Raw genomic sequence first — 55,383 nt, 5'->3', positions numbered from 1 at the left:
CACTTCCGATAGGAAGGCAGCCGCATCGAGGTTCGCCAAGACGGTTGATTCGGCCATACGGCAGGATGCTGAGGGCGTGCCCATCGTCCCGCGTCCTCTGCCCTGAGTCAGTACACGAGATTGGCGATCACCACCCGGAACGCCGACGCCTTGGAGATGGCGGCAGCTTAGCCGCGTCCTCCAACAACTCAGGGTGAAGCGATAGGCACGTGCGCGCCCACGGTTGCAGGTTGTACGGCACGCCGTCCGTCATGTCGAAGATGTTGCTGGATCTGTAGATGATCTGCTTGGCCTGCAAGCCGCCCGCAATGCCGTCTTCGGGGGCAAAGAGTTGGGTCGTCGCACCCTCCTCGATGTACCGCACGAGATAAGCCTTCTCGTCTGCCGTCAAGGCATGGAGGCTTTCACGCCGCTGCCGCTCGCGGCGGTGCCTTCGCCAAAGACCCTGCGCGCCTGCGCCGATCGCGAACAGAGCATAGGCGCACAGGAATGCAACGGACACGACGAACGTGATGCCGAACTCCTCCGCATAGCGCTCGCGGAGGCTCTTGAGACCGGCCGTTTCGATCCATTCCCCGCCGAACAGAACGAAGCCCGAAGCCACCGCCAGCGCGACCGCGACGCGAGGCGTGGCCACGCGCACTAGTCCTAGCAAGGTTGAAAAAGGCTCGGCCATGGAGCCCAGTATACACACCTTCACGCGACCTGATTGGTCGGGGGTGCAGTGGGGCGGGGAAAGGTCCCCTTCGCGCACGGCGTGCGCGGCTGGAGTGACAGCCGCAGGTAGTACGGAAAAAATTCGACCCTAGAAGCCGAACGTTTTGGATGGAGGAGTTCCCTGTCTAAGGGAGTGCGCGTTTTCTTTTTTCGCATGGGGGGAAACGCACGTCTCGGGTCCCATTTTCGAGCCCGATTGTGCTGGCTGGCGGTCGCGACCGCCTTGCGCCGCGCTCCCACGTCCACGCTGCCGACCCCCTGCAGCCGTAGGCAGCGTCGATCTCGCTCGCTGCGGCGGGCGCGCCACCTACTGCTACGCTGCTGCCAGCTCCGCCTTGATGCGCTGGACGGCCGACGTACCGACGCCCACTCGCTCGGCAATCTTGCGAACGCCCACGCCGCCCTTGCGAAGCGCCGCCCGAATCGCCCGCTCTTTGTCGCTGTCCAGTCGCGGCCGGCCGAGCTTGCGGCCCTGTGCCACCGCCCGCTCCAGGCCGGCCTTGACCCGCTCACGGATCATCGCCCGCTCGAATTCGGCAAACACGCCCATCATCTGGAACATCGCCTTGCCCGATGGCGTGGTCGTATCGATCCCCTGTTGGTGCAGGTAGAGATCGACGCCCAGCCCGTGAATGTCCGACAGGAAGGCGACCAGCCCTTGCAGCGAGCGGCCCAGCCGATCGATTGACCAAGAAGCGATCACATCGAACTTGCGGCGCGCGGCGTCGCTGCACATGCGGTCGAATGCCGGCCGCTGCACTCGATCCTTCGCACCGCTGATACCGCGATCCTTGTAGACCTCGACAATCTGCCATCCCGCCCGCTCCGCCACTTGGCGCAGCTCGCGCTCCTGATTGTCGGTCGTTTGATGGTCCGTGCTGACCCGCAGGTACAGCGCCACCCTCTTCGACATTGCACCCTCCAACGTTGATCGACGCGGACGAAGCCGCGCCGCTCGCCCCTATACGCCATGCATGTACCGAAATCAAATGTTTACGGTACATGCATGGACGCATGCGCCGAGCCAATGAATTCGGGCCTTCGCGGCTGCCGATTTCCGAGAGGTTTTCGGTACACCGTCCACAACCCGGCTTGACGCGAGTCCAGCCGACCAACACCGTGCACGATGGAGCTGGAAACTCCGTCGAGTACACCTAAGGCGGAGCCGGTCCCGTGAGATCGGCACCGATTGCTTCGCGCTGTCGGGAGTGCGGCGGATACAAGACCCGCAAGGGGAAGAAGCCCGCCGGTCCTTAGGCCGGTTTCCAGCTCCCGGCGCCAGCGACGCACGCTGGAGCGACGGCCTGGAAAGCCGACCTGAGGAGAAAGCCGTGAAAAAGACGATGTCACGTAGAGCCGCACTGGCAACAGCAGCCAGCGTAGCGATAGTCCCCAACGCGCGCGGTCAGGACCGGCCGCAGCTCGCATTAGCATCGAAGTCCGCCGACGATCCCGCCCTACTGGCGGCCGATCGATGCACCAGAGCCCGCCGCCTGTTCAGTTGGGCGAGCAAGCACGCGGAGCGCACCAAGGACTTCAGCCTGGAGCGGCGCGTCAACGCCGTCTATGGCAGCCTTCAGTGGAACCTAATCAACACGCGGGCGACGACGCTCCAGGGCGTGCTTGCGAAGCTGGACGAGCAGCTACCTGAATGCCTGCACGATCCTGAGCCCGACATGGATTCGGTTGCCCTGCAATCGATCTATGCCGACTTGAAGCGCATGGCCGGACACGCCTAGAGCTAGACCACAAGAAACGAGAAGCGACGCTCCCTCTATCGAGTCACCGCCAATGGCTGCCCGCAAAGTCCCAGTATCAAAAGGTCCGCAACCGTCTCGGATCACTCCATTCGAAGCGGCGGTGCGCCTTGCGAGCGACCAGAACATGGATACTCAGCTGGCCGTCGAATTGCTGGAGGAATTCATGATGGCTGGCGCTGTTGCACTGTTGAGCCGCGTCGCCCCTGGACAGCCAGGCGGCCATGGAGGCGAGCCTTACAAGCCTGTTCCCAAGGACACAGTCCTCACGAGACGCTTCGACATTCGAAACGGCGAGTTCCCTCCTGAGGCACCAACGCCCGTCGCAATCCTCGACCTTCCCGAGAACATGGGCGGGAGACAAGTCGTCTACGGCTGGTCGCCTAAGCATCAATATGCGGTCGACTACCCCGACGTTCGCCGCGCCCTCAAACAGTGGCAGGACGAGGCACCAAAGGACCCAGGCGGTGCACCCCCGAAGTGGCATTGGGACCGGGCGCACCGATGGTTACTGGAGCGCATTTTCGGACCCGAGCAATGGCACCCGACTTCGCAAGAAGAGATCGCGACGGCCTACGCATGGTGGTTCCAGAAGTTCCAGCGCAATGAGCCCGAACCGAGCGATCGTCGCGCGCGAGCGGCCGAGCTGTACCGAGCCCTAAATGCCTTTGCCAACCGGCCCAAAGCCGATTCCAAAAACCTCCCCGAGTAGGTAGTTGGACGACGCCTAGCATCGGTTCGCCTACTTGGTTCGCCCTCACCAACGGTGATGGAGCGAGCCAATGCAAGCCAAGATTTCCAGATCCTCGACGAACAGCCCCATAGTGGCGCTCGGCATCCACGAGGACTGGCTTTTCTACATCGACGTGCTGGGTCAGCACCGCGCCCTCCAGGCCTCACAGCTCACCCGAAACACCATCTTCGCCTTGTTCGGCGCATCGGCCGAGTATCTGCAAGCCGCATGGCCCACTCCTGACGGGAGTGATTGGGACGACCGCAAGGCGGCCGAAGCGCTGATATCGGCGGCCATCGCCAAGGGCGTCGTTCTCCCCGAGAACGTGGGCTTTGTCAGTCAGGCACTCGCCGCCGCTGCCGGAGGCGTGCACGGCGATGCGTAGCCACCTCGACAACGTACGCCCCGCCCCTTGGCATCACTTCAATGGCTGGAACGACGGTACGACCCGCGCCCTTGGGCGTCGCCGCCGGCGGAGTGAACCCGCGGAAATGTTCTTCTTCCGCGATTGGCGCGGCCAGGTCGTCGCCTTCCAGGAGCACGAGCTGATGCGTCGCGGCCCCCAACTTGCGCTCTTCGGGAGCCCCGCCGCGATCATCGCCGCTTACCCTCACCTCCGCGAAGGGAGCGACAGTTGGTCGATAGGCGGCGTCGCTGGCCGGCTTCTATTTGAGTGCCGTCATAGGTCAGTGCACGGGCCAAACTGGAAGCCCCAAGAGCGCGGCTTTGCGTTGGTACGCGGCTTGTGGCGACGCGTCGCTCCGGTGGCCTCCATCAGGAGGCCGCAATGACCGATCGGCCCGACGAAGAAACACCCGAACAGCGGGCTATGCGGGAATTCCTCGAATCGCAGGAGGCTACCCGAAGCGTAACGAGCAACGGGCCACGCGACCGCGCCAAGCCGGCGCCAGTAGACCAATCGCAGGCAGCAGCAGACACCACCCAGCGACAGCCCCGCAGTTCGGCTCAGAAGCCCGCCAGGCGCTCGCCGAGCGCTGCGAGCAACGTTGTCCTGTCCGAGTTCGAGATGACTCCACAGGGGCTGATTTGGGCCAGCTCCGACAAGTCCAAGGCGGCGGTCCATGTCTGCGGTCCCTTCGAGGTGGAGGCGCAGACGAGAGACGAGCAGGGCGAGAATTGGGGCGTGCTACTCGGTTGGAACGATCCGGACGGTCGCCACCACGAATGGGCGATGCCGCGCTCGCTCCTGGCGACAGACGGTCGCGAGGTGCGCGCCACCCTTCTCGACCGTGGCCTGTACGTGTCGCCGCTGGAGCCAGCCCGCAAGGCCCTTATGGCTTATCTCTCGGCTTTCAACCCGGAGGCATCGGCGTTGAGCGTATCGCGCGGCGGATGGCACGCCGCCGGCGATCAGTCGGTGTTCGTGCTGCCCGATGAAGTCTTCGGCGCGCCCGCAGGTGAGAGAGTGGTGCTGCAGACCACGCACGCTATGCCTCATGCCTTTCGGCAAGCCGGCGAGATTGCAGAATGGAAAGCCCAGGTCGCAAAGCTGGCCGTTGGCAACACCCGCTTGGCGTTAGCGATCGCCGCCGCCTTCGCGGCCCCTCTTGTCGAGGTGGCCGGCGAGGAATCGGGCGGCATCAACTTCCAGGGTGGGTCGCGGCTCGGCAAGTCCACGGCCCTTCGTGTCGCCGGCAGCGTGTGGGGCGGTGGTGGCGTATCAGGCTACATCAGGCAGTGGCGTGGCACGGCGAACGGCCTCGAAGGCGTCGCAGCTCAACACTGCGATGCGCTCCTCTGTCTGGACGAGATGGGCCAGGTGGACGCGCGCGAGGCTGGCGAGGTCGCCTATCTGCTGGCGAACGGCGCCGGCAAGAGCCGCGCCGGTCGCGACGGTCTATCGCGCACACCGCCGACGTGGCGCACGCTCTTCCTGTCCACTGGCGAGCTGTCGTTGGCCGACAAGATGCAGGAAGCCGGACACCGCGCGCGAGTCGGGCAAGAGGTCCGATTGGTCGACGTGCCCGCCGATGCTGGCGCCGGTAGCGGCATGTTCGAGACCTTGCACGGTTACGCCGATGGCGACGCCTTCGCGCGACATCTTCGCGACATCACGGCAAGGGTCTATGGCACACCCATCCGGGCCTTCCTCCAACGCCTGACAGCCGAGCTGGCCGTTAGCCGGATCAACTTCATTGAGGAACTGAAAGGCGAGCGCGACGAATTCCTTGCCCGCCACGTCCCCGACCAAGCATCGGGACAGGTTCTCTCTGTTGCCGGTCGCTTCGCGCTGGTGGCCGCAGCCGGCAACCTTGCGACGCTATGGGGTCTCACGGGCTGGCCAGCCGGCGAGGCCGAGCGCGCGGCCGGAACGTGCTTCAAGGCGTGGCTGGATCGACGTGGCTCAGCCGGTTCAGGCGAGGTCATGGCCGGCATCGCCCAGGTCGTACAGTTCATCGAGGCGCACGGCGCATCGCGCTTCGAGACCATTGGCGAAGCCGCGCGCGTTGACGGCCATGGTCGAGCAGTCGAAGTCCGAACCATCAACCGCGTCGGCTTCAAACGGAGCGACGAAACCGGCCGACTCCAGTATCTGGTGCTGGCGAAGAGCTGGACGGCGGAAGTCTGCAAAGGCCAGGACGCACGCCTTATCGCTCGCGCCCTTCACGATCAGGGCGCGTTGCTGGCCGATCTATCGAAGACAGGCGGCAAATTCTCCCAGACCGTTCGCGTGCCAGGTCATGGCCCGGTCCGCGTCTACGTCCTCAGCTCGAGGATCCTTGGCGACGACGACGGCGCCGAGGATGAGGCAACCGACGCGGCGACCGACGAAGACGCGCGGCGTGCGCCAGACAGCTCCCTGCCGTTGTCGGACTGACAGTCCCATGACGGGCGCGCGAATCGTTCAGCCCTTCGAGCCCGACGACGACGGGATCACCGTTAGCAATGCCGCACGCATCATCGGTTGCGACCAAACGACGATCCGGGCCCTACTGCGGCTTGGCGAGCTGGAGGGCTGGCGCGTCGGCAAGACCAGGAAGCCGCGAGGCGTGCGGGTCAGCCGCGCCTCTTGCGAGGACTACAAGGATCGCAATGCGATTCGCCCCGATCACACCAGCGCGGCGCCGGACAACCCTGCCCCAAGAACCCGAGCCAAGCGCAGCTCGGCAGTGCTCCGCGAAACACTGGCCGCGTTGCGCGCGCACGGCGTGCGCATCTAGACTCCCCTCAGGAGCATCGACCCCATGACCGTCTACAGGGACAAGCAGCGCAAGAGCCGATGGTGCTACGAATTCGTTGCCAACGGCGTCCGCTATCGAGGCGTGTGCAAGAGCCCGGACGGCGTCTATGCCAGGACGAAGGCCGATGCCACGGCCGCCGAAGTGGCTGCCCGCGCACGCGCCAAGGCCGAGCAAGGCATGGCGAGGAGCGGCATTCGGCCCGGTGCCTACTTGCTGGGCCAGGCGCTTCTCCGTCACATCGGCAACCAGCTCGACAGCAGTGCAAGCCACGTCGCCAGTCTGAGGCGAATCATGGGCGAGCTGCTTCGCTTCTTCGGCCCGGATCGTGCGGTGGTGGACATCGGCGTTGAGGACATCGACGCCTATCGCAAGTTCGCGGTGGCGCAGAAGCGCAGGGTGTGGATCGGCGGACCGCGCAAGGTGGAGGAAGGCGACGAAGACCGGCCGGAGCTGTGGAGAGTGCTCGACCGGCCGCGATCCGCTTCCGAGGTCAACCACTGCCTGGACTGCCTGCGGTCCGCGCTGAGAGCAGCGCACGCCGTGCGCGACCCTCGCACAGGCGAACGAGTGTTGCCCTTCCCGCCCGAGGTGAAGCCGGTCCACAACCCCGGCCGCGACCCGACGCCAATGCCGGAGGCGGAGTTCAGCGCGCGACTTGCCGGCGCCACGCCATGGGTAGCCGAAGCGGCGTCATTGGCGCGCCTCTTCGGTCTCAGGCTCGCGGAGGCCTTGATGCTGGAGGTGCGGCACCTCGACCATGAGGAGCAGTGCATCCGCCTTCGCGCGTCGGAGACGAAGAGCGGCAAGGATCAGCCGGTGTATGGCGGCGATCCCGGCTGGCAGCTCCTCCTCCGGTTGGCCAGCCAGGCGCGACGGCGCGGCCAGACGCGCCTTGTGACGTGGCCGGGGCCGAAGTGGCACAAGGCCGCCCTTCGTGGTGACACCGTCCCGGAGGACGTGTGGCGGCCCTTGAAGAGCATCCGCAAGGGGTGGCTGAACACGGCAGTTCGAGGCGAGATCGACCACCCTCACCGCTTCCACGACCTTCGCGCCGGCTACATCACCGGCATTGCCAAGCTGGGCTCGTCCGCGATCACCAAACGCCTCGCGCGCCATGCCAGCATGGCGACCACCGAGCGCTACATCGCCGTCGCGGCCGACGAGCTGGCGCGCGCGGCGAATCGGGCAGCTAGGCGGCGCGCCCTCCGCGTCGTGAAGTAGCCCACACGGATATGGTGCAGTCGAAGGCGCTGGGGACTTTGCTGGGGACTCACCCGGACTTTCGGCCGAATTCCAGGCCGACAGCGCGAAGCGCGATCCTTGCAGATCAACGCTTTAGCATCGTGCCCGAATTTTAGAAGGCGGTTGCTCTAATCCCCTGAGCTACGGGCGCGTACGCGGAGAATAGCACGGCCGATACAAGGCCTCTCGCAAATGAGCGCGAGTCCTGCGACACGCGGCTGACCGGCCAAACCGGTCAATGCGTCCAGCGACCGACGCGGGTGTAGGCAAAATTGTCGGCGTAGGCTTTCGGTCTGACGGGCCGCGCGTGCGGCCGCTCGATCGTGTACTGCCAGCCGTTGCGCTCGGCGTGCGCCTTGGCCTCGTCGAGTGTGGGAAACCACAGCCGAACCTGCTCCATGGTGTTGCGCGAGGTCGTCCAGCCCATCAGGGGATCGACGCCCTTGGGCGCGATCTCGCTTTCCATCACCCATTCGCGGGTGTTGGCTTGACCCGATTGCATGGCCGTCTTGGCCGGCTTGAAGATACGGACCTTCATCGTTCCCCTTCGACGTCGTCTCGTCCTCGGCTGCGGGGCTGGTCGGGGCGGCCGGATTTGAACCGACGACCTTCTGCGCCCAAGGCAGACGCGCTACCAGACTGCGCTACGCCCCGCTCGTCCCAGGTGCCTGTGCGCGGGGGTTCTACCAGTGTGGCCGCCGCCTCGAAAGCCCCATTTGGCGGTGCTAAGGTCCGGCCATGTTTGACCAGACCCCCGAGGAAGGACGCGGCGGCCGCGCGCCGTCGATCAACGTGCTGGGCGGGCCCTTGCAGCCCTGTTCAGCCGAACCGCTGACGGGATTCTACCGTGACGGGTGTTGCAACACCGGTCGCGAGGATGCCGGCCTGCATACGGTTTGCGCGGTGATGACGAAGGAGTTCCTCGCCTTCTCGAAGTCGGCGGGCAACGATCTTTCCACGCCGATGCCGCAGTACGGCTTCGCCGGCCTCAAGCCGGGCAACCGCTGGTGCCTGTGCGCGGCTCGCTGGAAGGAGGCGCTCGAGGCCGGGGCCGCGCCGCAGGTCGTGCTCGAGGCGACGCACGCCGCAACACTCCACATTGTGTCCCTCGACGAACTCAAAAAATTTGCATTCGATGCGCGCTGATCGGGTATAAAGGCCGACCGCCTGAATTACCCCACTCCCGGCGAGCAAATGCCTGCAACCGCCAGTTCAGCGGCAGTAGACGCTGCCGAGCCGTTCCATCTCGACGAGCAGACCTTCCAAAACGAGATTCGCATCGCACAGTCGATGCACCTCGTTGCGCAGGCCCCGACGCTGGTCTTCGGCAACATCATCGGCGCTCTGATCGGCTGCCTGATTTTCATCGACTATGTCCCCCTTTCGCTGTCCGCCCTGTGGTTGCTGATCCCGTTGCTCTGCCTGCCTATGGTACTGAGCTGGCTCAAGTTGCGCGGCAGGCCGCGGCCGGCCTCGGTGACCCCGCGACGAATCCGCACTCTGACGGTCTACTCGACGATCCTCGGCATCGCCTGGGCGGTGGTGCCAGTCGTCTTCGTCGCCAACAAGGGCGCGGCGCCGCCGCTTGCCGTCGCCATGATGCTGGCCGGCATGACCGTGCTCTGTATGGGTGCCGTCGCCGCGATCTCTCCCCTGCCCGCGGCAACGATCGGCTATTTCCTGCCGTTGCTGACCGTTACCTTCGTGATCGCACTGTTCGAACGGCCAGGCCCCTACAATCCCTGGGCGCTGCTCAGCGGACTGTTGATTCCCGGGATGCTGGCGTTCCTGAACGCCAATTGGCGCAGTTTCAAGCGCAACGTCGCCATCGCCGCCGAACGGGCCGCACTCGCTGCCCAACAGACGCTCGAGGTGGAGCGCCGCGCCCGCGCCGAGGCCGCGGTCAAGACCAGCGAGGAGCGGCTGCGGGCCATCATCGAGGCGTTGCCCATTCCGGTAGCGATCTTTCGATTGTATGACGCCCAGACGGTCTATGCCAATCGCTGGGTAGCGGACCTCGTCGGCCTCACGCTCGAAGAGTTCTTCGCCCTGAAGAGCTCCGATCTTCTCACGCCGCAAGTAGTGGCCGACATGGGGCGGAGGCTGCGCTCGTCGAATGCCGCCATCGAAGACACGGTCCAGCTGCGCCGAAAGGACGGGCAGGAAATGTGGGTGCGGCTGTCGTCGGCACTGATGACTTATGGCGGTGCCAAGTGCGTGCTTACGGCTGCCGAGGACATCACCCTTCGGCGCGAATACGAGGAGCGATTGCGGACGGCCAAGCAGGCAGCCGAGGACGCCAACAAGGCCAAGAGCCAGTTTCTCGCCAACATGAGTCACGAACTGCGTACGCCGCTCAACGCCATCCTCGGCTACACCGAGCTGATGGCCGACGGTATCTATGGGGATCTGCCGGCAAAGGCGGCCGATGTGCTGGAACGCGTGCAGAGCAACGGTCGTCATCTCCTCGACCTGATCAACGACGTGCTCGACCTGTCCAAGATCGAGGCCGGCCAGTTCACCTTGGCCAACGAGCCCTACGACATGGGATCTGTCGTGCAGTCGGTGATCGCCGCCACCGAGGGGCTGGCAAAGAGCAAGGGGATCGGCCTGCGCACCGATGTCTCCTCCGGCCTGCTGGGCGGCATTGGCGACGAGCGGCGGCTCACCCAGGTCCTGCTCAACCTCGTCGGCAATGCACTGAAATTCACCGATGCCGGCACGGTCGAAGTGTCGGTCCGCTGCATCGCCGATCGCTTCGACCTTCGCGTGCGCGATACCGGTCCCGGCATTGCCGCCGAGGACCAACAGCTCATTTTCGAGGAGTTCCGGCAGGTCGACAATACGAGTACCCGCCGCAAGGGCGGCACCGGCCTCGGCCTCGCCATCACCCGACGGATCGTCGAAATGCACGGCGGCACGTTGCGCGTCGAGTCGGCTCCGGGCAAGGGTGCGACCTTCATCGTCGACCTGCCGGTTCAGGCCGGAATTGGGGGTGCCTCGTGACCAAGAGGGTGCTGGTGGTCGAGGATACGGAGGACAACCGACGGATCCTGCGCGACCTGCTCGAGGTCGCAGGATACGGGATCGTCGAGGCCAACGACGGTCTGCAGGGCGTCGCCAGGGCCATCGAAACCACTCCCGACTTGATCCTCATGGACATGCAGATGCCGGGCATCGACGGCTACGAGGCGACCCGTCGCATCAAGGCGAACGAGACGACCAGTCGCATACCGATCATCGCCGTCACGTCCTTCGCGCTGTCCGGCGACCAGGAAAAGGCGATGTCCGCCGGATGCGACGACTACGTCGCCAAGCCCTACAGCCCGCGCGCCCTGCTGGCCAAGATTCGCTCCTACCTCGACTGAGATGCGCAAGCCCCCACTCGTTCTTGTTGCCGACGATATGCCGGCAAACGTGGAAATCCTGCAGATGCGCCTGCAGAGCCGCGGCTATGAAGTCGCGGTGGCTGCCGACGGAAACAGTGCCCTCGCCGGCATCGTCGATCTCAAGCCCGACCTCATCCTGCTCGACATCATGATGCCCGGCATCGACGGCATCGAGGTCTGCCGCCGCGTGCGCGCCGACCCGAGCCTGCCCTACATGCCGATCGTCATGGTTACGGCCAAGACCGACAAGAAGGACGTCGCCGCCGGCCTGGACGCCGGCGCCGACGATTACCTTCCCAAACCGTTCGACCACGCGGAACTCATGGCGCGCGTGCGTTCCATGCTGCGCATCAAGGAGCTCTACGACGAACTCACCGAACTCAACGCCGATCTGGAGCTGCGGGTCCGCGATCAGGTGCAACGAATCGAGCGGTTGGGCCGATTGCGCCGTTTCCTGCCGCCACAGGTCGCCGACCTGATGCTGGCCAAGGGCGAGGCGGTCCTCGACAGCCACCGGCGCGAGATCGTCGTGGCATTCTGCGATCTGCGCGGCTTCACGACCTTCTCCGAAACGGCGGAGCCCGAAGATGTCATGTCGCTGCTGAACACCTATCACAGCACACTCGGCCCGATCATGCAGAAGCATGGCGCCACCGTCGACCGCTTTGCCGGCGATGGTGCAATCTTGTACTTCAACGATCCGCTCCCCGTGCCGGATGCGCCGCAGCGGGCCATTCGCATGGCCGCCGAAATGCGCGCACAGATGGCGGGACTTTGCCACGGCTGGCGCAGGCGCGGCGATGAGTTGGGCTTCGGCGTCGGCATCGCCCAGGGGCATGCCACACTCGGCCGCATCGGCTTCGAGGCACGCTCCGACTACACCGCCATCGGCTCGGTGATGAACCTCGCCGCCCGCCTATCCGATGCGGCCGCGGACGGGGAGATCCTGGTCACGCGTCGTCTCGCCGTGGCTTGCGACGGCATCGCGGAGTTCGACGAGGAGCGGCCGCGCGAGCTAAAGGGCTTCAGTCGGCCGGTGCCAGTCAGCAACCTCAGATCCCTCAAGGCCTGAACAGGGGCTGTTCGCCAGCCTCCCCGTCGTCCGAAAGGTCCATGCGCGTGGTCGAGTCGATCCCGCGCCGCTCGCTCCCGGGCGGTGGCGGCTGACAAGCGGTAGGCGGTTGCCATCGACTACGCGTTGCCGAATATCTCGTGCCGTACCTTGTCGCCGGGCTTGATACCGAGCAGCTTTGCGCTGCCCCCATTTATCTCGAGCACGCCGCGCACGGGGAACAGGCTCGGAATGGAGTCGGTCGAGAGCGGTGTGGCGTTGGCATGGACGTGGCGCACCGTGCCGTCCGCCGCGATGAAGATCATGTCGAGCGGAATCAACGTGTTCTTCATCCAGAAGCTGACCGGCGCCTCGCGGTGGAAGTCGAACAGCATGCCCTCGTAGGGACCGAGCCGCTTCCGGAACATCAGGCCGCGCTGACGCTCGGCCTCGGTCAGGGCGAGTTCCACGTCGAATTTGATCTCGCGGCCGCCCGTGACGATCGTCAGGGCGGAGCGCTTGAAACGGATATCGCCGTTCTGGGCTCGCCCCGGTTCCGCCGTCCCGGCGACCGACACTGCGAACGGCAAGGCCAACATCGAGCGTCGCCCGAGCGGTGGAAGGTACGGAAGATGCGCCATGGCGGGCTTAGTGCCCGGCCGCGCGGGCGGCGGTCAAGCCGCCCGGATCTCGACGACCTGTAACCCCTTCTGTCCCTCGGCGATGCGCACCATGACCTTCTGCCCCGGCGCCAAGGACTCCAGCCCGTGGCGGCGCAGAACCGCAGCGTGCACGAAGATGTCCCCGTCGGTCGCCTCGCGTGTGACGAAGCCGTAGCCGCGTTCATTATTGTACCATTTCACCAGTGCGGCGATGTAATCGCCCATGGCGATGCCGTCCGGAATCGGCGGCGGTTTGGGCGCAGCCGCGAGGGCGGTCGAGGAATCCACCTCGATCACCTTCATGACCTGCCAACCCTTCGGGCCACGCACGCCGGCGCACACCACCGTCGCTCCGGGCTTGAGATCCTCATGCCCGGATTGGCGCAGTGTCGTCACATGCAGGAACGCGTCGCTGTTGTCGCCTTCAAGGGCCAAAAACCCATAACCCTTGACGGCGTTGAACCACTTTACTTTTCCACGCAGCTCAATCGATCCGCCGTCCCCGACTGTTGCCTCTCCCTGTTGGGTCGTCATTTTCAACGATCCCGTCTTGTTATTTAGAAATCCTAACACCCCTGCTGCAATTCGCAACAGTCCTTGTGATCGGTATTCCCCCCACGCTAGACGACAAATCATGGCGATTCCGGAGTGACTCGAATGTTCAAGGCCGATCTTTTCAAGGGCAAGCGCTTCCTGGTGACCGGTGGCGGCACGGGGCTCGGCCGGATCATGATGGAAAAGTTCGTCGAACTCGGCGCGGATTGCGTGATTTGCGGCCGGCGCGGTGCCGTGCTGGAGGAGACGGCGCAGGAGGTAATGGCGAAGCATCCGGGACGTCGCGTCGAAACGCATGCCGTCGACATCCGCATCGCCACCGCGGTCGAGGAGATGGTCGACCGGATCTGGGCGGGCGGGCCGCTAGACGGGCTGGTCAACAACGCCGCCGGCAACTTCATCTCTCAGACCAAGGATCTCAGCCCGCGCGCCTTCGACGCGATTGCCAACATCGTGCTGCACGGCACGTTTTACATCACGAACGCCTGCGGCAAGCGCTGGATCGCCGAGAAGCACAAGGCAAGCGTGCTCAGCATCCTGACGACCTGGGTGTGGACCGGGAGTCCATTCGTCGTTCCTTCGGCCATGTCGAAGGCCGGTGTCGCCGTCATGACCCAGAGCCTGGCCGTCGAGTGGGGACGCCACGGCATCCGACTCAACGCCATAGCGCCCGGTCCCTTCCCCACCGAGGGCGCCTGGGCGCGGCTCAATCCGATGAAGGAGAGTGACGAGGATCGCTACAAGTCACGTAACCCGCTCGGCCGTGTGGGCAGGCCGCACGAGCTCGCCAACATGGCGGCCTTCCTGATGAGCGACGAGGTCGAATACATCAACGGCGAAGTCATCGCCATCGACGGTGCCATGGGCATCATGGGCAACGGCACTTTCTCCGGCATGCTGTCGCACAGCGAGGACGACTGGCGGCGCATCCGCGAGACCATACAGACGACCAATGCCGCCGATCGCGCCAAGCGCGGTTAGCCGCCGGCGAGCGCCACCGTCAGAGTGCCGTAATAGTCGTGGTGCCGACGAATTCCGCGTCGCGTCTTGCCTCGGCGATGGCCTCTGGACGGCCGTCGCCGCTGGTCAGACTGTAGGTGTATTGACGCGCGCGATCGACTGCGAGCGGCTCGAGGATCACCTCGTTGGTGTGACGCGACAGCGCCGTTGGAAAGGATGCGTCACGCGACTACACCAGCCGAACAGGTCGATGACGTTGAGACTGTCGAAGCCGAACGGCCAGAATCTCCCGGGTTCCTGAACTACGAACATCAGAGGCCGCAGGAAACGGCACAACACAAGGTTGAATTCGGCGTCAAATCTCTCGGTGAATCGAGACTTGGCAACCGGCTCGCGTCACACCTCGTCGCCGAGGTCGGGGGTACCGTTGGCGATGTGATCGGCGGCGACGGTCGGAAAGAGCCGCGCACTGTGGCAAAGCTGCAACAGATCCGCTCGGCGAGGCGGGAAATCCACGCACCGCCGATCTCATGCCCTGCCGTTGCGCAGGAGACCGATGTATAGTTAGCGCGGCCGGCCGGACGGACGCCTCAATTGAGCCAAAGTGTCATGGTGGATAAGAAGCACAACATCATCAGTCCCCGTCACAGCCGAGTTGCTCATCGTGTGGTCTAGCGCCCGATCAGTTTCGCATGCACTGCGGCGCATCTTCAGCCCGCCGATCGTTGGCGTCGGTATGCTTGCGGCGGGATCGCTGATCGTCGGACAGAGTTTCGATGCCGCGGCACAGGCCGTGGAAGTGCGACAGTGGCAGGGTACCAATGCCCAGACGCGGCAGTCCGAGCACGTCGTCGCCACCAACAATGCCGAGTGGCGTGGCCTATGGAGCCGTGTCGGCGCGGCGCCGCCCGATCACTTCGAGCCTGGTCGCATGCGCGCCGTAGGAATCTTTCTCGGGCGCCGACAAGGCGAGGGCTATCTCGTCAACATCCTGTCGGCCAATCGCCGTCGCGACCGCATTGTCATCGTGTTCGAGGAGCGAGTGCCGGCCGAAGCACTGATGGCCCAGCGCTCGTCCATGGCTGCCTCGCGTCCCGTTGCCTCGTCGCCCGGTTTCGCCCCTGGGGGCGCCGCTGGCTTCGCGCCGTCGGCCAATGCCACCGCGAGCCTGGCGCCAGTGCCGGCCCGGCCGCCGGCGGTCGTCACGTCGCCTTGGGCGATCGTTCTCATCAACCGGTCCGACCTGCCGGTTTCGGTCGAGCAACGCCTCCTTCGCTGACGTTCAGTGGGAGTGCCGGGGCACGCCCTTGGTCTCCGTGATGCGCTGGTAATTCACAGCGAAGTCCAGGCAGCCGCCGCCGGCGAGCTGTCCGACGAACTTGCGCTGAAGTTCCTGCCACGGTGTCTGACTTTCGACCAGATCGGGCTTCCAGGCCGCTCTGCGCGTGGCGAGCTCGGCGTCGGAGATCAGGATGTCGGCCCGTCGCTTGCCGATGTCGATCCGTACCTTGTCGCCGGTCTTCAAAAGCGCCAGGCCGCCGCCGACGGCGGCCTCGGGCGAGGCGTTCAGGATCGAGGGGCTGCCCGATGTGCCACTTTGCCGCCCGTCGCCGACGCAGGGCAACAGCGTCACCCCTCCCTTCACCAGCCGGTCGGGCGGCAGCATGTTCACCACCTCGGCCGATCCGGGATAGCCGACGGGGCCGCAGTTGCGGATGAACAGCACGCTGTCCTCGTCGATCGGCAGCTTGGGATCGTTGATGCGATGGTGGTAATCCTCCGGCCCCTCGAACACGATCGCCGTGCCCTCGAAGGCGTCGGGGTCGCCCTTTCTCTCCAGGTATTTCTTGCGGAACTCCGGCGAGATCACCGAGGTCTTCATGATCGCCGAGTCGAAGAGGTTGCCCGAGAGCACGGCGAATCCAGCGTGGCCGAGCATCGGCTTGTCGTAGCTCTTGATGACTTCGCCGTCGGCGGACTTCGCGTCCTTCAGGTTCTCTGCCATGGTCTTGCCGGTGACGGTGAGCGCATCGCCGTGCAGCTTGCGCTTGCGAAGCAGCTCGGCCATCACCGTCGGCACACCACCCGCCCGGTAGAATTCCTCGCCCAGATACTCGCCCGCCGGCATCAGGTTGACGAGCAGCGGGATGTCGTAGCCGACCTTGTCCCAGTCAGCGTTGTCGAGCTTCACTCCCATGTGCCGCGCGATCGCGTTGATGTGCGGCGGGCAGTTGGTCGATGCGCCGAGCGCGCTCGCCGCCACGATCGCGTTCTCGAACGCCTCGCGCGTCATGATCTTCGATGGCCGGAGATCCTCCCATACCATGTCGACGATGCGCTTGCCGGTCTCGTAGGCGATCTGGGCGCGCTGCTTGTAGGGGCCGGGAATCGCCGCACAACCGGTGAGCGACATGCCCAGCGCCTCGGCGAGGCTGTTCATGGACAGTGCCGTGCCCATGGTGTTGCAGTGGCCCGCGCTCGGCGCGCCCGAGGCGATCATCTCGATGAACTGCTCCATGTCGATGCGCCCGGCCGCCAGTTCCTGGCGGGCGTGCCAGATCACGGTGCCGGACCCTGCAAGACCGCCGCCGAAGTAGCCGTTCAGCATCGGCCCGCCCGACAACACGATCGCGGGGATGTCGACGGTCGCGGCGGCCATCAGCTGCGACGGCGTGGTCTTGTCGCAGCCGGTCGTGAGAACCACGCCATCGAAGAAGTAGCCGAACAGGCTCTCGACCAGGCTGAGATAGGCCAGATTGCGGTCCAGCGCCGCCGTCGGACGCTTGCCGGTCTCCTGGATGGGATGGACGGGGAACTCGATGGGGATGCCCCCGGCCTCGCGGATGCCGTCGCGCAAGCGCCACGCCAGATCGAGGTGATGCCGGTTGCACGGCGACAGGTCGCTGCCGGACTGGGCGATGCCGATGATCGGCTTGCCGCTGCGCAGTTCCGCCAAGGTCAGTCCGAAATTCATGTACCGCTCGAGATAGACGGCGGTCATGGTCGGATCGGATTTGGAATCGAACCATTCGCGACTGCGCAACCTCCGCTCGCCTTTTCCTTTTTTGTTCGTGGCCATCTGCATTCCTCCGCGTTCGTCGACGCAAGCCTCATGGAACTCGTACCCGAAGTCCAGCTAATGTCCGGTCATGCCTGACGTTCCCCACATCGTCTGCCTCGGCGAGCCGATGATCGAGTTCAACCGCCCGCGCGACGGCGACGGCCGGACATGGATCCAGGGGTTCGGCGGCGACACGTCGAACGCGGCCATCGCTGCGGCGCGCCAGGGCGCCAGTGTCGGCTACCTGACCGGCCTGGGCCGCGACTGGATGGGCGATGCCTTCATGGATCTGTGGAGCGCCGAGGGCGTCGATGCAAGCCACGTCAGGCGTCATCCGAGCGCTCCGACCGGCGTCTATTTCGTGACCCACGACTCGACGGGCCACAAGTTCGACTTCCTGCGCAAGCACTCGGCCGCCTCGCTGTTCGCGCCGAGGGACATCCCGCCGACGTACGTTCGCGGGGCGCGCATCCTCCACTTGTCGGCGATCAGCCAGGCGATCAGCGAGACCGCTCGCGATACTTGCGAGGCCGTGATCGCCATCGCCCGAGACGCCGGTGTACGCGTGTCCTACGATTCGAACCTGCGTCTCAAGCTGTGGGACATCGAACGCGCGCGTGAAACCATCGAGGCCACCTTCCGGATGTGCGACATCGCGCTTCCCAGCCTCGACGACTCGCGGCAGATCACCGGCCTGTCGAGCCCTGACCAGATCGTCGACCACTATCTCGCCATGGGACCGGGCATCGTTGCGCTCAAGATGGGAGCCGACGGGGCGCTGGTCGCGACCCGGGAGCGACGTGCGGTGATCCCCCCGCTACCCGTGCAGGCGGTCGATGCGACGGGCGCCGGCGACACGTTCGGCGGCTCATTCCTGGCGCGCTTGCTGGCAGGCGACGATCCGATGCAGGCGGCGCGCTACGCCAACGTGGCCGCAGCGCTCAAGACCCGAGGATATGGTGCTGTGGCGCCGATCCCGCGCCGGGACAACGTTCTGGCCGCCCTCAAGCCCGCTTGAGGCCCGGCAGCAACGCCGCGGCGAAGCGACCGAAACCGGCGACCTGCTGGGCGATCCAGCCGCGGCCGTTGTCGGCATCAGCAGCCGGATCATCGACCCCCGTCGGGCGGTGCCTGCCGTCGTAGTTTGCCGTGCCGAACAGGATGTCCCAGATCGGAAAGACCGGCGCATAGTTGTGATCGTGGATCCGCGGCTCGCCGGGCGTGGCCAAGGCATGATGCTGACGATGGAAGCGTGGCCCGACCAGCAGCTTCTCGCCGACCCGTCCGAAGCTGATGTCGATGTTGGCGTGCGACCAGCTCTCGACCATGCGGCCGACGACCAGGATCAACACGTAGTCCTCGGGCTGCACGCCGACCATTTGCGAAAACACCGCCAGCACCAGCGTCACCAGGAAGTCGTCGAGAATGTGGTTGCGGTCGTCCGTCCACACCGTCATGCGCCGCTGGCTGTGGTGCAGGCTGTGCAACGCCCACCACCAGGAGAAGCGATGCTGGGCGCGATGGACCCAGTACGCCGCAAAATCGTACAGCGCGAAATAGACCAGGAACGACGCGAGGGGCTGACCGTGCAGCCACGGCACCAGATTCTCGATGCGCGGCGGTGCCAACCCCAGTGCCCGGACGGTGTATTCGATCTGCTGGGTGATCGGAAAGGCGATGATGAAGATTGCCAGGGGAACGACGCCGAGCTTGTTCAACACCGTGTAGACGCGATCGACGCCGATCAGCCGGTCGTCGCCGCCCCTCTCCAGCGGCCAGCGGCGCTCGATCACCCGCATGATCAGCACGATCGCCGCGATCTGCACGATACCGAGCATCACGAACTCGACGGCCTCGAAGCCCGGCTCGTACCATTCCATCAGATTGTACTGGAAGAGAACCGGCGCCACCGCGGTCTCGAAGACCCAGTTCTGAATGGCGAGCCAGATCTCGATGAAATCGCGCACCGGCGCGGCCTACTTGCGCTGTGCTTCGAACGCCCCGCCGCTGCGAACGGGAAGCGCCGCGGAGACGTCTCCCGTCTTCATCATGTAGACGCCATGCGGCGACTTCCCGACGGGGATCGAGGCGATCATCTTCATCGTCGCGATGTCGACGATGGCGACCCTCCTCAGGAAGCGCTGGGTCACCCAGAGTTCCTTGCCATCCGGGGTGATGTCCATGCAGTCCGGGCCGCCCGGTACGCGTGCCGTGCTGACCACCCGCATCTCGTCGGTGTCGATCAACGAGATGGTTCCTTCGATGCGGTTCGTCAGGAACCAGTGCCGCCCATCTCCCTTCGGCCAGAAATTGTGTGCCGCCTTGCCGGTCTGCAGACGCCCCGACAAACGGCCGGTCGCCGGATCCAGGACGACGATTCCGTCCTCACCCGTCAACGCCACGAGGAGCCTCTTGCCATCGCCAAGCATGACGATTCCCGCGGGCGCCTTGCCGACCTCTGCGTTCCACTTGACCATTTGGGTGGCCAGGTCGATGGCGGCGACGCGCCCCGTCTGCTGCAACGTAATGAACACAGTCTTCGAATCGGAATCGAACGCCATGTGGCTGGGCAGCGCTTCGATGAAGATGCGCCCCACCAGCTTGAAGTCCTCGGCCCGGAAAATGTCGACATGATCCAGCCGGTATGCGGTCGTGACGAACCATTTCCCATCGGGGCTGAAGGCGAGATGATAAGGGTCGATGATGTCCCGGACGAGGCGGCGCCGTTCCCCCGTCCTGTTGTCGAGCCCCAAGAGCTCATTGGTCCACGTCGATCCAATCAGGACCTCGTTGCCGTCGGGCGTCACGGCGATATGGTGGGGCTCGCGCCCAACCGGCAGGCGCTGGATCTCGGTACGGGATTTGCGGCTCAACAGGCTGTAGGAGGCCTCATCGGAATTGAGGACGAGCACGGTGTCGGCCTGCACTGAAAAAGTCGCGCCCAAGCACACTGCAAACGCCGCAATTGCCAGTCTATTCATGCGGTTGGCCCCATTTCCCCAAGGCGCCTTTGAAGCACCTTTCCCGGGCTGGCGCTAGCGTCGTTTCAGGCCCGCCGCCGCGGCCGCCAGCCGCTCGATCCGGGACCAATCCTTGCTCGCCACGGCGTCCCGCGGCGCCACCCAGGATCCACCCACGCAGGCTACATTCGCCAGCGCGAGATAGGCGGGTGCGCTTTCGGCGCTGACCCCGCCGGTCGGGCAAAACCGACAGCCGGCCAGTGGTGCGGCGATGGCCCTCAGCCAGCCGATCCCGCCCGAACTGTCGGCCGGGAAGAACTTGAGCAGCCGAAAGCCCTGCTCGGCGAGGGCCATGGCTTCCGAGACGGTCTGGACACCGGGGAGAAACGGCACGCCTGCCGCGGCGGTGGCCCGGGCCAGGGCGGGAGTGCAACCCGGGCTGACGACAAAGCTCGCTCCGGCCTCCCGGGCCTGGTCAAGCTGATCGCCGTCGAGAACGGTGCCCGCCCCGACGACGGCGCCCGGCACGTCTTCGGCCATGGCCTTGATGGCGGCCAGGGCGGCATCGGTGCGCAGGGTCACCTCGAGGACGGGGAGGCCTCCCTTGACCAGCGCGCGCGCCAATGGAACCGCGTCGTGCACCCGTTCGATGGTGAGCACGGGAATGACCGGGGCCATGGCGGCGATATCGGCGATGCTCACGTCACACGCTCCAGCCGCCGTCGATGACATTCACCGTACCTGTCGTGAACGTCGACTCGTCACTTGCGAGATAGACGGCCAGCGAGGCGACTTCCTCGGCCGATCCGAAGCGGCCGGTCGGCTGGCGTTGCAGGAAGAACCGGCGCGCGTCGGCGCCACCCCCCAAAGCCGCGATGCGCTCGTCCAGCGAAGGGGTCTGTACCGTTCCCGGACAGATCGCGTTGCAGCGAATACCCTTGTCGACGAAATCGACCGCGACCGACTTGGTAAGGCCGATCACGGCCGCCTTGGTCGTCCCGTAGACGCAGCGCAAGGCCGCGCCCTTCACCGACGACGCGGCCGATGACATGTTGATGATGGATCCGCCGCCTTTTTCGACCATTCCCGGCAGGAAAGCCTGGATGGTCCAGAGCATGCTGCGCACGTTGAGATCGAAAGCAAAGCGCCACTGCTCGTCGGTGGCGTCGAGGACCGTGCCGTGATGGACGAACCCGGCGCAATTGAAAAGCACGTCCACCGCGCCGGCTTCCTGAGCCAGGGCCGCAATCGCCTGCTTGTCGAGGACGTCGAGCCGACGCCGTTCCACCCGGTCGACGCCTGCCAGGGCGTCCAGCTTGTCGGCGTCGATATCGGTCGCCCAAACCGTGGCTCCCTGATCGGCGAAGGCACGCGCGGCCGCAGCTCCTATGCCCTGCCCCGCCGCAGTGACAACGCAGGTCTTCCCTTTCAAACGCATTCCCGCTCCCCCGTTACCTTTTGAGTCCCTTCTCGACGTAGAATTTCTCGGCTCCGGCGTGCAAGGGAATGCCGATCCCCGACAGTGCGGTCTCGAGCCGGATTGCCCGGCCCTTGGCATGGCCCGAGTCCAGCAGCTTCCTGGTGCTGGGGTTCCAGAGCGCTTCGGTGATCTTGTAGATCAACTCGTCGGGCTGCCTGCTCGACGTCACCCAGAGCGCATGGACGCTGATCGTATCCACGCCGGGCACGCCCTTGTAGGCCCCGTCGGGTATCCGATCGGCACTGAAGAAGCTGAAGCGCGACAGCAGTTTGTCGATTTCGGGCCCGGTCACGGGAATCAGTTCGATCCCGGTCGTGACCGCGAGGTCGGCGACCGTGCTGTGGGGATAACCGCTGACGACGAAGAAGGCATCCAGGGCATCGGCCTTGAACGCGTCGCCGACGCGTTGGGCACTCAGATACTCCGCCTTGAAGTCCTGCTCCGTGAGGCCAATCGCGCTCAGGATCAAGCGGGCATCGACCAGGGTTCCCGAGCCCGGTTCGTCGAGGGAGACGCGCTTGCCCCGAAGGTCGGCCAACGAGGCGATGCCGGCCCCCTTGCGTGCCACGACGTGCACGCTTTCCGGATAGAGATTGGCAATCGCCCGCAAGATCTCGACCCGTGCGCGACCGTCATAGGTGCCCGTGCCGGAATAGGCCCAGAATGCCACGTCCGATTGGACGAACCCCGATTGCGCGGTGCCGTTCGCGATGGCGGCGACATTGGCGACGGAGCCGTTCGACGTAACCGACGTGGCAACCAGCCCCGGCACGCCGCACGAACCGCCATCCTTGCAGGCGCGTGACCCGGGCGGATTGGAGATTGCGTTGGCGATCATGCCGCCGATCGGAAAATAGGTGCCGACGGTTCCGCCGGTCAGGATGCGAAAGAACGTGACGTCTTGTCCGACGGCCGGCATGGCCGCCGTGCCCATTCCCGCCAATCCACCCGCGACGAACGCCCTGCGCCCAATCATGTCGGCCTCCTGGCCTAGTTGACGCCAACCACCCTGCTGATCGTCGGGCCGATCTCGGCATTCACGACGAGGTCGGCGTCCGCGTCCTGATCGGTAGGATCGCGATTGATGATGACGAGGCGGGCACCGCGCTGTTTGGCGATGCGCGGGAAGCCGGCCGCCGGGTACACCACCAGCGAGCTGCCCAGCACCATGAAGAGATCGCACCCCATGGTCTCGTCCTGGGCTCGCGCCATCTGGATCTCCGGCATGGCTTGGCCGAAGGAGATCGTGGCTGTCTTCACGATGCCCTCGCATTTGACGCAAATCGGCAGCGTCCCGTTGTCGAGAAACGCCTTCTTGATCGGTTCGAGTTCATGCCGGTGGCCGCAATCGAGGCAAGCGGCGTACGTCGCGTTGCCGTGAAGTTCGATGATCTTGCCGGCAGGAACCCCCGAACGCTGGTGCAGACCATCGACGTTCTGCGTGATGATGGCGCTCATGCGGCCCTGTTCCACCAGCTTGGCGAGCGCCCGATGACCGGCGTTCGGTTCGGCCTTGAGCATGGTCTCGTCGGTGGCGAATTTTCGGCGCCAGGACTCGCGGCGCATCTCTTCGGAGGACATGAAATCGTCGAAGTAGATCGGCTGGTACTTCGTCCAGATACCTCCGGGAGAACGAAAGTCCGGAATGCCGGATTCGGTCGAGATGCCCGCCCCCGTGAATGCGACGATCCGATGCGCCGATTCGATCATGTCATGCAGGCGATCGATCTGGTCCATCACGCCCTCCTGTCACGCGATCAAGGCGCCGGCATGGCCGGATTGTGTGCCGCGCAGCCGCCGAAGGATTTTCCCTCACTCTGGACTTCGACATAATAGGAGAAGAGCGAGCCCGAGGCCGCATCGATGCATCGCCGTTCCTCGATCGTCACCCGCATGCCGCCGGACTGGTTGCCGGCATAGACGACCCGGCCGGCCTCGCGCCGCCATCCGCCGTGGGCAATCCGCGGCCCGGCACCGGTGCCGGGCTGGATCACGACCATGTCGCGGCCGGTGATTTCCAGCCGCCAGGCCGGCTCGCTCCCCATGGCGATCCACTCGCGCTGATCGAACCGCTCGCGGCAGCCGATGGTCTCAATGGCCGCCCGGCGCAGTTCGATGGCGGCAATGCCGCCGCCGGGGCCGCCGTCCCGGCCCCCCAGTATCTCGGCGAACAAAGGGCGCCCGTCGCGTCCGGCGGTCAGCTCCCGCAGCGTCTGGGTCAATTCCAGGCCAGCCGTCCGATCGTCGAGCGGCAGCGGCGCACCATCGCAGGGCGTGATCTGCAGGCGCCCGCCGATGTCGCGGATCAGCCCGCGCATCAGCATCGTCGTGCCGGCCGGCTCCGCACCGGTCGCCGGCGCTCTCGGCGGGCCCACGGCCGGCTGGCCGATCGGCGTCGAGACGACAGCGCCGCCGCTGCCCCTGACCAACGGCGTCGGTGCCACTCGGCCCGCCAGGGTGGGCACGGCGTAGAAGAAGACCGGCCGCTCCGCGGCATCGAGCAGACAGACGAACTGGGCCTCGACTGCGGGTCGGCGGCGGTAGGTCATCTGGCCCTTGAGAGTGAGCGCCGCCGCGACTGTTTGCGTTCCCACCGACATGCTCAGCCGCTCCAGCACCGGCGCCGGGTGGTCATTGACGACGATCCGCAGGATCGCCGAGTCGGACTGGCGGTAGCTCGACAAACCGAAATCCGCACACTGCTGCGACAGCGACGTTTGTGCCGACACGGGCGCCGCGAAGACCAGCAGCATGAGGAACAGGATCGGTCCCGGGCGCATCGCGCCTAGGATAGCCAGCGTTTGCGCCGCTTGTAATGCTTGGTGTCGTGGTAGGACTTGCGGGCCCCACCTTCGTTGAGCCCGAGGTAGAACTCCTTGATGTCGGAGTTGTCGCGCAGCTTCGCGGCCGGTCCCTCGAGCACGATGCGGCCGTTCTCCATCACGTAGCCGTGGTCGGCGACCGTCAGTGCCATGGTGGCATTCTGCTCGACCAGCAGCACCGACAGCTTCTCCTGCTTCACCAGGCGGGCCACGATCCCGAAGATCTCCTCGACCAGCATGGGAGCGAGCCCAAGCGAAGGCTCGTCGAGCAGCATGAGCCTCGGCTGGCTCATGAGTGCCCGCCCGATCGCCAGCATTTGCTGCTCCCCGCCGGATAGATAGCCGGACTGCTGGGTGCGCCGCTCGCGAAGCCTCGGAAAGTAGGTATAGACGAGGTCGATGCCGCGCCGGATGGTGGCGATGTCGGGCTGGGTGTGCCCTCCGGCGATCAGGTTCTCCTCGGTCGTCAGATGCTCGAACACCCGGCGGCCCTCGAAGACCTGGGCGATGCGCAGCCGCGTGACGTCGTGAGCGCGCATGCCGTCGATGCGCCGGCCGCCATACTCGATGGATCCCTTGGTGACCTCGCCGCGCTCGCTGCGCAACACACCGGAGATGGCCTTCAGGGTGGTCGTCTTGCCGGCCCCGTTGGCGCCCAGCACCGCCGTTACAGCCCCCTCCGGGGCGGTAACGGAAACGCCGCGCAGGACGAGGATGACCTTGTCGTAGACGACTTCGATGTTGTTCAGCGTCAGCATGAAGCGATCGTCACCTGTCGAAAGAGAAGGTGCAGGCGGCGAAGCCGCCTGCACCGCCGAGCCTCAGGACTTCTTGCCGTCCGCCTCGATGTGCTTCTTGATGACTTCCGGATAGGCCCGGAACCAGTCGGAATTCTTGGTCAGCTTGCCGCCCTTGACGGTGAAGATCTGGACCCAGCCTCCGCCCTCGTGATCTTCGGGCGTGATCTCGAGGGGCGGCATGAGGCCGCCCAACGTGACGCCCTTGATCTTCTCGAAGCCTTCCTTGACGTCGGCTCCGGTGATCTTCGCGTTCGCGCCCTTCGCCTTGAGGGCGTTGCGCACGGCTTCGATGTGGACAGCCATGTGGAAGATGCCGCGGTTGTAGTAGACGGTCGACGCCATCTCCTTGGGCGGCCCCTTCCCTTCCTTCTTGTAGAGCTCGCGGATTTCGTTGTGGATCGGGTAGTCCGATCCCACACCGGCGAATTGCATGGTGTTGTAGCCTTCTGCCACCGCACCGCCGCCGGCCGCTTCGATATCCGCCTCGGCGGAGCCCCACACGAAGCTCACGACCTTCGACAACGGATAGCCGGTCCGCTTGAACTCCTTGATCGACACCGACGGCGAGCGGCCGAACAGGTGGGCGATCACGAAGTCGGCGCGGTAGCGTTGGGTGATGTCGAGCACTTGGGCGCCCATTTCCACGCCCGGCGCCGGCACGGCGAACGTGCGCAACTCGAAACCCTCGAGCTTGGCGAGATCCTCGAGGATCGGCAGAGGCTCCTTGCCTGCCGGGTTGTCGTAGAACAGGTAGGCGACCTTCTTGCCCTTCAGGTTCCCGCCCAGCTTGTCCTTGGTGAACTTCACGGCCGCGGCCGCTTGCGACCAATAGGTCGCGGCAACCGGGAACAGGTAGGGGTAGCGCTTGCCGTCGGCGCTGGCGGCGCTGCCGAAGCCCGGAGACGTACCGGGGATCTTGTCTTCGGCCAGCTTGGCGGCAAGGGCCTGCGTGTGCGGCGTGCCGTAGAGCAGGATGCTGACCGCACCTTCCTTCTTGTGGCGCTCGTAGGATTCGACGCCCTGGGGGACCTTGTATTCGTGGTCAATCTCCATGGCCCGGATCTTGCGGCCCTCGACCCCGCCCTTGGAGTTGATCACCGCGACATAGTCGTGGTTGCCGGGGCAGAAGAACACGCCCACGGTTTGCGTGGCGCCGGTGCGGTCGCACTGGACGCCGATGACGATTTCTCCGCCTTGGGCGAGCGCGCCCCCGGTCGACAGTAAGACGGCCGCCGCAGCCGAGGCGGTTAGCCTTGCCAGATGCCTTGTCATGAGCTCCTCCTGTTTCATCTGTCGGTACGCTAGTACGAGAAGGGCCAGACCCGGAAGTAGTTCCGGATGTTGCGCCAGAGCCGATTCAGCCCCTCCGGCTCGAGGACGAGAAAGACGATGATCAGCAGACCGAAGATGCCGAGCCGCATCGCCGGGATGATGTTGTTCAGTTCGGCCGTCGTGAAGAGCAGAGTGCCGAAATTCTCCATGGTCAGCCTGATCACGATCGGCAGCAGGGTGACGAAGACCGCGCCCAGGATCGACCCCAGCACGGACCCCAATCCGCCGATGATGATCATCGCCAGATAGTCGATCGACGTCGTGATCAGGAAGTTCTCGTAGTTGGCGATGCCGAGATAGTACGTGTAGAGCACGCCCGTCACGCCGGCATAGAACGAGGAAATCGCGAACGCCGTGAGCTTGTACCTGAATATGTTGATGCCGATGATCTCGGCTGCGATGTCCTGATCGCGAATGGCGACAAACGCCCGGCCGATGCGGCTGCGCACCAGGTTGAGCGTACCGACGATGGCCAGGACGGCGAAGAACAGCAGGAAGTAGTAGAGTTCGCGCTGCGTCTTCAGGGGGTAGCCGAACACCGTCGGACGGGCCACCTCGATGGACGCCTGCGAGCCGCCGGAAATGGCCGGCGTGTGATTGATGATCCACTCGATGATCAGCTGCGCGGCCAAGGTTGCGATCGCCAGGTAGAGACCCTTGATACGCAGGCTGGGGATGCCGACGATGATGCCGATCGCAGCCGCCATCAATCCTCCTGCCGGCAGGGTCAGCCAGAACGGCAGGTCGAACTTCACGGCGAGGTTGGCCGCGGTGTAGGCGCCGACGGACATGAAGCCCGCATGGCCAATCGAAATCTGGCCGGTGTAGCCGACCAGGATGTTGAGCCCGAGCGCGCCGACGACGGCGATCAGAATGAGGTTGACGATCGAGACGTAATATTCCGCCGAACCGGCGCCGAGCAGGCTCGTGGTCAGCACAGGCAAAGCGACGAACAACGTCAATAGACACAGCACGGTCCACTTGGCGATCGGCAGCGGGTAGAGCCCACCGTCGGCGGCGTAGGTCGTTTTGAAGTAGCCGGATTCGCGGTGAAACATGTTCGCCTATACCCGCTCGATCTTGCGTTTGCCGAAGATTCCGTAGGGCCGGACCATCAGCGCTATGATCATCAGCACATAGGGCGCGAAATCCTTGGTCCCGCCTCCAACCAGCGGATCCAGATAGCCTGCCGCCAAGTTCTCGACGATGCCGACAATGAGGCCTCCAACCACGGCGCCAACGATCGAGTCCAATCCGCCCAGAATGACGACCGGGAAGACCTTCAATCCAATCAGTGCCACATGGACGTCGACTCCCAGCATTGCCCCCCATACGACACCGCCCAGGGCCGACACGATGCCCGCCATCGCCCAGGCCAGCGCGAAGTAGCGCTCGACATTGATGCCCATGGCCTGGGCGACTTGTTGATTGTCGGCCACGGCGCGCATCGCCACGCCCATGCGGCTCTTCAGGAAGAACCAGGTGAACCCGCCGAGGAAGAAAAGCGCCACCAGCGCGCCCGTCACCTGGACCGGCTGCAGGATGAACGGGCCGAGATAGATAGGCTCGTCACCGACTGGGAGCGAAATGGACCGCGTCTCGGCACCGAAAATCATCGGTCCCAACCCGCGCAGGATGGCGGCGAGTCCGATGGTTGCCATGATGACCGCGACGATCGGACGGCCGAGCAACGGGCGCAGCACGACCCGTTCCAGGCCGAAGCTGAACGATACCATGCCGATGACAGCCACAATGACGCCGATCCAGAACGGCAATTCCATCAAGACGATCATCGCCGCCGACAGCAAGGCGGCCAGCATGACGAACTCGCCCTGGGCGAAATTGATGGCGTCGGTCGCCTTGTAGACGATGACGAAACCGAGCGCGATCAGAGAGTACATCAATCCGATAAGGACACCGTTGCCGATCAGCAGAAAGGTGAATTGCCAGTCCATCGGACCTCCTACGCCGCCCGGCGCGCTGTCGTGGCCGCGCCGTAGGTATCGTGGATGACGATCGTCGAGTTCAGTGTCGATTTGCGCCCGTCCTCGAAGGTGATCTCCACGACGACGTCGACTTCGGATTTGCCTCCGTAGAACGCCTCGATCACGTTGCCGTACTTTTCGGCCACGAATCGACGGCGCACCTTGCGGGTTCGCGTCATCTCGGAATCGTCGGCATCCAGTTCCTTGTTGAGCAGCAGAAAGCGCTTGACCTGCTGCACGTCCGGCAGCGTGGCGTTGGCCTTGGCGATTTCCGCGCCGATCAGCTCGGCCGCCTCGGGCTTGCGGCTGAGATCCATGAAGCTGGTGTAGGCCAGCCCCTTCTTCTCCGCCCAGGTCCCGACGGTCTGCATGTCGATCGCGATCATGGCGACGACGAAGGGCCGCTGGTCGCCGAACGCCACGGCCTCGCGGATGTAGGGGCTGAACTTCAGCTTGTTCTCGATGAATTGCGGCGCGAATGCCGTGCCGTCGGCCAGCTTGCCGACGTCCTTCGCGCGATCGATGATGACGAGGTGGCCCTGCTTGTCGAAGAAGCCCGCGTCACCCGTCTTGAGCCATCCGTCCGTCGTCAGCGTCTCGCGTGTCACGTCGTCCTGCTTGAAGTAGCCCTTGAAGACGTTCGGCCCTTTCAGCAGCACTTCGCCACGGTCATCGACCTTGATATCGACGCTCGGGATCGGGCGCCCGACGGTGTTGGGGTTGGCCTCGGAGTCGGGCTGGCAGGCGATCAGAGCGGAGGCCTCGGTCGCACCATAGACCTGCTTCAGGTTGATACCGAACGAGCGAAAAAAGCGATACGTGTCCGGCCCAAGTGGTGCCCCGCCGGTGTAGCACCACCTTGCCTTGCGCAAGCCGAGCTGATCGCGCACCGGACCGTAGACCACGACCTCGCCCAGCGCGAGCCCGAGTCTTTCCAGCAGCGACAAGGACTTGCCGTCACTGCGTTTCAGTTCACAGCGTTCGGCGAGGCCGCGGAAGTACTCGAATACGCATCTCTTGGCGCGGGATGCATCGTTGCCCTTGATTTGCATCAGGGTGAGCATGTTCTCCCAGATGCGCGGCGGCGCCAGCATGGCGTCCGGCCCCAATTCGCGCAGATCGCGCTGGACCGTTTCGGGGCTCTCGGGGCAGTTCGCGGTGAGTCGCGCCACCAGCGCCATGCCCACCGTGAAGGCCGCGTCGCCGACCCAGGCCATCGGCAGGTACGACAACCAGTTGTCGCCCAGCTTGACCTCGTTCACGGAAACGAAGGCCTCCACCGTCGCGATCATGTTCTTGTGCGTCAGCATGACGCCCTTGGGATTGCCGGTCGTTCCAGACGTATAGGCGATCATCGCCGTGTCGTCCGCGGTGCCGCCCGCAAGCGCTTTCGCGTAGTAGTCCTTGTGGGCAAGGCCGAATTTCCGGCCCTCCTCCAGCACATCCTGGAACGATCGCAGGATCGGGTCGTCGTAGAACGACAACCCGCGCGGGTCGTTGAATACGACCCAGCGCAGTTTCGGCAGCTTGTCCTTGAGCGACAGCGCCTTGTCGACCTGTTCCTGGTCTTCGGCCACGATGACGGATGTTTCCGCATGGTTCAGGACGTAGACCAGCTCCGCCGCGATCGAGTCCTGGTACACCGGCACCGAAACCCCGCCGAGCGCCTGCGCCGCCAGTTGCGCGAAGTAGAGCTGAGGACGGTTGTCGCCGATCACCGAAAGCTTGTCGCCGCGGGCGAAGCCCAGCGCCGCGAGGCCGAGAGCGAAATCGCGCACGTTGTCGCGGTAATCGGACCAGCTGTACGTCTTCCACACGCCCCGCGTCTTCTCGCGCATGCCGGCGCCGCGCGGGTCGGCTACCGCGTTGCGCTCGACGAGCTTGGGCAGCGTGTCGGTGTCCGGCAAATCGATCAGGCTCATGCTCGTCCTCCGGACTTGGCGGTACCGAGGTAGGCCTCGATGACGGCGGGGTCGCGTTGCACCTCTTCCGGCGTCCCCGCCGAGATGCGGCGGCCGCGATCGAGCACCACGACGCGATCCGAAATGTCCATGACCACGCCCATGTCGTGTTCGATCAGCACCACCGTGATGCCGCGCTCCTGGTTCACGTCCAGGATGTAGCGCGCCATGTCCTCCTTCTCGTCCTGGTTCATGCCACCCATCGGCTCGTCGAGCAGCAGGACGCTGGGTTGGACGGCCAGCGCCCGTCCCAGCTCGACGCGCTTGCGCAAGCCGTAGGCGAGCGCGGCCGTCGGCTGCTTGCGCAGATCCTGAAGCTTGAGGAACTCGATGATCTCCTCGCACGCCGCGCGATGGGCAATGTCCTCCTTCTGGGCCATCCCCCAATAGACCATGCTCGAAATGACGCCGGCCTTCATGCGGACATGCCGCCCGAGCATGAGGTTGTCGAGCACGGTGAGCCCGCTGAAGAGCGCGATGTTCTGGAAGGTGCGGGCGATGCCCAACGCCGCGATTTCGCTCGGCTTGCGGTGCGTGATGTCTTGGCCTTCGAGCACGATGCGGCCCGTATCCGGCTTGTAAAAGCCCGAAACCATGTTGAGCAGCGACGTCTTGCCCGCGCCATTGGGGCCAATGATAGAAAGGATGCCGCCCCGCGGTACGTCGAGCGAAACGTCCTGCACGGCGGTCACGCCGCCGAACTTCTTGGACACGCCCTCGACGACGAGCTGGTTGTCGCCCGTCTGCGCGGCTGCGCGCTGGGCAGACGCCCCCGCCATGTTACCTCCCTGTACGTGCTTCTTCTCTGTTTGGGATACATCATGCAGGGTCTGATGGGCGAAGGCAACAAATCCGCCTACAGTCGCCCTGCCTCAAGGAGACCTCGATGGCCCGCCATATCGTCTGCCTGACCTTCGACCATGACCACCTTTCGGGCTTCATCGCCCGCGGCCTGACGACCCCGACCGCGATTTCGCGCGGCGAATACGACGTCGTGGTGATCCCCCGACTGGTCGCACTGCTCGAACGCTACGGCATCAAGGCCACGTTCTTCACGCCGGGCCACACCATCGACAGTACGCCCCGCGCGGTGGCTCCCTATGTCGAAGCCGGCCACGAACTCGCGCATCACGGATGGACACACCGCCTGCCGGTCACCCTCTCGCGCGACGAAGAGGAGGAGGAGCTCGTGCGCGGCAACGAATCGATCAAGCGCATCAGCGGCAGCCTCGCGCGCGGCTATCGCTCGCCGGCCTGGGACCTCTCGCCCCATTCCATAGAGCTGCTGCTCAAGCACGGCATCCGGTACGACAGCTCGATGATGGGGCACGACTACGACTGCTACTTCGCCCGCCAGGGGGATGTCGCGGAACTCGAGGCGCCTTTCGTACGCGGCCGCGAGACGGCACTGGTCGAGATGCCGATCAGCTGGTCACTCGACGACTTCCCGCACTTCGAATACATGCGCAACCCGAACGGCTCGATCCAGGCCGGCTTGATGAACGCGACCAATGTCCTCGAGAACTTCGTCGACGACTTCACCTACATGACGCGCGTGCAGCCCGATTTCGGCATACTCACCTACACTTTCCATCCGCACGTCATCGGCCGCGGCCATCGCATGATGATGCTCGAGCGGCTGATCCAGAAGCTGATGGAAGGCGGCGCTGTGTTCATGACCATGGAAGCCGCCATGCACGAATGGCTGGCGCGGCGCCCGGCCGAACAAAAGGCGGCGGCCGAATAGCGGGCTATACGTAGGCGATCAGGCGACCACACGCGACGACGGCCAACCAGAAGACCAAAGAGAAGACGGCCATGGCTCTCGCCGCCCAGGGCGGCGCGACGTGCCGGTTCCACGCGCCCATGCCGGAGAGCGGCCCCCGGTGGCACGCCAGGGCATTCAGTCCCGCCAGCAGGATGAGGACGAGCTTGACCTGAAAGGCGCGGTTCGCTGCAAGTGCGACAGCGTCGGCCATGAACATCAGGCTTCCGCTGGCCGCCGCAAGCGCGAAACCGATTGCCGCGAGCGGCAGCAAGTGACGCATCATGCCCCGCGCCTCGAGTCCGCGCGAGAGCCCCATCAATCGTAAATCGAACGCGAGGATCGAACCGACCAGGCATGCGACACCGATCAAATGCACGACCTCGAGCGCGGCGTAGCTCCAGGTTCCGCCCCTGATCTCCTGTGCCAGCGCCGTATGCTGGAACCAGGCCAGTACGCTGAAGAAGCCCTTCTCGCCCTCCATCACGAACGGAACTCAGCGCAGCTCGACGACCTTACCCGCCACGTGAACGCGTTCCGCCCGCAGTTCATCGACTTTCGACCGGCTGGCGTGGCCCTCGACCGTGATCTGATCGCCGATCTTGACTGCATCGCGCGGCAGGCCTCGGCTCTCCATCCGCGACGGTGGCGCCAGAATGACGAACCAGGTTTTGTCCGGTGTCGCCAATCGAAGCGTGCCGTGCGGATTGGCGTAGTCGAATTCCTTGACACTGCCGGTGAGCGTCAGAAGTCTGCTCGAATCGTATTCACCCCAGCCATGGTGGGCCAAGACCGACGTGGCCGGCGCCAGCGCGACGACGGCGAAACCGGCCAGCAACGTGCGCTTCGAAACAGCTGACTTCATGGGCGATCCTTTCCGGGTACCGATGCGCCCGATATGGCGACGGGCAGGTCAAACGTCACCCCTCGCCGCCCTGATCGCCCGACAGATCGTCACCATCTTTCCGATGGCGTGATCGAGGAACGCCGAGATGCTCGCCTCGATCTGGCCGTCGGTGGAGGGCCGGTCCGCCACGATCGCCCGTGCCAGCATCACGGCCTGCTCGCGGGCGGCGCGTCGATTGTCTCCGATCGACCGGCCAAGCGAACCATCGGCCTCGGCCGCGGCCAATGCGGGTTCGAGCCGCGCGAGGAATTGCGGCGCATGAGCGAGATGACGGTACATGCTGGCCAGGATCAACGGCCGCGGCCGATCGCCGAATCTGTTCAGGCGGAGCACGAGCGCCCAGGTCTCCGGCGATACGTCCGACTGCGATGCAAGTTTGGGCAAGGCCACATCCGGGGCGGGCAGACGCGGTCCCCGCTCCGGCGCATGCCCCGGCGTGATTTCCCGTCGCAGCCAGGCAACCAGCGCGCCCAGCGCCAACAAGTTCATGGTGTTGGAGTGGTCGTAGCTTGCCACCACGTCATCGACGCTGGCCGGATCGTCGCCTGCCAATCCGGTCAGCGCCGGCAGGAGCATCGTCTTCCGGAACTGGCGGGCCGCCTCGTCCGGAATACCCGCGACATAGAGCGGCCTCAGTGCTCTCCACGCCCACGGCAGGGCGCCATCGATCGTCGCAAGATGGCGCCACACGAGGTTGACCACCCGCACGCCGATGGTCGCCCGGATATCGGCAAAGAGTTCGGCGGTCCCGCCGGTCGCATCCTGCTCGGCGACGGCAGCAAAGGCTTCGCTCACTCCGCCGCCTGCTTGGACTCCTGGCCGAGCACGGTGAAGAAGGAGGCCGATTTCGGCTGCTTGGGCAGCTCCACCAGTCCCGCAGTCAGGCGGGCGAAGCGGGCTTCCTTTCCTCGCACGATGCGGCCCTCGTTGAGGCTCGGCATCGGATTGCGCGCGATCGGCACCGCATCGGCCGCCGTATAGACGCAGATGTAAAGCCCGCGCGACGCATCGGAACCGTTGGCGGCCGAGCCGTGCAGCAACTTGGTGTGCATCAGGCAAACGCTTCCCGCCTTGCCGACGCAGGGCACGGATCGCCCGAGCGCCTGCTGCTCCTCCGCCGGCGCCACCGCTCCGGTGAAGCGCTCGCCCTCGAACAGCGACAACATGGGTCCCTTGTGCGACCCCGGCACGACGGTCAGGCAGCCGTTTCTCTCGTCGATGTCGTCGAGGAACAGCAAGGCCGTCACGATGTCGTCGTTGGTGTGGGGCGTATAGGCAAAGTCCTGATGGTAGTTCACCTCGGTTCTGGCGCCGGAAAGCTTCAGGTTGATCTTGCAGTGATGGAACTTGACGTCTGGCCCGATCAGGTCGGCGACCATGTCGACGGTGCGCGCGTCGAGCATCACTTCCCGGTAGGCGTCGGAGATGTCGGAGGGATTGTTGATGCGCCGCAGGGCCGGTTTCTCGGCCGTGTGCTCGGCGCCCATGTCGAAGCGCGGCCGACCGTCGATCGTCGGCGGACCGAAGGGCACGGAATGGGCCCGGCTCGCCTCGACCCAGCGCTCGATCTCGCCCTTGAGCGCGGCGAGCTGGGTCGGCGTCACGGCCTCCTCGACCATGAGGTATCCGTCACGCCAGAAGGCGTCGATCTGTTGGCGGCTCAGCACGGACATGGTTCGCTCCCTACCGTCCCTTGAACACCGGCTTGCGCTTCTCCATGAAAGCGTGGCGGCCCTCGACATAGTCTTCCGAGTCGAAGCACTCCTTCACCAGCCCGCTCAAGCGAGCGAAGTCGGGTTTGCCGTCGAGCCGCGTCAGCTCCTCGATGGTACGCTTGGCAGCATGCATGGTGAGCGGCGCGTTTTCGCCAATCATCCGGCAGTAGTTGTCGACGTAGGAGTCGAGCTCGGCGTCGGGCACCACCCGGTTGACCAGGCCCATGCCCAATGCCTCTTGCGCGGAGAAATGCCGGGCGGTGAAGAAGATCTCCTTCGCGGTCGACGGGCCGACCAGGTCCATCAGGATCTTCAGGCCCGAGGCGCGATAACCGAGCCCGAGCCGCGCCGCCGGCACGCCGAATTTGCTGTTGTCCGAGGCGATGCGGATGTCGCAGGTCAGCGCGACGGCCAGTCCGCCGCCGATGCAGTATCCCCGGATTCGCGCGATGGTCGGCTTTGAGCACCTGGTGAGGCGCGCGTTGGCGATCTCGCCGATCTTGTCGTAGTAGGCCACCTGCTCCGGCGTGTTGCGCGCCTTCTCGAACTCCGAGATGTCCGCCCCGGACACGAAGGCCTTGTCGCCCGCGCCGGTGACCACGACGACGCGGATCGCCGGATCCTTCTCGAACTCGTCCAGGATGACGGGAATCGCTTCCCACATGTCGGTCGAGGTGGCGTTGTGCTTGGCCGGCTTGTTGAAGACCAGGCGCCCAACCGGCCCCGCCTTCTCCGCGATCATGTTGGGTGTCGGGCTGATCATCAGATCACCCCGCGTTTGCGGAAGTCGGCGATCGCCGCGCCGTCGTAGCCGAATTCCTTCAGCACCTGTTCGGTATGCTCACCCTGCTCCGGCGTGGCGTTGCGCATCTCGAAGGGTGTGCGGCTCATGTTGATCGCCTGGCCGATCACCTCGATGTCACCCAGCTTCGGCGACTTTACCGGATGCGCCATCTTCAGATGCTTGACCTGGGGGTCGGCGAACATCTCGTCCATCTTGTAGATCGGGCCGGCCGGAACGCCTGAATCGTTCAGGAGCTTCACCAAGTCGGCGCTGTTGTACTGCGCCACGCGCTTGTCGATCTCCGCGTTCAAGGTGTCGCGATTCGTGCGGCGCGCCTTGTCGGTGGCGAAACGTTCGTCGGTATAGAGCTCGGGCGACTTCATCGCCTCGCAGAAGCGCTTGTAGATGTGCCCGCCGGAGGCGGCGATGTTGATGTAGCCGTCCTTGGTCTTGAACACGCCGGTCGGGATCGAGGTCGGATGGTTGTTGCCGGCCTGGCCCGGCACGTCCTTGGCGATGGTCCAGCGTGCCGCCTGGAAGTCGCACATGGAAATCATCGCCTGCAGCAGCGAGGTCGAGATCCACTGTCCCTGCCCCGACGTCTCGCGCTCCAACAGCGCGACCAGGATGCCGATGGCGCAGTGCAGGCCCGCGCCCACGTCGGCGACGGCGATGCCCGCGCGCACCGGGCCCTGGCCTTCCATGCCGGTGACCCACATCAGGCCACCCATGCCCTGGGCGATCTGGTCGAAGCCTGCGCGCTCGGCATAGGGGCCGTCCTGGCCGAAGCCCGAGATCGAGCCCAGCACGATGCGCGGGTTGACCTTCTTCAGGCTCTCGTAGTCGATGCCGAGGCGGAACTTCACGTCGGCGCGGTAGTTCTCGACCACCACGTCGGCCTTCTCGACCAGCTTCATGAAGACGGCCCTGCCGTCGGGCTCCTTCAGGTTGAGCGTGATCGACCGCTTGTTGCGGTGCAGGTTCTGGAAGTCCGGCCCGTGGCGCGGCCCGCCCATGTCCATATCACCAGCGCCGGGCGGCATCTCGACCTTGATGCAGTTGGCGCCCCAGTCGGCCAGGTAGCGGACCGCCGTCGGGCCGGCGCGCACGCGCGTCAGGTCGAGCACGGTGAAGCGGGAAAGCGGTCCTGCGGTCATGTTCTCACTCGGGTGTTCGCGGTCACTCCACTCGTACCATGGCGGCCGGATCGATCTCCAGCCAGACGCGCTGCCCGACTTCGAAGACCTGGGCCGGCGCGGTGGAGATTCGCAGCGGCCTGATGTCGCCCTGCGGCAGAGCCTGGTAGTCCCAGGATTCCCCGAGGTAGGAGCGGCCGACGATTTCCGCCGAAATGCCGTGGGCCGCCGGCTCGGATATCGAGATGGCGATGGCCTGGGGACGAAGAGAATACACGCCACCGTCCTTCTCGACGAAATTGGTGCGACCGATGAAACCGGCGACAAAACGGCTGCGTGGGTGACAATAGAGGGCCTGAGGCGCGTCTACCTGCTCGATCCGACCCTTGTTCATCACCACGATCCGGTCGGACGTCACCATCGCTTCCGACTGGTCGTGCGTGACGTAGACGGTGGTTATCTTGAACTCGTCGTGCAGTCGACGAATCTCGGCGCGCATCTCCTCGCGGAGGCTGGCGTCGAGGTTCGACAACGGCTCATCGAGCAGGAGCACCTCCGGCTCGACGACGATGGCGCGTGCCAGGGCGACCCGTTGCTGCTGGCCGCCCGACAATTCTCCCGGGTAGCGCTCCTTGAGGGTGCGCATCTGCACGACATCGAGGATGCGGTCCACCCGGCGATCGATCTCGGCGCGCGCCAGACGACGGACCTGCAAGCCGAACGCCACGTTCTCGCCCACCGTCATGTTCGGCCAGATGGCGTAGCTCTGGAAGATCATCGACATGCGCCGCTTCTCCGGCGGTACGACGCGCGTCGGCGACGAGATCACCTCGCCGTTCATCTCGATGATGCCCTCGCTGGGTGGCACGAACCCCGCGATCATGCGCAGGGTGGTCGTCTTGCCGCAGCCGGATGGCCCCAGCAGCGAGACGAATTCACCGGCGGCGAGTTCAAGGGTGAACCCGGCCACGGCCTCGACCGGGCCGAAGCGGCGCGAAACATTCCTGAGCGCGAGCGTGGTCATCCGGGGCGGGTATTAGCACGAACGGACGCCGGTTAGTTGCCAAACGTCTCGCGCCACTGGTCGATGACTTCGGGGATGCCCTGCGCGATCTCGCTGACGGTCGGCCGGATCGTCTTGACGCTCTGCAAGGGCCGCAGGCCGGGTGGCGACGTTACTTCGGGGCGGATCGGGACCGCGAAGTGGGCGGCATTGATCCTCGACGCTTCCGTCGAATTCAGGAACTCTATGAAGAGCCGCGCGGCGTTCGGGTTGCGGCTGTCCTTCATCACAGCGGACGGCGCGATCACCAGCACGGCGCCATCGGCCGGGAAGGTGATCGCCAATGGACTGCCCCGTGTGGCGCGGGCGAGCGTCGGCCCGGCGGCGCCGACTCCGAGTTGCCGTTGGCCCGCCGACAACATCGACAGCGTGTCGTTGATCGATCGGCCGATCTGCGGCTTGTTCTTCTCGAGTCGTTCGAAGAACGACCAGCCGTACAGCTTGCGCATGGCGACCGCCCAGGTCCCGACATAGCCCGAAAAGCCCGGATGCCCCGTCGCGATCCTGTGCTTCCACTCGAGTTCGAGAAGGTCGGTCCATTTTTTCGGTGCCCGATCGACCGGCAACTCGGTGGTATTGTAGGTCAACAACACGAAGCCGGCCGATGTCGCGTGGTAGAAGCCATCCCGATCGAAGCTGCGGAACGGCTCGGCGATCTTCGCCGCATTTTGGGGTTCGTAGCGGGCCAGGTACCCTTTGTCCTTCAGCCGAACGTAGTGCCCGACGTCGGTGGACGAGAAGACATCGCAAATCGCCTGCTTGTTCTTCAGATCCTGCAGCAGACGCTGGTAGGAAACCTGTGCCGTCGTATGGACGACCTTGACCTTGACGCCGTATCGGTCGCCGAAGGCGTTTGCCAGGTCCGCTGCGGCCTCCGACGTATAGTGGGCGACATACCAGGTCAGATGACCTTCGCTTCGCGCGTCGCGCTCGAGCGCCCCCATCTCGGCTTGCAGCCCGACAGGAACCAGTGCGAGAGCGGCGCCCAGCGCAAGGCGTCCCCACACCCTCATGAGTTCCTCCCGCACGGCGCTGTTGCTATCGTTGAGGCCATACCAACACGCAAATGCGCATGTCACAAGCACCTGATCGCCACTGGGCGGCCTACTACGCGAAACTGCGGGACCGCCCGCCACGGCGCACACTGTTGAAGGCCCTCGATGGCTTCGAACCGTTGCCAGCCGACCCGCTCGCGGTCGACCTCGGTTGCGGCGCGGGCCGCGACCTCGTCGAGTTGCTGAGGCGCGGCTGGCGCGTGGTCGCCGTCGACAGTGAACCCGAAGCGCTGCGCAAGCTGCCGGAAGACGAGCGCATTACACCCGTCCTCGGCCGCTTCGAGGACATCCCGTTGCCGATCGGCATCCATCTGGTGAACTCGAGTTTCGCCATGCCGTTGTGCGAGCCGGAAAAATTCCGCGACCTCTGGATGCGCATCCGCGAGGCGCTGCCCTCCGGCGGCCGCTTCAGCGGCCAGTGGTACGGCCCGCGCGACACCTGGTTCGGCCGGCCCGGCATGACCTTCGTCTCGCGCGACGAAGCGCTTGCCCTGCTGGAGGGCCTCGAGCTGGAGATGTTCGAGGAAGAAGAGGACGAAGGCGTCACACCGCGTGGCAACACCAAGCATTGGCACATCTTTCACATCGTGGCCCGAAAGCCCTAGACTTCGGCCAGCCCTCCGGGAGACCCGAAAATGGCCGCCACGCCCGTTACCGCCGAGATCGCCCGCCGCGCCACGGCGCTTGTCTGGACGCACCTTCCCGACGATCTGGTCGAGCGCACCAAGCAGTGCCTGCTCGACTGGTTCGCCGTCACCGTGCCCGGCGCCCAGGAGGAGCTGACCGACATCCTCGTGCGCGAGGCGCTCGAAGATGGCGCCAAGGGTCCGGCGAGCCTGGTGGCACGCGGTGAGAAGGTGACGCCCTCGACTGCAGCGCTGATCAACGGCGCCGCCAGTCATGCGCTCGACTACGACGACGTCAACTTCGCCATGGGCGGCCATCCGACGGTGACGGTGGTCCCTGTCCTGCTGGCGCTCGGCGAGCAGATGAAGGCGTCGGGCCGGCTGTTCATCGAGAGCTTCGTCGCGGGTTACGAGACCTCGGGTCGCGTCGGCCGCCTGGTCGCCCCCAGCCACTACCAGAAAGGCTTCCACGTCACCGGCACGGTCGGCTCCTTTTCCGCCGCCGCGGCGGCCGGGCGCATGCTGGGTCTCAGCGACAAGCAGCTCGCGGTCGCCTTCGGCATCGCCGCCACCCAGGCGGCCGGCCTGAAGTCGAACTTCGGCACCATGTGCAAGCCGCTGCACGCCGGCACCGCGTCGGAGCACGGGCTGCGCGCCGCCCGCCTCGCCGCCAGGGGTTTTACGGCGCGCGGCGATTCGCTCGAGTGCGACCAGGGCTTCGCTTCCTCGCAAAGCGACCACCTCAATGCCGACCAGGCGCTGGGCGAGCCGCCGTCGGGCTGGCACCTGCGCAACAACCTCTTCAAGTACCACGCCGCCTGCTACCTGACGCACGCGCCCATCGAATGCGCCAGGGAGATCCGGCTCAAGAGCAACTTCCCGCCCGAGCGCGTGAAGAAGATCACGCTGCGGTTGGACGCGGGTGCCGACAAGGTCTGCAACATCCCGAACCCGACGACCGGCCTCGAGGCCAAGTTCTCACTGCGCCAGACCGTGGCGATGGCGCTGACGGGCGTCGATACCGCGGCCCTCGACTCCTACAACGAAGCGGTCACCCAGGAGCCGCGCATCAAGGCGCTGCGCGACAAGATGGCGATCGAGTTCAAGCCCGACTGGGCGCATTCGCTCGCCGAAGTGGCGATCCAGCTCGACGACGGCACGACCCTCGAAGCCCGACACGATTCGGGTATCCCGTGGCCCGATCTCGGCAAGCAGCGCAAGGCGATCGAAGCCAAGTTCGAGGGCCTGGTCACACCGGTGCTCGGTGCCGCCGGCACCAGCCGCCTGCGCGACGCCATCGAGCGCATTGACACGATGACGGACGTGGGCGAGTTGGCACGGGCGTCGGCGAAAGCCTAAACCTCATGCTGAGGAGCGAGCGTAGCGAGCGTGTCGAAGCATGGGCAACATCAAGGCTGTTTCGCACCCTTCGAGACGGGCGCTGCGCGCCCTCCTCAGGGTGAGGTAAGGAGAAGATGTCAGAGGACTTCAGAACGCGTGCCCGCCTGGTGCCGAAGGGCAACCGCTACGAGGATTTCGAGGTCGGCCGGGTCTTCAGGCACCACTGGGGCCGCACGATCACGGAATCGGAGAGCACCCTCTTCACGACGCTCACGCTGCATTTCAACCCGCACTACTACAACGCCGCCTATGCCCGCGCGCACGGCCATCCCGGCATCGTCGCCAACCCGCTGCTGGTCTTCACCACGGTCTTCGGCCTGACCGTCGAGGATCTCAGCGAAGGCGGCGGGCCGTTCCTCGGCGTCAACGAGCTTAGCTATCACCAGCCGGTCTATCCGGGCGATTCGCTGCGCGCCGAATCGACTGTCATGGATCGTCGCGTCTCCGACAGTCACAAGGGCTTCGGCATCGTCACCTGGCACACCCGCGGCCTGAACCAGCGCGAAGAGCTCGTCATCGATTTCAAACGCACCAATCTCGTGCGCCAAAGGAACGCCTGACAATGTCGTACATCACCGAAGAGCGCCGCATGATCCAGGAGCAGGCGCACGAATTCACCCTCAACGAGGTCCTGCCGGTCGCCAACAAGCTCGATCCCGAGAAGGGCGACATCCCGATGGATCTCAGGGACAAGATGGCAGAGCTCGGCTATTTCGGCATCCTGATCCCGGAGAAGTACGGCGGTCTCGGCCTCGGCTGCTTCGAGTACTGCCTGGTCACCGAAGAGCTGTCGCGCGGCTGGATGAGCGTCGCCTCGATCATCGCCCGCGGCAACCTGCTGATCGGCTCGCACATGATGAGCGAGGAGCAACGCTCACGTTACCTGCCGCGCATGGCCAAGGGCGAGTTCCTGGGCGCCTTCTCCATGTCCGAGCCCAATGCCGGCTCCGACATCGCCAACATCTCCTGTCGCGCCAGGAAGGACGGCTCCGGCTACCTGATCTCCGGCAACAAATACTGGTGCACCTTCGCCGACGGCGCGGACTTCCTGATCATCATCGCCCGCACCTCCGATCCGCCACAGGGCAAGCGCCATCTCGGCCTCTCCATGTTCTTCGTCGAGAAGAAGCGCGGCACGCTGCCCAAGGGCGTGAGCGGCGCGCCGATCCCCAAGATCGGCTACTTCGGCTGGAAGACCTACGAGCTCGCCTTTGACGACTTTCGCGTCGAGGCGGCCGACATGATCGGCGAGGAAGGCCAGGCCTTCTACTACGCCACCTCGGGCCTCGAGACGGCGCGCGCCCACACCGCGGCCCGCGCCATCGGGCTCGCCCAGGGCGCGCTCGACGATTCGATCCAGTACGCCAACGACCGGCGCCAGTTCGGCCGCTCGATCTCCGAATTCCAGGCGATCCGCTTCAAGATCGCCGAGATGGCGACCCAGATCGAGGCGGCGCGCCAGCTCAACTACTTCGTCTGCGAGCAGATCGACACCGGCCAGCGCTGCGACAAGGAGGCCTCGATGGCCAAGCTGTTCGCCTCGGAGATGGCCGAGCGCGTGTGCAGCGAGGGCCTGCAGATCCATGGCGGCGCAGGCTACACGACGCTCCATGCCGTCGAGCGCCACTGGCGCGACGCGCGGCTGACCAAGATCTTCGAAGGCACCTCGGAGATCCAGAAGCGCATCATTTCCGATCGCCTGCTGGGCCGGGGGAAGAACTGATGAAGGTCTCGGCGCTCACCGGCAAGGCCAACTACTTCGAGGATTTCAAGGTCGGCGACGTGCTGAAGCACGCGCGCGGCAAGACCGTCGAGCCGATGGAGCAGGTCTGGATCACCAACGTGACCATGAACACCGCCGAGGCGCACTTCAACGAGCACCTGACCAGGGGCACCAACTACGGCCAGCGCCTGGGCTTCGGCGGCGTCACCATCTCGATGTGCATCGGCCTTGCCGCCGAGGACACCGCCGAGAACGCGCTGATGGAGCTCGGCATGGACAAGATCCGCCTCAAAGGCCCGCTCTATCACGGCGACACGCTCTATTGTTACAGCGAGGTGCTGGAGACGCGCGACGCCAAACAACCCGACGCCGGCATCGTCCGCTTCAGGCACTACGGCGTGAACCAGGACGACAAGCACATCTTCGAAGGCGAGCGCACCGTGCTCATCAAGCGCCGCAGCCATTGGGGGGACAGGTGACCTCCGTCTTTCTCCTCTCCCCCGCCAGGGGGAGAGGACGGGTGAGGGGGAATCGAAAGCTCGTGCAACCCCCTCACCTAACCTCTCCCCCTATCGGGGGAGAGGAATATGAGTCGTGTCCGTCATGACTGAAGTCGCCGGCGCGCTCGACGGCGTGCGCATCGTCGACCTCACGCAGATGCTGGCCGGGCCCTACTGCACCATGCTGCTGGCCGACCAGGGCGCGGAGATCATCAAAGTGGAGCCGCTCGACGGCGACCACACGCGCATCATCGGTCCCTACCATGAGAACGACAAGCTTCGGGCATTCGGCGGCTACTTCGCTTCGGTGAACCGCAACAAGAAGTCGATCGCCATCGACCTCAAGAAGCCCGAGGGCCGCGATCTGCTCATGAAGCTCTGCGACGGCGCTGACGCCGTGGTCGAGAACTATCGCGGCGGCGTCATGGACCGCCTCGGCCTCAGCTACGAAGCCCTGCACGCGCGCAATCCCAGGCTGGTCTACGCGACGATCCGCGGCTTCGGCGATCCGCGCACCGGCAGGAGCCCCTATGCCGATTTCCCGGCCTACGACGTGATCAGCCAGGCGATGGGCGGCATCATGGCCATCACCGGCCCCGACAAGGACACGCCCATGAAGGTCGGGCCCGGCGTCGGCGACATCGTGCCCGCCATCACCTGTGCCTTCGGCATCGTCTCGGCGATCTTCCGCGCCCACAAGACGGGCAAGGGCCAGTTCGTCGATGTCGGCATGGTCGACGCGATCCTCGCCGTCTGCGAGCGCATCATGCACCAGCATTCCTTTGCCCATGCGCTGCCGACGCCGGAGGGCAATCATCATCCCCTTCTCTGCCCCTTCGGCATGTTTCCGGCGAGGGACGGGTTCGTCACGATCGCGGCACATGCCGACACGCACTTCCCGATCCTCTGCCGGCTGATCGACCGTCCGGAGATGGCGAGCGATCCCAGGAACGCCACGGTGCAGGACCGCCGCGCCAATCAGGACGCGATCATCGCCGCGGTCTCGGCCTTCACCAGCCGGCGCACCAAGCAGGAGCTGCTCGGGCATCTCGGCGGCAAGGTGCCCTTCTCGCCGGTCTACAACGTGCGCGACATCGTGGCCGATCCGCACTTCAAGGCGCGCGACATGCTGCCCTGGGTGCCGCATCCCGGCCTCGACCACGAGGTGCAGATCGCCGGCGTCGCCGTCAAGATGACCGAGACGCCGGGCCGCGTGCGCCATCGCGCCCCCTTGCTGGGCGAGCACACGGACCAGTATTTGCAAGCCATCGGCTGCAGCCCGCCCGAGATCGCCAGGCTGCGTGCCGACAAGATCGTTGCCTAGGAGAAGATCATGACCGACCGTCCCCGCCGCGCCCGCCGCGTCCAGCTGTCCACGCCCGGTTCCAGCGAGAAGATGATGCAGAAGGCGTCGGAGTCGAAGGCCGATCATGTCTTCCTCGACCTCGAGGACGCCGTCGCGCCGAGCCAGAAGCGCGATGCCCGCAAGAAGATCGTGCAGGCGCTGAAGACGCTCGACTGGACGGGCAAGACGCGCTGCGTGCGCATCAACGACCTCACGACCGAATACGCCTTCGAGGACATCATCGAGGTGGTCGAGGGCGCCGGCGAGCATCTCGACACCATCATGATGACCAAGGTCATGACGCCGGCCGACGTGCTGTTCGCCGACAAGCTGCTGCACCAGCTCGAGAAGAAGCTGAAGCTCAAGAACCGCATCGGCCTCGAGGCTCTCATTGAAGAGGTCGAGGGCATGCAGAACGTCGACGCCATCGCCAAGTGCACGCCCAGGCTCGAGTGCCTGGTGTTCGGCATGGGCGACTTCTCGGCCTCGATGGGCGTCACCAACAAGAACGTCGGCGAGACCGACGGCTATCCGGGCGACATCTGGCACTACGCCCGCTTCCGGCTGGTGATGGCTTGCCGCGCCGCCGGCATCGATCCGGTCGACGGGCCGTTCGCCGACTTCAAGAACCCGCAGGCCTATCGCGAGGAGTGCAAGCGCTCGATGATCCTGGGCTGCGTCGGCAAGTGGGCGATCCATCCCTCGCAGATCGAGCACGCGCTGGAGATCTACTCGCCCAAGCCCGAGGATGTGGCGCGCGCCCGCAAGCTCGAGAAGGCCTATGCCGAGGCCGAGGCTCAGGGCCTGGGCGCCATCAACGTCGACGGCATCATGGTCGACGTCGCCTCGATCCGCATCCTGCGAAACACCATTCTGAACAAGGCCGACCTCTACGGAATATAGGCGCCGATCGGCGTGAACAAGCCGCACGCCGAGCTCACGTCGGTCCTCGTGCCCGTGGGTGCCATGCTCGGCACCCAGGTCGCGGTCTCGCTCTCGGTGATCGCGCTCGGCGTCCTGATGCCCGCGATCGCCGTCGACCTGGCGATGGATCCGAAGCTCGTCGGCGTTTTCACCGCCGCCATCTATGCCGTCGCCACGGTTGTCGCCCTGATCAGTGCGCCCTGGATCGCGCGGCTAGGCGCGGTGCGGGTCTGCCAGATCGCGATGCTGTGCGGCGCCGCCGGCCTGCTTGCCAACTCGGTCGGCGCCGTCGCCGCGACGGTGCTCGCCGTCGTCTTCATCGGCTGCGCCCAGGGGCCGATCAATCCGGCCTCCTCCCACATCCTGAGCCAGCGCGTGCCGCGCCATTGGTTCAGCCTGGTCTTTTCGGTCAAGCAGACCGGCGTCCCGGTGGGCTTTGCCATCGCCGGCCTGTTGCTGCCCTGGCTGCTGCCGGCCTTTGGCTGGCGCGGCGCGTCGGCGATTGCCGCCGCGATCCTCGTCGCCGGTACCCTGGCGCTCGAAGCGATGCGTCCGCGCCTCGACGCTTCCGTCGCCCCGCCGGGCCCGTCGCCCGGCATCTGGCCGTCGATCGGCCTCGTCATGCGCCATCGCGAGCTGCGCGTGCTCGGCTGTTCGGCGTTGCTGTTCGTCGTCGCACAGCACACCTTCACTTTCTATCTCGTCACGTATCTCTACGAGCATTGCCGGATGAGCATCGCCCAGGCCGGCTTTTTCCTGTTCCTCGCGCAAATGGCCGGCACCGTCGTGCGTCTCGTGCTCGGTGCGGTCGGCGACCGCGTTCCCCGCATGTCGTTGCTGGGCTGGGTCGGCATCCTGATGGCAGCGGGAGCGCTCGCCACGGCCCTGTTGCCGCCGGAGGCGCCGGCCTGGCTCGTCGGTCTGGTGGTGGTCGCCTACGGCGCCGTCGCGATCAGCTGGAACGGCGTCTCCATCGCCGAGTTCGCGCATCTCGCGCCGCCGGGTCAGGTGGCGGCCGTCGCGGCCGTGCAAACGGCGCTCGCCTTCTCCGGGGCGGTCGTCGGGCCGCCCATCTTCGGTCTGGTCGCCGTCGCCGGCGGTTACGGCTCGGCGTTCGGCCTCGTTGCCGTCTGCGTCCTCGCCGCGGGATTCTGGCAACTCCTGACGGCACGCGCCGGGCGCTAGAACATGCTAGCCTGCGTTCTCCAGGGAGGACGCCATGAAACTCTATATGCACCCCGTATCCACCACGTCGCGGCCGGTCATGCAGTTCATCGCCGACAACGACATCAAGTGCGACATGGAAGTGGTCGACATCCTGAAGGGCCAGCACTACGAGCCCGCCTACAGCAAGCTCAACCCGAATCACCTCATCCCGATGCTGGACGACGACGGATTCCGGCTGACCGAGAGCGCCGCGATCCTGCGCTATCTGGCGGAGAAGATCGATTCGCCCGCCTATCCGAAGGATCTCAAGCAGCGCGCGCGCATCAACGAGGTGATGGACTGGTTCAATTCGAATTTCTACCGCGACTGGGGCTACGGCCTGATCTACCCGCAGCTCTTCCCTCACCTGAAGCGCGAGGACACCAAGGTGCAGGAGGCCGTCGTTGCCTGGGGCAAGGACAAGTCCAAGGCCTGGCTGCAGATCCTCAACGACCACTGGATCGGGCCGACCAACAAGTATCTCTGCGGTAACCAGCTCACGGTCGCCGACTATTTCGGCGCCGCGATCACGACGGCCGGCGAGCTTGTGCATTGCGATTTCTCGGCCTATCCCAATATCAAGCGCTGGCTCGACACCTTCAAGTCGGGCCCGAATTACGCCAAGGTCTACGAGACCTTCAACGGCTTCTGCGCCTCGACCAAGGGACAGGCCTGGCAAGCCATTTGACGGAGAGACCAATGATCAAGGGCCTGCATCACAACGCCTATCGCTGCCGCGATTCCGAAGAGACCCGGAAGTTCTACGAGGACTTCCTCGGCCTGCCCCTGGTCAATGCGTTCAAGATCGAGACCACCCAGACCGGCCGCAGCACGGGCACCGGCGTGCTGCACTCCTTCTTCCAGATGGACGACGGCTCGTCCCTCGCCTTCTTCGAGGCGCCTGATGTGCCGTTCGAGTTCAAGGAGCAGCACGACTTCGACCTGCACATCGCGCTCGAGGTCCAGCCCGAGGTCCTCGATCGCATGCTCGCCAAGGGCAAGAAAGAGGGCCGCGAGGTGCGCGGGCCGTCGGACCACAAATTCATCAAGTCGATCTACTTCCGCGATCCCAACGGCTACGTCATCGAGCTCGCGGCCAAGGTGCCCGGGCGCGAGGCCGACATGGATCCGACGAAGAACCGGGCCCGCGACATCCTCAATCGCTGGCAGGTCGACAAGCGGTCGGCGAAGGCAGCTTAGCCCAACCGCCTCCTGTAGAGCGCGATCAGGCGCTCCCAATGGCGCTCCGCGGCGGGCTTGTCGTAGCACCAGCGCTGCGGAAAGGCGAAGCCGTGATGGACGCCCATGTGGATCTCGAGCTCGCCCGCGCTGCCTGACTTGTCGAACAGCGCCTTCAGTTCCTTGACCATGTCGGGCGGCGCGAGATCGTCATGCTCGGCGCAGGAGATGTAGAGTTCGCCCTTGGCCTTGCCGAGCGTCAGGTGCGGGCTCTCGACGGCGTCGCTCACCAGCCAGGTGCCGTAGAACGACGCCGCGGCCGCCACCCGATCAGGATAGCGCGCCGCCGCGGCCAGCGCGTAGGGGCCGCTCATGCAATAGCCATGAACGCCGACCGGGCCCGGCTTCGCCGCCTTCTGGCGATCGGCAAAGGCGATGAGATCGGCGACGTCGTCCATCATCGGCGGGATCGTCATCTTGGTGCGCACGCTGCGCATGCGCGCATGTTCCGCGCTGCCGTGCGTCAGCACGTCCGGCCCGTACTTGGTGTCCTTGCCCGCGCGATAGTAGAGGTTCGGCAGCAGCACGTAGTAGCCCACCGTCGCCAGCCGCCGCGCCATGTCGTACAGCTCCTCGCGAATTCCCGGCGCGTCCATCAGGAACAGCACCGGCGGATAGGGCCCGCCCCGTTCCGGATGGCAGATGAAGGTTTCGACGGCGCCCGCCCGGGTGGTTATATCCCTCGTCTCTTCGATCATTCAGTTCCTCCGCTTTGCCGCGATGCCACCATCTTGGTAGGCTCGGCTCAACAACAAATTCGGGAGAAGCGCATGGCCGAGCAGTCCCATGTCTATGCCGGCGTCGCCGGGTATTTCGGCAAGCCGGACCATCCCGGCAAGGTCGGCGTCTTCCGCCGCGCCATCGACGGCGAGTGGGCCCACGTCCTGCCGACGACCCAGGCCTTCACCGTCTTCGTGCATCCGCACGACCCGGAGCTCGTGTTCGCCGGCACCAAGGACGGCATCTGGCGCAGCACCGATCGCGGCGCCACGTTCGTGCGCGCCGGCTTTCCCGACGCGAACAAGGAAGTCTGGTGCTTCATGGTCGACAGCCGCGATCCGAAGAGGATGCTGGCCGGCGCGTCGCCGCTCGACGTCTATCGCAGCGACGACACCGGGCAGAGCTGGCGCAAACTGCCGACGCCCCGCATCGCCGAGCACTGCAAGGGTCCCTTCGCGTCGCGGGTGATGCGCCTCGCCCAGCATCCGACGAAACCCGACGAGATCTACGCCGCGCTCGAGATCAACGGCGTCATGCGCAGCACAGACGGCGGCGAGACCTGGAGCGACTGCAGCGACGGACTGATCCGGCTCGCCGACCTGCCCCACCTCAAGAGCAAGATCGTCAGCGACACGACGGCCGAGGGCATGCTCGACGGCCATGCCGTCACCATCGATCCCTCCGACCCCGACGCCGCCATCGTCGCGCTGCGCATGGGCCTCTTCCGCACCGCCGACGGCGGCAGGAGCTGGCAGGACATGGAGGTCGGCCGCTTCTCGCCGACCACCTACGGCCGCGACGTCAAGGCGGCGCCCGGCGAGCCCGGCGCGCTCTACGCTGCGCTCTCCGTCGCCGCCTCGAGCCACGACGGCGGGCTCTATCGCAGCGCCGACGGCGGCAGGAGCTGGACACGCTTCGACAAGGTGCAGGTGCACGGCACGATCATGTCGATCGGGCTGCACCAGCGCGATCCGAACCAGGTCTATATCGGCGCGCGCTACGACGGCGAGGTGTTCGGCACCCGGGACGGCGGCAAGTCGTGGCAGGCGATGCCCCTGCCCGGCGAGGTCCAGCACATCTATTCGGTGGCCTGCGGCTGAGGGCCGAGGCGACGACGCATCGACCGGAATAGGACAGGCTTCACCAGCCGAGGTCCTGACGCAACTTCGCCAGGGTCGCGAGTTGGTGGTCGTGGTCGCCGCCTGCGAAGCGCACGCAAAAATGCCGGACACCGGCGTCGCCGTATTCCTTGAGCAGCGACGCCACGGCCGCTGCCGGCCCGCCGTAGCACATCTGGCGCTTGCGGATCACCGCAGCCGGCTGGTTGTAGTAGCGCTCGAGATAGTCGTTGATCCGTGCGTCGGCGCGGCCGCCATCCTCGTCGATGGCGAGGGTGATGTACTTGGCCGGCGTCAGTGCCGCCGCGTCGCGCCCGGCGGCGCGCGCCGCCTCCTGCACCTCGGCCCACTGCGCGGTGTACTGCGCCGGCGTCGGCCCGTTGGGGAACCAGCCGTCGAAATGCCGCCCCGTGCGCTGCCGTCCCGCCGGCACCGAGGCGGCGTTCCAGAGCGGCGGGCCGCCCGGCCGATGCGGCGTCGGGCCGAGCACGGCGCCCGTCATCTTCCATCGGCCGTCCCAATCCACCGGCTTGCCGCTCCACAGCGCCCGGCAAAGCGCCATGCCCTCGACCAGCCGGCCGATGCGCTTCTCGAACGGCACGCCCGCCGCCTCGAACTCGGCGCGGATCGACGGGTGATCGGCGGCGATGCCGATGCCGAGAACGATGCGTCCCTCGCTGATCCTGTCGGCGGTCGCGACCTGCTGCGCCAGCACGACCGGATTGCGCAGCGCCGGAAGCAGCACGGCGGTGCCGATTTCCACCGTGCGCGTGCGTGCCGCGACCGCCGCCATCAAGGTCAGCGGATCGTGACGAGCCCGCGCAAGCAGCGAATCGCCGATCCACACGGACGCGAAGCCGAGCTCCTCCGCACGCTCGGCGAGACGCAGCAGCGCGGCGGCCCCGTGCTCGCCCGCCATGACGCGCTCGCGCGTCGGCAGCAAATAGCCAAGCTTCGGCGGCATCGCCTTCTCCCCGGTTTCACCGGCGATCCTAGGGCCGGCGCTCAGTGGACTCCATACACCGAGAAGGCACGGGCGACGCCGGGATCGAGCCGCAACGCGTGCTCCTTGTCGGCGACCGATCCACGGCTGTCGCCGAGGCGGGCCTTGGCGATGCCGCGGCCATAGAGGGCGATCGGCCGGCGCGCATCGAGCGCGAGCGCGGCATTATACTCGGCAAGTGCTGCCCGCGATTCGCTGAGCTTCAGCCGGACGAACCCCTGGGTCTCGCGCACGTCGGCGCGGTCGCCGGCACGGCTGACGGCTTCCCGGCAGTCGGCTCGTGCCGCTTCGACATCGCGGCCGGCGATGACGCGAACGAGACAGCGGTTGTTGTAGGCCATGGCGAAGTCGGGGTCCGCCGCGAGTGCGGAGGTATAGGCGATGATGGCCTCGTCATAATCGCCGCGCACGAAATGGGCGAAGCCGTCGTTATATAGATCCTGCGCATCGCGCGATGGCGGCATTTTCTGCACGGCCTCGACCGGCCGGCCGACCGGCCCGCCGCCGCTCGGCACGCCGTCCTCGATCTTGTCGACGTGCCAGCCGAGCGCCCACTTCGAGAGGTGGTAGATGAAGTCGGCGCTGCGGTAGGTCTTTCCCTGCTCGAAGAATCCCTGGCCTGAATCGCGTCCCAGGCACTGCTGCGCCCGTTGTGCGGTACCGTAGAGCGCCCGCGCCGAGGTATATTCGACGTAGAACACGACGTGCACCTTGACTGCAGTCGGGTTCAGCCAGACCCAGTTCTCGGCCTCCGTCGAATAGAGCCGGAAGTAAGGGGCGCAGGTGTCCGACGCGAGCCGGTCGAGGAAGTTGCTTTTGATGGCGACCAGCAAAGGCTGCTCGAGATACGGCTCCGCCGACGTCGGTCGGGCTCCGGCAAAAAGGCAGCTCAAGGCGGCAAGGGCGACGATCTTGTCCAAGATGGAGATGTTTTTTGCATATCTAGAATACCTTAAGGGCGTATCAAAATGCCGCACTCCGCCCTGCGGTCTATCGGCCTCCGGCATGCCGGCCAGCGGCGGGTGGAACATCCACGGGTTGCCTGTCGTTGAAAGTGCGGACAGGGAGGGAGCCATGCGCCGGATCGGCTGGTTGATCGGGATGCTTGCCACCGGAGCGGCCGCCGCCACCCCTTCCGGCACGCCGACCGGATGGTGGCTCGAGGAGGGGGTGAACCCGCCCGGATACGCCGCCACCGCGCCGCTCCGCACCGACGCCAACATCGACACCGTGGTGCTGATGTGCGAGGCGGGGACGAACGGCCGTGTCCTGCAGCTTCAGCTCTATCTGACCGAGGAGGGCCCGCTTTTGCCGGTCTCCCGACCGGACGCGGAGATCAAGGCCGATCCGCGCGCCGAACTGGTCATCGACGGTCTCGCCTTCACCGCCGAGATCCTGTTCGCCGATGCCCATGTCGTTCTGGCGGATTCTCGCCGTGAGGCCTGGCCCGCCCTGTCGCCCGCGCTGGTCGATGCGATGGGCCGGGGCACGCGCCTGACCCTGCGTTTCGATCTCATCGGCGATTCGTCCATCGACGGCAGCGCCGTCATCGACCTCGCCGCGGGGCGCGATGCAATTGCCGCCGTCCGGCGATGCGTTGCGCCGGGCATGCCCAATGTCGCCGAGGCGCCGCGCTAAAGCCCCGCGATCGGAAAGCCGCCATCGCCTGCGTTCTGCGGTCGTCGGGTGCCGATCCGGCGGCGTGCCGCATCGCCCCTGCCCTCGCGCAGCAGGGCGCACGTGACGGCGTATTCCAGCAGGTCGCGCTGGGCGCGGCTGCCGCCCACCCGCTCGTGCGTATCGAGATGCGGCTCGATCTCGCTTGCGGCACGAGACCAGTCGCCCCGTGCGAAGGCGTCGAAGCCGCGTGCGAGCGCCGGCAGCATGTCGGCCGCCGGGCCCTTCGGTGTCTCGACGATCCTCGCCAGGGTCTCGCTCTCGCCCGCCATGGCGAAGGCCAGCGCGCTGTGCAGATCGGCGAAGGCGATGCCTGAATTGGGAAACCAGCGCGCGGCATAACCCGCCAGGTCGCGCCACAGTTCGGGCCTTCGCGCCTGCCCCGCCATCTCGGCACGCGCGAGGAACGACGCGCAATCGGTCAGCACGTTGATTGGCGGCCCCCAGCCCGCGCCCGGATGCATCTCGTCGGCGTAGATGCGCCATGCTTCGTCGAAACGACCCGTTTCCATCGACCACAGCGCCAGATGCCAGTTGACGTGGCAGTGGAGCTGGCCGTCGCGCGGATAGTCCTTCGCCCAATCGGAGAGATAGGCGAGACCCGCCGCCCGCTCGCCGACCTCGTAGTACAAATGGGCGCGGATGTGCGCGGCATGGGCGCTGCGCGGGCGCCCATCCAGCGCCGCCTCGATGTCGGCAAGACCGCGGTCGAACATCTGCAGCTCGATTTCGGCGAAGGCCAGCACCGTGTGAAACCACCAATCGTCGCCGTAGTGGGGCGCGAGCGGCTCGAGCAACGCGAGCTGCTCGACTTCGCGGCCGGCCCGTCCCGAAAAGCCGATCAGGCCGAACACGCTGGTCGCCGGCGCAAGCGCCATGGCGTCGCGCGGCCAGCGCTTCACGTGCTCGGCGATCATGGGCACCGCGGCCGCACCCTGCCCACGCAGGATCTTCTCGAAGATGGCGATGTGACTGCGTTCGCGCTCGCTCGTGCCGGGCGCGAGTTCGAGCGCCCGGGCAAGCGGCGCCTTGACCTCGGGGCCGCGTCCCAGGAGCTGCATGGTGCGCGCCTGCGCGATATGACCAAGGGCGAAACTCTCGTCTGCCGCGATCGCGTCGGCAAAGGCCGCATCGATTCCGGCATCGCCCGAGAGCAGGCGGTCGGCACCCAGCACGTAGGCGTCGCGCGCCTTCGCCGACACGGTCGAGAGTTCGTAGCCGTAGCGGTCCTTCAACATGTCATTCGCCCGCGACCGGCTTCGCGCGTTGCCGCCTCCGCTCCTCGCCCAGGGCGAGCAACCGCTCGCGGTCTTCCGGCCTGATCCGATTGTAGCGTTCGCGCCATCCCGGATCGTCCTTCCACGCGAACGGCGCCTCGACGGTCGTGCGCGGCGCGGTCGCCCGCTCGAGCAGGCCGGCCGCCAGCCGCACGATCTCGGTCTGCATGTCGCGCCGCCACGGATGGCCGCACGGGTTGCCGAGCGGAAAGTCGGTGAAGACGAAGCGCGGCACGCCGCAATGCTCGACGATGTCGCGGGCCGAGCCGATCACCACCGTCGGCAGGCCGTTCTCTTCCAGATGACGGGCAACCAGACTCACGGTCTGGTGGCAGACGGGTCAAAGCGGGCACAGAATGGCCGCGTCCGCGCCGTCGTCGCGCAGGCGCGCCAGGACCTGCGGCGCATCCTCGCTCTGGGTCTTGCGATGGCTGTACTCGGTCGGCACGCCGTGGAAATGCGCCGTGAGCCCCCCGATCGTTCCCTCTTCCACCAGCCTCGAGGCCGCCTCGATCGGCAGGAATGTGCCGCGATCGTCGGTGTGGGTCGATTCCTTGTCCCAGGCCAGATTGGCGGTGAACAGCGACGCCGGCGGCGGCGACACCGCGCCCGACCAAACCCGCTTCACGCCCTTGAAGTCGGGCGGACTCGCGGTGGTGACCAGGCCGATGCGAGCCTGCGACAACGGCTTGGCGAGACGCGCGAACGGCACGTCCTCGAAGTGCGCCCACACGTAGTCCGTCGCGTAGCCGAGTGCGCGATAGTAATTGCGCGTGCGCTCCATGTACTGGATGGGTGTTTCGGTCCTCATGGCGGTCAGGGTCATGTCCGCTCAGTAGCACGGCAGCAATGGCGGCGCGCCACAGGGCGCCCGGTAGTTGCCGCCCGGCCCGCCGGCATCCGGCGGCGTGCTGAGGCTCGGATAGGCCGGGCCGCGATACCCCTGGGAGCGACCCGACGGCGCGGGATTGGACCAGCCCGAGTACGTGCTGGTGTCGTCGGGACTGCCGATCGCCGGGCTCGTGCCGCCGGTGGTGCGGCTGCTGCCGAGATAGTGCACGCCACCGCCGCCGATGCCGAACCAGACCGTGTCGATGAACACCGCCACGGCGCCGTCGGCCTTGCCGAGATCGCCCTCCAGCACGTCGACCTCGAACGCGAGCTTGTCGCCCTCCCACTTCGGCTTCTTCAGCACCAGTACCGCGTCGCTCACTGAGTTGCCGTCCTTGGAGAAGGCCGAAACGGTGGCGTTGGGCGGCACCCTGGCGAAGCTGCCGGTCTTCCAGAGATCGACGACCTCGCCGGTCGGCATGTGCCCGGCGCTGCGGACAGGTCGGTCGGAGAAGACGATCGCGGACGGTTGCGGCCCCTCCAGCACGAGCGTCTGGCCCGACAGCTTGGCTCCCTTGGCGTTGAGCACGATCAGCCAGTCGACGTGCTTCTGCTTGGACGGGACGCCGATCTTCTTTTGCGGCGGCGCGGTCTGCGCCACGGCGCTCAGCGGAAGGATGAGGAGTGCGGCCGCGATG

63 protein-coding genes and 1 tRNA gene (2 of these 64 cut by a window edge) are annotated in these 55,383 nt (G+C 65.6%); 28 read left to right on the top strand and 36 right to left on the bottom strand.

The annotated features are described in order from the left end of the window. Positions 1–106 carry the final stretch of a hypothetical protein gene (locus tag KIT25_12350; protein ID UYN97672.1) on the top strand. It extends 197 nt beyond the left edge of the window, so only the last 106 of its 303 coding nucleotides appear in the window; its start codon lies off the left edge, out of view; it ends in the stop codon at positions 104–106. Positions 107–127: 21 nt separating this feature from the next. Here KIT25_12350 and KIT25_12345 read toward each other — a convergent pair whose 3' ends face one another. Continuing rightward, positions 128–676: a superinfection exclusion B family protein gene (locus tag KIT25_12345; protein ID UYN97671.1), complete on the bottom strand. Its 549-nt coding sequence runs from the start codon at positions 674–676 to the stop codon at positions 128–130. 354 nt (positions 677–1,030) lie between these two features. Continuing rightward, a complete protein-coding gene (locus tag KIT25_12340) occupies positions 1,031–1,630 on the bottom strand; it encodes a recombinase family protein (protein UYN97670.1) in 600 nt (199 codons plus the stop codon). A 418-nt stretch (positions 1,631–2,048) separates the two neighbouring features. Here KIT25_12340 and KIT25_12335 point away from each other — a divergent pair, with 418 nt between their 5' ends. From KIT25_12335 to KIT25_12310, 6 genes are all read left to right on the top strand, one after another. After that, positions 2,049–2,456, top strand: coding sequence for a hypothetical protein (locus KIT25_12335; protein ID UYN97669.1), 408 nt, complete (start codon positions 2,049–2,051; stop codon positions 2,454–2,456). A 52-nt stretch (positions 2,457–2,508) separates the two neighbouring features. Further along, on the top strand, positions 2,509–3,186 hold the full coding sequence (locus tag KIT25_12330) for a hypothetical protein (GenBank protein UYN97668.1): 678 nt from the start codon (positions 2,509–2,511) through the stop codon (positions 3,184–3,186). A gap of 70 nt (positions 3,187–3,256) precedes the next feature. Then, the gene (locus tag KIT25_12325; GenBank protein UYN97667.1) at positions 3,257–3,592 is read left to right on the top strand and encodes a hypothetical protein; all 336 of its coding nucleotides are present in this window, start codon (positions 3,257–3,259) and stop codon (positions 3,590–3,592) included. Between the two features lie 402 nt (positions 3,593–3,994). Further along, a complete protein-coding gene (locus KIT25_12320; protein UYN97666.1) occupies positions 3,995–6,046 on the top strand; it encodes a DUF927 domain-containing protein in 2,052 nt (683 codons plus the stop codon). A gap of 7 nt (positions 6,047–6,053) precedes the next feature. After that, entirely contained in the window at positions 6,054–6,389 is a 336-nt protein-coding gene (locus KIT25_12315) for a hypothetical protein (GenBank protein UYN97665.1), read from the top strand. Positions 6,390–6,413: 24 nt separating this feature from the next. Further along, complete coding sequence (locus tag KIT25_12310) at positions 6,414–7,631, top strand: site-specific integrase (GenBank protein UYN97664.1); 1,218 nt, start codon at positions 6,414–6,416, stop codon at positions 7,629–7,631. A gap of 256 nt (positions 7,632–7,887) precedes the next feature. Here KIT25_12310 and KIT25_12305 read toward each other — a convergent pair whose 3' ends face one another. Both KIT25_12305 and KIT25_12300 read right to left on the bottom strand, forming a co-directional pair. Next, complete coding sequence (locus KIT25_12305; GenBank protein UYN97663.1) at positions 7,888–8,190, bottom strand: ETC complex I subunit; 303 nt, start codon at positions 8,188–8,190, stop codon at positions 7,888–7,890. Between the two features lie 39 nt (positions 8,191–8,229). Beyond that, positions 8,230–8,306 (bottom strand) — tRNA-Pro (locus tag KIT25_12300). Positions 8,307–8,390: 84 nt separating this feature from the next. Between KIT25_12300 and KIT25_12295 the strand changes: the two genes are divergently transcribed. Genes KIT25_12295 through KIT25_12280 form a run of 4 tightly spaced genes read left to right on the top strand, consistent with a single transcriptional unit; the run spans position 8,391 to position 12,113 of the window. After that, entirely contained in the window at positions 8,391–8,798 is a 408-nt protein-coding gene (locus KIT25_12295) for a DUF2237 domain-containing protein (GenBank protein UYN97662.1), read from the top strand. Positions 8,799–8,846: 48 nt separating this feature from the next. Beyond that, a complete protein-coding gene (locus KIT25_12290; GenBank protein UYN97661.1) occupies positions 8,847–10,658 on the top strand; it encodes a PAS domain S-box protein in 1,812 nt (603 codons plus the stop codon). Further along, positions 10,655–11,020 (top strand): response regulator, encoded by a 366-nt coding sequence (locus KIT25_12285; GenBank protein ID UYN97660.1) that lies wholly within the window; start codon positions 10,655–10,657, stop codon positions 11,018–11,020. The genes KIT25_12290 and KIT25_12285 overlap by 4 nt, the downstream gene beginning before the upstream one ends. Position 11,021: 1 nt before the next feature. After that, positions 11,022–12,113: a response regulator gene (locus KIT25_12280; protein UYN97659.1), complete on the top strand. Its 1,092-nt coding sequence runs from the start codon at positions 11,022–11,024 to the stop codon at positions 12,111–12,113. Between the two features lie 119 nt (positions 12,114–12,232). Here the strand turns inward: KIT25_12280 and KIT25_12275 are convergent, their stop codons facing one another. Further along, entirely contained in the window at positions 12,233–12,691 is a 459-nt protein-coding gene (locus tag KIT25_12275) for a DUF192 domain-containing protein (GenBank protein UYN97658.1), read from the bottom strand. Positions 12,692–12,766: 75 nt separating this feature from the next. Further along, positions 12,767–13,288 carry a CspA family cold shock protein gene (locus tag KIT25_12270; GenBank protein UYN97657.1) on the bottom strand — a complete coding sequence of 174 codons (522 nt, stop codon included), beginning with the start codon at positions 13,286–13,288 and terminating at the stop codon, positions 12,767–12,769. A 123-nt stretch (positions 13,289–13,411) separates the two neighbouring features. Between KIT25_12270 and KIT25_12265 the strand changes: the two genes are divergently transcribed. Then, positions 13,412–14,290: an SDR family oxidoreductase gene (locus KIT25_12265; protein ID UYN97656.1), complete on the top strand. Its 879-nt coding sequence runs from the start codon at positions 13,412–13,414 to the stop codon at positions 14,288–14,290. A 19-nt stretch (positions 14,291–14,309) separates the two neighbouring features. Here KIT25_12265 and KIT25_12260 read toward each other — a convergent pair whose 3' ends face one another. Then, positions 14,310–14,450, bottom strand: coding sequence for a hypothetical protein (locus tag KIT25_12260; protein ID UYN97655.1), 141 nt, complete (start codon positions 14,448–14,450; stop codon positions 14,310–14,312). Positions 14,451–14,485: 35 nt separating this feature from the next. On the opposite strand from KIT25_12260, the gene KIT25_12255 reads away from it, so the two are divergent. Together KIT25_12255 and KIT25_12250 are read left to right on the top strand one after the other, a co-directional pair. Further along, entirely contained in the window at positions 14,486–14,833 is a 348-nt protein-coding gene (locus tag KIT25_12255; GenBank protein ID UYN97654.1) for a hypothetical protein, read from the top strand. Positions 14,834–15,005: 172 nt separating this feature from the next. After that, positions 15,006–15,548, top strand: a complete 543-nt coding sequence (locus KIT25_12250; protein UYN97653.1) for a hypothetical protein — start codon at positions 15,006–15,008, stop codon at positions 15,546–15,548. 3 nt (positions 15,549–15,551) lie between these two features. Here the strand turns inward: KIT25_12250 and KIT25_12245 are convergent, their stop codons facing one another. Beyond that, the gene (locus tag KIT25_12245; protein UYN97652.1) at positions 15,552–17,348 is read right to left on the bottom strand and encodes a dihydroxy-acid dehydratase family protein; all 1,797 of its coding nucleotides are present in this window, start codon (positions 17,346–17,348) and stop codon (positions 15,552–15,554) included. A gap of 70 nt (positions 17,349–17,418) precedes the next feature. Here KIT25_12245 and KIT25_12240 point away from each other — a divergent pair, with 70 nt between their 5' ends. Beyond that, a complete protein-coding gene (locus KIT25_12240) occupies positions 17,419–18,348 on the top strand; it encodes a sugar kinase (GenBank protein ID UYN97651.1) in 930 nt (309 codons plus the stop codon). Here KIT25_12240 and KIT25_12235 read toward each other — a convergent pair. From KIT25_12235 to KIT25_12175, 13 genes are all read right to left on the bottom strand, one after another. Further along, positions 18,335–19,297 (bottom strand): sterol desaturase family protein, encoded by a 963-nt coding sequence (locus KIT25_12235; protein ID UYN97650.1) that lies wholly within the window; start codon positions 19,295–19,297, stop codon positions 18,335–18,337. The genes KIT25_12240 and KIT25_12235 overlap by 14 nt on opposite strands. A gap of 9 nt (positions 19,298–19,306) precedes the next feature. Beyond that, entirely contained in the window at positions 19,307–20,311 is a 1,005-nt protein-coding gene (locus tag KIT25_12230; GenBank protein ID UYN97649.1) for a PQQ-binding-like beta-propeller repeat protein, read from the bottom strand. A 54-nt stretch (positions 20,312–20,365) separates the two neighbouring features. Further along, positions 20,366–21,022, bottom strand: coding sequence for a bifunctional 4-hydroxy-2-oxoglutarate aldolase/2-dehydro-3-deoxy-phosphogluconate aldolase (gene eda / locus KIT25_12225; GenBank protein UYN97648.1), 657 nt, complete (start codon positions 21,020–21,022; stop codon positions 20,366–20,368). Continuing rightward, entirely contained in the window at positions 20,994–21,728 is a 735-nt protein-coding gene (locus tag KIT25_12220) for an SDR family oxidoreductase (GenBank protein ID UYN97647.1), read from the bottom strand. The genes eda and KIT25_12220 overlap by 29 nt, the downstream gene beginning before the upstream one ends. A gap of 13 nt (positions 21,729–21,741) precedes the next feature. After that, on the bottom strand, positions 21,742–22,746 hold the full coding sequence (locus tag KIT25_12215; GenBank protein ID UYN97646.1) for a TAXI family TRAP transporter solute-binding subunit: 1,005 nt from the start codon (positions 22,744–22,746) through the stop codon (positions 21,742–21,744). 14 nt (positions 22,747–22,760) lie between these two features. Next, complete coding sequence (locus KIT25_12210) at positions 22,761–23,507, bottom strand: Sir2 family NAD-dependent protein deacetylase (protein ID UYN97645.1); 747 nt, start codon at positions 23,505–23,507, stop codon at positions 22,761–22,763. A 20-nt stretch (positions 23,508–23,527) separates the two neighbouring features. Then, positions 23,528–24,523, bottom strand: a complete 996-nt coding sequence (locus KIT25_12205) for a hypothetical protein (GenBank protein UYN97644.1) — start codon at positions 24,521–24,523, stop codon at positions 23,528–23,530. 32 nt (positions 24,524–24,555) lie between these two features. Continuing rightward, positions 24,556–25,350 (bottom strand): ABC transporter ATP-binding protein, encoded by a 795-nt coding sequence (locus KIT25_12200; protein UYN97643.1) that lies wholly within the window; start codon positions 25,348–25,350, stop codon positions 24,556–24,558. Positions 25,351–25,413: 63 nt separating this feature from the next. Further along, positions 25,414–26,664, bottom strand: a complete 1,251-nt coding sequence (locus KIT25_12195; protein UYN97642.1) for an ABC transporter substrate-binding protein — start codon at positions 26,662–26,664, stop codon at positions 25,414–25,416. 29 nt (positions 26,665–26,693) lie between these two features. Next, a complete protein-coding gene (locus KIT25_12190) occupies positions 26,694–27,782 on the bottom strand; it encodes a branched-chain amino acid ABC transporter permease (GenBank protein UYN97641.1) in 1,089 nt (362 codons plus the stop codon). Positions 27,783–27,788: 6 nt separating this feature from the next. After that, a complete protein-coding gene (locus KIT25_12185; GenBank protein UYN97640.1) occupies positions 27,789–28,679 on the bottom strand; it encodes a branched-chain amino acid ABC transporter permease in 891 nt (296 codons plus the stop codon). Between the two features lie 8 nt (positions 28,680–28,687). Continuing rightward, a complete protein-coding gene (locus KIT25_12180; protein UYN97639.1) occupies positions 28,688–30,631 on the bottom strand; it encodes an AMP-binding protein in 1,944 nt (647 codons plus the stop codon). Then, positions 30,628–31,449 (bottom strand): ABC transporter ATP-binding protein, encoded by an 822-nt coding sequence (locus KIT25_12175; GenBank protein ID UYN97638.1) that lies wholly within the window; start codon positions 31,447–31,449, stop codon positions 30,628–30,630. Before KIT25_12175 ends, KIT25_12180 begins: the two co-directional genes overlap by 4 nt. A 107-nt stretch (positions 31,450–31,556) precedes the next feature. Here KIT25_12175 and KIT25_12170 point away from each other — a divergent pair, with 107 nt between their 5' ends. Then, a complete protein-coding gene (locus KIT25_12170) occupies positions 31,557–32,417 on the top strand; it encodes a polysaccharide deacetylase (protein ID UYN97637.1) in 861 nt (286 codons plus the stop codon). 4 nt (positions 32,418–32,421) lie between these two features. On the opposite strand, the gene KIT25_12165 is transcribed toward KIT25_12170, so the two are convergent. The 8 genes from KIT25_12165 to KIT25_12130 form a co-directional block, all read right to left on the bottom strand. Next, on the bottom strand, positions 32,422–32,922 hold the full coding sequence (locus KIT25_12165) for a hypothetical protein (GenBank protein UYN97636.1): 501 nt from the start codon (positions 32,920–32,922) through the stop codon (positions 32,422–32,424). A 9-nt stretch (positions 32,923–32,931) separates the two neighbouring features. Next, positions 32,932–33,273: a hypothetical protein gene (locus tag KIT25_12160; GenBank protein ID UYN97909.1), complete on the bottom strand. Its 342-nt coding sequence runs from the start codon at positions 33,271–33,273 to the stop codon at positions 32,932–32,934. 75 nt (positions 33,274–33,348) lie between these two features. After that, complete coding sequence (locus KIT25_12155) at positions 33,349–34,137, bottom strand: hypothetical protein (protein UYN97635.1); 789 nt, start codon at positions 34,135–34,137, stop codon at positions 33,349–33,351. Next, on the bottom strand, positions 34,134–35,015 hold the full coding sequence (locus tag KIT25_12150) for a phytanoyl-CoA dioxygenase family protein (protein UYN97634.1): 882 nt from the start codon (positions 35,013–35,015) through the stop codon (positions 34,134–34,136). Before KIT25_12150 ends, KIT25_12155 begins: the two co-directional genes overlap by 4 nt. Positions 35,016–35,025: 10 nt before the next feature. After that, complete coding sequence (locus tag KIT25_12145) at positions 35,026–35,820, bottom strand: enoyl-CoA hydratase/isomerase family protein (GenBank protein ID UYN97633.1); 795 nt, start codon at positions 35,818–35,820, stop codon at positions 35,026–35,028. Then, a complete protein-coding gene (locus KIT25_12140; protein ID UYN97632.1) occupies positions 35,820–36,998 on the bottom strand; it encodes a CoA transferase in 1,179 nt (392 codons plus the stop codon). Before KIT25_12140 ends, KIT25_12145 begins: the two co-directional genes overlap by 1 nt. A 22-nt stretch (positions 36,999–37,020) precedes the next feature. Beyond that, positions 37,021–38,001 (bottom strand): ABC transporter ATP-binding protein, encoded by a 981-nt coding sequence (locus KIT25_12135; GenBank protein ID UYN97631.1) that lies wholly within the window; start codon positions 37,999–38,001, stop codon positions 37,021–37,023. Between the two features lie 32 nt (positions 38,002–38,033). Next, positions 38,034–39,053, bottom strand: coding sequence for an extracellular solute-binding protein (locus KIT25_12130; GenBank protein ID UYN97630.1), 1,020 nt, complete (start codon positions 39,051–39,053; stop codon positions 38,034–38,036). Positions 39,054–39,112: 59 nt separating this feature from the next. Here KIT25_12130 and KIT25_12125 point away from each other — a divergent pair, with 59 nt between their 5' ends. The 10 genes from KIT25_12125 to KIT25_12080 all read left to right on the top strand — a co-directional run bounded on the left by KIT25_12125 (position 39,113) and on the right by KIT25_12080 (position 48,020). Beyond that, entirely contained in the window at positions 39,113–39,700 is a 588-nt protein-coding gene (locus KIT25_12125; GenBank protein ID UYN97629.1) for a class I SAM-dependent methyltransferase, read from the top strand. A 30-nt stretch (positions 39,701–39,730) separates the two neighbouring features. Then, complete coding sequence (locus KIT25_12120) at positions 39,731–41,080, top strand: MmgE/PrpD family protein (GenBank protein UYN97628.1); 1,350 nt, start codon at positions 39,731–39,733, stop codon at positions 41,078–41,080. A gap of 116 nt (positions 41,081–41,196) precedes the next feature. After that, positions 41,197–41,682 carry a MaoC family dehydratase gene (locus KIT25_12115; GenBank protein UYN97627.1) on the top strand — a complete coding sequence of 162 codons (486 nt, stop codon included), beginning with the start codon at positions 41,197–41,199 and terminating at the stop codon, positions 41,680–41,682. Positions 41,683–41,684: 2 nt separating this feature from the next. After that, on the top strand, positions 41,685–42,845 hold the full coding sequence (locus tag KIT25_12110) for an acyl-CoA dehydrogenase family protein (GenBank protein ID UYN97626.1): 1,161 nt from the start codon (positions 41,685–41,687) through the stop codon (positions 42,843–42,845). After that, the gene (locus tag KIT25_12105) at positions 42,845–43,324 is read left to right on the top strand and encodes a MaoC family dehydratase (protein UYN97625.1); all 480 of its coding nucleotides are present in this window, start codon (positions 42,845–42,847) and stop codon (positions 43,322–43,324) included. The genes KIT25_12110 and KIT25_12105 overlap by 1 nt, the downstream gene beginning before the upstream one ends. A 124-nt stretch (positions 43,325–43,448) precedes the next feature. Beyond that, positions 43,449–44,669, top strand: coding sequence for a CoA transferase (locus KIT25_12100; protein UYN97908.1), 1,221 nt, complete (start codon positions 43,449–43,451; stop codon positions 44,667–44,669). 9 nt (positions 44,670–44,678) lie between these two features. After that, positions 44,679–45,593, top strand: coding sequence for a CoA ester lyase (locus tag KIT25_12095; GenBank protein ID UYN97624.1), 915 nt, complete (start codon positions 44,679–44,681; stop codon positions 45,591–45,593). 12 nt (positions 45,594–45,605) lie between these two features. Next, positions 45,606–46,799 (top strand): MFS transporter, encoded by a 1,194-nt coding sequence (locus tag KIT25_12090; protein ID UYN97623.1) that lies wholly within the window; start codon positions 45,606–45,608, stop codon positions 46,797–46,799. Between the two features lie 34 nt (positions 46,800–46,833). After that, complete coding sequence (locus KIT25_12085; protein UYN97622.1) at positions 46,834–47,508, top strand: glutathione S-transferase family protein; 675 nt, start codon at positions 46,834–46,836, stop codon at positions 47,506–47,508. Positions 47,509–47,519: 11 nt separating this feature from the next. Then, positions 47,520–48,020 carry a VOC family protein gene (locus KIT25_12080; protein UYN97621.1) on the top strand — a complete coding sequence of 167 codons (501 nt, stop codon included), beginning with the start codon at positions 47,520–47,522 and terminating at the stop codon, positions 48,018–48,020. Here the strand turns inward: KIT25_12080 and KIT25_12075 are convergent. Beyond that, complete coding sequence (locus KIT25_12075; protein ID UYN97620.1) at positions 48,017–48,757, bottom strand: dienelactone hydrolase family protein; 741 nt, start codon at positions 48,755–48,757, stop codon at positions 48,017–48,019. The two genes, KIT25_12080 and KIT25_12075, sit on opposite strands and share 4 nt — an antisense overlap. 72 nt (positions 48,758–48,829) lie before the next feature. Between KIT25_12075 and KIT25_12070 the strand changes: the two genes are divergently transcribed. Then, positions 48,830–49,879 carry a hypothetical protein gene (locus KIT25_12070; GenBank protein ID UYN97619.1) on the top strand — a complete coding sequence of 350 codons (1,050 nt, stop codon included), beginning with the start codon at positions 48,830–48,832 and terminating at the stop codon, positions 49,877–49,879. 40 nt (positions 49,880–49,919) lie between these two features. Here the strand turns inward: KIT25_12070 and KIT25_12065 are convergent, their stop codons facing one another. Both KIT25_12065 and KIT25_12060 read right to left on the bottom strand, forming a co-directional pair. Then, the gene (locus tag KIT25_12065; GenBank protein UYN97618.1) at positions 49,920–50,861 is read right to left on the bottom strand and encodes an LLM class flavin-dependent oxidoreductase; all 942 of its coding nucleotides are present in this window, start codon (positions 50,859–50,861) and stop codon (positions 49,920–49,922) included. A gap of 41 nt (positions 50,862–50,902) precedes the next feature. Next, positions 50,903–51,820, bottom strand: coding sequence for a hypothetical protein (locus KIT25_12060; GenBank protein ID UYN97617.1), 918 nt, complete (start codon positions 51,818–51,820; stop codon positions 50,903–50,905). Between the two features lie 85 nt (positions 51,821–51,905). Between KIT25_12060 and KIT25_12055 the strand changes: the two genes are divergently transcribed. After that, complete coding sequence (locus tag KIT25_12055; GenBank protein UYN97616.1) at positions 51,906–52,538, top strand: hypothetical protein; 633 nt, start codon at positions 51,906–51,908, stop codon at positions 52,536–52,538. Here KIT25_12055 and KIT25_12050 read toward each other — a convergent pair. The 4 genes in view from KIT25_12050 to KIT25_12035 are tightly spaced (at most 18 nt apart) and all read right to left on the bottom strand, a layout consistent with a single transcriptional unit that may run on beyond the window. Further along, positions 52,535–53,815: a tetratricopeptide repeat protein gene (locus KIT25_12050; protein UYN97615.1), complete on the bottom strand. Its 1,281-nt coding sequence runs from the start codon at positions 53,813–53,815 to the stop codon at positions 52,535–52,537. The two genes, KIT25_12055 and KIT25_12050, sit on opposite strands and share 4 nt — an antisense overlap. Position 53,816: 1 nt before the next feature. Further along, positions 53,817–54,176 carry a hypothetical protein gene (locus tag KIT25_12045; protein UYN97614.1) on the bottom strand — a complete coding sequence of 120 codons (360 nt, stop codon included), beginning with the start codon at positions 54,174–54,176 and terminating at the stop codon, positions 53,817–53,819. A gap of 18 nt (positions 54,177–54,194) precedes the next feature. After that, positions 54,195–54,680: a hypothetical protein gene (locus KIT25_12040; GenBank protein ID UYN97613.1), complete on the bottom strand. Its 486-nt coding sequence runs from the start codon at positions 54,678–54,680 to the stop codon at positions 54,195–54,197. A 6-nt stretch (positions 54,681–54,686) separates the two neighbouring features. Further along, positions 54,687–55,383, bottom strand: partial view of a hypothetical protein gene (locus KIT25_12035; protein UYN97612.1) — the 3' portion only. The gene runs 26 nt beyond the window's last position; 697 of the gene's 723 nt are visible here — the last part of the coding sequence; the start codon falls outside the window, past its right edge — the gene reads right to left on this strand; the stop codon is at positions 54,687–54,689.

The organism is Enhydrobacter sp., from assembly GCA_025808875.1.
Taxonomy (GTDB): domain Bacteria; phylum Pseudomonadota; class Alphaproteobacteria; order Reyranellales; family Reyranellaceae; genus Reyranella.
The sequence above is the reverse complement of the archived record's forward strand: the minus strand, read 5'-3'. Positions and strand labels throughout refer to the sequence as shown.

Coding starts and splice junctions, on each gene's coding strand:
- KIT25_12345 (UYN97671.1), bottom strand. CDS start 676: ATGGCCGAGCCTTTTTCAACCTTGCTAGGACTAGTGCGCGTGGCCACG.
- KIT25_12340 (UYN97670.1), bottom strand. CDS start 1,630: ATGTCGAAGAGGGTGGCGCTGTACCTGCGGGTCAGCACGGACCATCAA.
- KIT25_12330 (UYN97668.1), top strand. CDS start 2,509: ATGGCTGCCCGCAAAGTCCCAGTATCAAAAGGTCCGCAACCGTCTCGG.
- KIT25_12325 (UYN97667.1), top strand. CDS start 3,257: ATGCAAGCCAAGATTTCCAGATCCTCGACGAACAGCCCCATAGTGGCG.
- KIT25_12320 (UYN97666.1), top strand. CDS start 3,995: ATGACCGATCGGCCCGACGAAGAAACACCCGAACAGCGGGCTATGCGG.
- KIT25_12315 (UYN97665.1), top strand. CDS start 6,054: ATGACGGGCGCGCGAATCGTTCAGCCCTTCGAGCCCGACGACGACGGG.
- KIT25_12310 (UYN97664.1), top strand. CDS start 6,414: ATGACCGTCTACAGGGACAAGCAGCGCAAGAGCCGATGGTGCTACGAA.
- KIT25_12305 (UYN97663.1), bottom strand. CDS start 8,190: ATGAAGGTCCGTATCTTCAAGCCGGCCAAGACGGCCATGCAATCGGGT.
- KIT25_12295 (UYN97662.1), top strand. CDS start 8,391: ATGTTTGACCAGACCCCCGAGGAAGGACGCGGCGGCCGCGCGCCGTCG.
- KIT25_12290 (UYN97661.1), top strand. CDS start 8,847: ATGCCTGCAACCGCCAGTTCAGCGGCAGTAGACGCTGCCGAGCCGTTC.
- KIT25_12280 (UYN97659.1), top strand. CDS start 11,022: ATGCGCAAGCCCCCACTCGTTCTTGTTGCCGACGATATGCCGGCAAAC.
- KIT25_12275 (UYN97658.1), bottom strand. CDS start 12,691: ATGTTGGCCTTGCCGTTCGCAGTGTCGGTCGCCGGGACGGCGGAACCG.
- KIT25_12270 (UYN97657.1), bottom strand. CDS start 13,288: ATGACGACCCAACAGGGAGAGGCAACAGTCGGGGACGGCGGATCGATT.
- KIT25_12265 (UYN97656.1), top strand. CDS start 13,412: ATGTTCAAGGCCGATCTTTTCAAGGGCAAGCGCTTCCTGGTGACCGGT.
- KIT25_12255 (UYN97654.1), top strand. CDS start 14,486: ATGCGTCACGCGACTACACCAGCCGAACAGGTCGATGACGTTGAGACT.
- KIT25_12250 (UYN97653.1), top strand. CDS start 15,006: ATGCTTGCGGCGGGATCGCTGATCGTCGGACAGAGTTTCGATGCCGCG.
- KIT25_12245 (UYN97652.1), bottom strand. CDS start 17,348: ATGGCCACGAACAAAAAAGGAAAAGGCGAGCGGAGGTTGCGCAGTCGC.
- KIT25_12240 (UYN97651.1), top strand. CDS start 17,419: ATGCCTGACGTTCCCCACATCGTCTGCCTCGGCGAGCCGATGATCGAG.
- KIT25_12230 (UYN97649.1), bottom strand. CDS start 20,311: ATGAATAGACTGGCAATTGCGGCGTTTGCAGTGTGCTTGGGCGCGACT.
- eda (UYN97648.1), bottom strand. CDS start 21,022: ATGTCATCGACGGCGGCTGGAGCGTGTGACGTGAGCATCGCCGATATC.
- KIT25_12220 (UYN97647.1), bottom strand. CDS start 21,728: ATGCGTTTGAAAGGGAAGACCTGCGTTGTCACTGCGGCGGGGCAGGGC.
- KIT25_12215 (UYN97646.1), bottom strand. CDS start 22,746: ATGATTGGGCGCAGGGCGTTCGTCGCGGGTGGATTGGCGGGAATGGGC.
- KIT25_12210 (UYN97645.1), bottom strand. CDS start 23,507: ATGGACCAGATCGATCGCCTGCATGACATGATCGAATCGGCGCATCGG.
- KIT25_12205 (UYN97644.1), bottom strand. CDS start 24,523: ATGCTGCTGGTCTTCGCGGCGCCCGTGTCGGCACAAACGTCGCTGTCG.
- KIT25_12200 (UYN97643.1), bottom strand. CDS start 25,350: ATGCTGACGCTGAACAACATCGAAGTCGTCTACGACAAGGTCATCCTC.
- KIT25_12195 (UYN97642.1), bottom strand. CDS start 26,664: ATGACAAGGCATCTGGCAAGGCTAACCGCCTCGGCTGCGGCGGCCGTC.
- KIT25_12190 (UYN97641.1), bottom strand. CDS start 27,782: ATGTTTCACCGCGAATCCGGCTACTTCAAAACGACCTACGCCGCCGAC.
- KIT25_12185 (UYN97640.1), bottom strand. CDS start 28,679: ATGGACTGGCAATTCACCTTTCTGCTGATCGGCAACGGTGTCCTTATC.
- KIT25_12180 (UYN97639.1), bottom strand. CDS start 30,631: ATGAGCCTGATCGATTTGCCGGACACCGACACGCTGCCCAAGCTCGTC.
- KIT25_12175 (UYN97638.1), bottom strand. CDS start 31,449: ATGGCGGGGGCGTCTGCCCAGCGCGCAGCCGCGCAGACGGGCGACAAC.
- KIT25_12170 (UYN97637.1), top strand. CDS start 31,557: ATGGCCCGCCATATCGTCTGCCTGACCTTCGACCATGACCACCTTTCG.
- KIT25_12150 (UYN97634.1), bottom strand. CDS start 35,015: ATGTCCGTGCTGAGCCGCCAACAGATCGACGCCTTCTGGCGTGACGGA.
- KIT25_12145 (UYN97633.1), bottom strand. CDS start 35,820: ATGATCAGCCCGACACCCAACATGATCGCGGAGAAGGCGGGGCCGGTT.
- KIT25_12140 (UYN97632.1), bottom strand. CDS start 36,998: ATGACCGCAGGACCGCTTTCCCGCTTCACCGTGCTCGACCTGACGCGC.
- KIT25_12135 (UYN97631.1), bottom strand. CDS start 38,001: ATGACCACGCTCGCGCTCAGGAATGTTTCGCGCCGCTTCGGCCCGGTC.
- KIT25_12130 (UYN97630.1), bottom strand. CDS start 39,053: ATGAGGGTGTGGGGACGCCTTGCGCTGGGCGCCGCTCTCGCACTGGTT.
- KIT25_12125 (UYN97629.1), top strand. CDS start 39,113: ATGTCACAAGCACCTGATCGCCACTGGGCGGCCTACTACGCGAAACTG.
- KIT25_12120 (UYN97628.1), top strand. CDS start 39,731: ATGGCCGCCACGCCCGTTACCGCCGAGATCGCCCGCCGCGCCACGGCG.
- KIT25_12115 (UYN97627.1), top strand. CDS start 41,197: ATGTCAGAGGACTTCAGAACGCGTGCCCGCCTGGTGCCGAAGGGCAAC.
- KIT25_12110 (UYN97626.1), top strand. CDS start 41,685: ATGTCGTACATCACCGAAGAGCGCCGCATGATCCAGGAGCAGGCGCAC.
- KIT25_12105 (UYN97625.1), top strand. CDS start 42,845: ATGAAGGTCTCGGCGCTCACCGGCAAGGCCAACTACTTCGAGGATTTC.
- KIT25_12100 (UYN97908.1), top strand. CDS start 43,449: ATGACTGAAGTCGCCGGCGCGCTCGACGGCGTGCGCATCGTCGACCTC.
- KIT25_12095 (UYN97624.1), top strand. CDS start 44,679: ATGACCGACCGTCCCCGCCGCGCCCGCCGCGTCCAGCTGTCCACGCCC.
- KIT25_12085 (UYN97622.1), top strand. CDS start 46,834: ATGAAACTCTATATGCACCCCGTATCCACCACGTCGCGGCCGGTCATG.
- KIT25_12080 (UYN97621.1), top strand. CDS start 47,520: ATGATCAAGGGCCTGCATCACAACGCCTATCGCTGCCGCGATTCCGAA.
- KIT25_12075 (UYN97620.1), bottom strand. CDS start 48,757: ATGATCGAAGAGACGAGGGATATAACCACCCGGGCGGGCGCCGTCGAA.
- KIT25_12070 (UYN97619.1), top strand. CDS start 48,830: ATGGCCGAGCAGTCCCATGTCTATGCCGGCGTCGCCGGGTATTTCGGC.
- KIT25_12065 (UYN97618.1), bottom strand. CDS start 50,861: ATGCCGCCGAAGCTTGGCTATTTGCTGCCGACGCGCGAGCGCGTCATG.
- KIT25_12055 (UYN97616.1), top strand. CDS start 51,906: ATGCCGGCCAGCGGCGGGTGGAACATCCACGGGTTGCCTGTCGTTGAA.
- KIT25_12050 (UYN97615.1), bottom strand. CDS start 53,815: ATGTTGAAGGACCGCTACGGCTACGAACTCTCGACCGTGTCGGCGAAG.
- KIT25_12040 (UYN97613.1), bottom strand. CDS start 54,680: ATGACCCTGACCGCCATGAGGACCGAAACACCCATCCAGTACATGGAG.